Genomic DNA, 57671 nt, shown 5'->3' on the forward strand with positions numbered 1-57671 from the left:
CCGGTGTGACACCTGAGCTCACCCAGATCGTTGGCGCTGGCGACGCCCGCACGCTGGAGATCAACTCTGCCCACCTCTCGCAGGAGCAGATCGATGCCGCGCGTCAGGCTATTTTCGATACCTACCACCCACAGGATCACAACGGTGAGCCGAGCGCTGACGCTATCGGTGACTCCACCGTGTCGGAGTCGTGGGGTTCCACGATTACGAACCGCATGCTCCTGGCTATGGTCGTGTTCCTTTTGGCAGCGTCCGTGTATGTCGCGGTGCGTTTGCAGCGCGCGATGGCGCTGGCTGCCATGGGGGCGCTGTTGGTTGATGCCATCCTCATCATGGGTATCTACGCATTGTTCGCCCTTGAGATCACCCCAGCGATGATCATCGGTTTCCTGACTGTGTTGACGTTCTCGCTTTACGACACGGTGATTGTGTTTGACAAGGTCAAGGAGAACACGTCGGGAGTGCTTGATTCTCGACGATCCACCTACGCGGAAGAGGCCAACCTCGCGGTCAACCAGACCGTAATGCGTTCGATTTCCACCTCGGTTATTTCTGCGCTGCCGATCATCGCACTGATGATTGTCGCGGTATGGATGCTGGGTGTGGGTACTTTGAAGGACCTTGCGCTCATCCAGCTCATTGGCGTCATTCAAGGCGTGATCTCCTCGTTGTTCTTGGCCACTCCGATGTTGGTCAGCCTGGTAAACCGCCGTCAGGAGCACAAGGACCACAATGCTGCGGTTGAGGCATTCCGTAGCCGTGGCCAGGTCGAAGAAGTTGAAGAGGAACCGGTCGAAGAGAAGAAGCGCCACGTGGCTACTCCGATTCGACCTGTGGAAGACACGGGTGCATCTTCGACAAGCACCTGGCGTCCGAACGCGTAAGAAAGCGGCTGAAACCTAGTGGTGCGTGGACTCATGAGACCGAAAATGGCGATTGGCAGCAAGGTTGCGGCTGTGTTGGCCGCAACGGCGCTGGTGCTTTCCGGGTGCGCATCTTCAGACAACGACGATGATGAGTCCACGAAACTTTTCGGTTACCAGGTAACAAGCAACCTGCGCACCACAAACGCTGGATCCCTCGAAGGATCGACAGACTTAGCGCAATCGTTGTCCGGTCGCCTGTACCCCGGGGTGTATGTTCCTGGTCCAAGCGGACAGTTGATCCCCAACACTGACCTTGTAAAAACCCAGGTGCTGCCGGGGGATCAGCGCAAGGTGATTTACACCTTGTCGGAAGCGGCAGTGTTTTCGGACGGCACTCCCGTCACCTGCGCTGACTATCTTTTGACGTTTGCTGCCGGACAATACCCGGCGACGTTCGGTTCGAATATGCCTTTGCTCGGCGACACGGACTCGCTGTCGTGCACACCCGGATCGAAAGAGTTCACTGTGACCTTCAAGGAAGGCCGTGGTGCACGCTGGCGTGGTCTTTTTGAACCAGGCACGGTCCTTCCCGCACATGCTGTTGCTGCAAAGACCAATCGATCTGTCGAGGACCTCGTCGCTGATCTACTCTCGGATGATCTGGAGCGACTCAAACCAATCGCGCAGGTGTGGCGCCACGGGTTTGACCTCAAAGAGTTCGATCCTGAACTCCAAGTCTCGTTTGGCCCGTTCAAGGTTGCGGAGGTAGGAGAGAAGGGCCAGGTTCGGCTCGTCGCTAATGAGCATTACTACGGGGACGCTCCGCAGACAGCAGCAATGGTGGTGTGGCCTGGTTCCGTAGATTCTGCGGAGCTAGCAGCATCCAAGGCGATGAAGATCGGCGACCTGCGGCAGTTGCAACCACAGTGGTACGACGAGGACGCAGAAGGCAATCGACTGGATGTGAAAACCACCATCGGTGAGCTCACCGAGATGTTGACCCTGCCGGAGGTTGGTTTTTGGGCGGATCCGGATCACCGGAAGGCACTTGCACGTTGCATCGATCCTCGCGCTGTTGCCGCCGCTTCAAGTGAGAAGGCGGGGGTTGAAGTGCCAGTTGCACCGTTGCATGTCATTCAGCACACCGACCCGTTGGCTCAGCGTATGGCAGATATCGCTGCCCCGTTTTTGGACGTGAATATCCAGGAAGCTTCCGCACTTCGGGGTTCCACGTTGCGTATCGGTTACGTGTATCCGGACGAGCGTTGGGCCGCGATGGTGGAATCGATGCGCCGCACCTGCGAGCCAGCAGGAATTACGATCGTCGACGTCACAGGCGAGGGGAAGACGCTCGCTGACCTGCCTCACGTGGAGTACGACGAGTGGCGCAACGAATCCGTGCATGACGGCGAAGCCGACGCTATCTTGCGAGTCGTTGACCCGATGAGCGAGTACCCAGCGGCCAACAATCGCGCCCAGGATCTGGGGGCGTTGCGTGCCCAGGAGGGGCATCTGTGGAAGACGCTGCCATCGATTCCGCTGGCCGCACAACCCCGAACCTTCGTCGTCGATAATGCAGTGCGCAACGTGGTGCCGTATACAGGACTTTCCGGCATTGGCTGGAACATGGACCGATGGTCCAACTGACCAAGCTTAATTCCCGACCCTAAAAACCCGATAAACCTGACCAGGAGACGATCCGAAATCATGTCGCCCACCCCGTCGATCAGCCCGCATGGCGGTCAGCCTTACGCTTCCGCTCTTGAGGCACTGCAGGACAAGATTCGCCGCGTTCCGGATTTTCCGGAGCCGGGAGTGCTGTTCGAGGACCTGACTCCGGTGCTTGCCGACCCAGCCGCGCTCAACGTGGTCATTGCAGAGATGGCCGAGGCGAGCAAGGAGCTCGGCGCCGATCTCGTCGGCGGTCTTGATGCCCGAGGGTTTTTGCTCGGCTCCGCTGTGGCGTACGAGATGGGCACCGGCATCCTTGCGATTCGCAAGAAGGGCAAGTTGCCGCCACCGGTGATTACCCAGGAGTACACCACGGAGTACAGCTCCGCTGCGCTGGAGATCCCCGCTAATGGGGTGGATATCTCTGGCAAGAGCATTGTGCTTGTCGACGACGTCCTGGCTACCGGCGGGACGTTGATCGCGGCGCGCGACTTGATTGAGCGCGCCGGCGGGCGAGTTGCCGGCTACGTCGTCGTCTTGGAAGTCCCGGGACTTGGAGGGCGCGAGCGACTCGACGGCGCTCCGCTTGTGGTTTTGGGGAAAGAAGAAAACTAGCCGGGTAGTATCACAGACTTAGTACCTGCTGACAGTGGAGGAGTCCTGACATGACAGATAAACCAGTCAAACGGTCGGGCCCGACCGTGCGCAGTGTCTCCGCCAGGTTGGCCCGCTCTCTTACGGGAGGTGGGCGTCCGCGAACGAACCCGGTGCTCGATCCGCTGTTGTCGATTCACCACAAGTATCACCCGAAGGCTGACGTAGAGCAGCTTGGATTTGCATACGAAACGGCAGAACGGTTGCACGAGGGTGTATTCCGCAAGTCAGGTGATCCCTACATCACCCACCCGCTCGCCGTCGCAACGATTTGTGCCGAGATTGGTATGGATACCACCACGCTGGTGGCGGCTCTGCTCCATGACACGGTAGAGGACACCGACTACTCACTTGATGAGCTCACCCGCGATTTTGGCCCGGAAGTGGCCAAACTTGTCAATGGCGTGACCAAACTGGACAAGGTCGCGCTCGGCGCCGCCGCAGAAGCGGAAACGATCCGCAAAATGATCGTTGCTATGTCCGAGGATCCTCGCGTACTGGTGATTAAGGTCGCGGACCGCTTGCACAACATGCGCACAATGCGTTTCTTGCCGCCGGAGAAGCAGGCGAAGAAGGCGCAGGAGACGCTCGACGTCATCGCACCGTTGGCGCACCGCTTGGGTATGGCGACGGTGAAGTGGGAGCTAGAAGATCTCGCGTTCGCTATTTTGCAGCCGAAGAAGTACGAGGAAATTGTGCGTCTTGTGGCGGATCACGCTCCGTCACGCGACCGTGCCCTGCGCGAGATCACTACCGATCTGCAGCGCGAGCTGAGCACGAATGGCATCCAGGCTGAGGTCATGGGCCGTCCGAAGCACTACTGGTCGATCTATCAGAAGATGGCTGTGCGCGGTCACGACTTCGCGGAGATCTTCGATCTGGTCGGTATCCGTGTTCTGGTGGATACGGTGTATGACTGCTACGCCGCTGTTGGTGTGGTCCACTCGCTGTATTCGCCGATGCCGGGCAGGTTCAAGGACTACATTTCCAACCCGCGTTTCGGTGTCTACCAGTCGCTGCATACGACGGTGATGACGACGACCGGTCGCCCCCTTGAAGTGCAGGTGCGTACACACGAGATGCACTACAACGCCGAATACGGTGTGGCTGCCCACTGGCGTTACAAAGAGACGAAGGGCTCCCACAAGGGCGATCAGGCCGAGGTCGACCAGATGGCGTGGATGCGTCAGTTGCTTGACTGGCAGAAGGAAGCCGCGGACCCGAATGAGTTTTTGGACTCGTTGCGTTACGACCTGACAAGCCAGCAGATTTTCGCGTTCACTCCGAAGGGCGATGTAGTGGATTTGCCGGCAGGCTCTACTCCGGTCGATTTCGCCTACGCCGTGCACACTGAAGTTGGCCACCGCTGCATTGGTGCGAAGGTTAACGGCAAGTTGGTCACCCTAGAAACCGAGCTGAAGTCCGGCGACAGGGTGGAGATTTTCACTTCAAAGGATCAAAACGCTGGGCCGACGCGCGATTGGCAGGACTTTGTTGTCTCCCCGCGCGCGAAGGCGAAGATTCGACAGTGGTTTGCCAAGGAACGTCGCGAGGAGCAGCTCGACGCGGGTCGCGATGCCCTGGCTGCTGAGGTGCAGCGTGGCGGGCTGCCGTTGCACAGGCTGTTTACCAACGAGTCGATGCGCCAGGTAGCAACGCGTTTGCACTACCAGGACGTTGATGCGCTGTATACGGCTATCGGCGCGGGAACAGTGTCTGCAGCGCACGTCGCGCACTTGCTCATGGACATGTTCGGCGGCGACGATGACGCCGTAGACGCCCTCACAGCGCGTACCCCTGTTTCTGCACTTGTTCGCCCGCAAACAACCGGCGACGGCCCTGCGATCCTGGTTGAGGGCAGCCCGGATGTGATGGCGAAGTTGGCGAAATGCTGCCAACCCGTCCCCGGCGATGCCATCTTCGGGTTTGTCACCCGTGGTGGGGGAGTTTCCGTGCACCGGACTGACTGCACGAACGCGACCAAACTTAACGACGAGCCAGAGCGTCTCGTCGAAGTGTCATGGTCCGCCCCCGGTGGCACCAAGAGTGCGTCACGCGCGACGATTCAGCTGGAAGCACTCGACCGCAATGGTCTGCTTACCGAGACCACCGGGGTGCTCTCCGAGGCGAAACTCCCAATCCTCGCGATGTCGTCTCAAGCAGGGGAGGACCGAGTGGCGACGATCCGACTGACCATTGAGGTGTCAGACATCAAACAACTCGGCTCGATCATGAATCAGATTCGCAACATTGAAGGTGTGTTCGACGTCTACAGAGTGACTGCGTAACCTAAGCTCGTTCGAGACCTGTTCAACGTTGCGTTGATAGGAAGGTTGCGATGCGGTTCAAACGGGTCACCCTTGCACAAAAGTTGACAGGGGATGCGTCTCTTGTGCGACTGCTTTCCTCATTGGCAATGCGAGCGAGTGCGGATACGTATCCGCTTCGTAATGTTGCAGCTTGCGTTGTTGAAGACGGGAAAGCCAACTTTGCTGGGCTCGGGGCGGATGAGCACACCGAGTTCGAGATTGCCTCGATAACCAAGACGTTCAATGCCGAGCTGCTCGAGCAAGCCATTACCAAGGGGTTGGTTGACACCGATACAACGGTCGGAGATGTGCTTGGGCAGCGTGTGCGAGGTAACGCATTAGCAGATGTGACGCTGGCTGAATTGGCGAACCACACCTCGGGCTTGCCACGAACCGGCAAGCAACGACTGCGAAACATTGCACGAGCACTTCTCGGCTTGAATCCTGACGTAGGAGTCACATCCGAGGATGTCATCGAGCAGGCACTGTCAGCGACACTGCGAGAGCGTGGCGTGGAGGAATATTCTAACCTCGGCCACGACTTGCTCGGGTTTCTACTGGCCAGGGTTTCCACCACGACCTACCCGACGTTGATCAAAGAGTGGGTGCTCGACCCGTTGGGGATGACGGAGACTTACGTCGCTTTGCCTGGAACAGTCGGACCGGATAGACCCAGGGGAGTCTCCGCACTCGGTCTACCTGTGCAAGCTTGGGAGATGGACGGCACAGCTCCATCCGGCGGCCTGCGTTCGACCACCTCGGACATGGCGAAGTACGCCATGCATATCCTTGAGCGTCGCAGTACGCGATTTACGTGGGCGAACATTAAAGGCACCGAACTGTACTGGCATAACGGTGCAACGCGGGGATTCTCCTCGATGCTGCTGCTGGACTTAAGCACTCAGCGTGCATCGTTTGTCACGACGGATTCGTATGCAGACATTGAATGGATTGCGTTTGAACTCATAGGCCTGCATGACCCAGCGCGAGAGAAATGACCACGAAACAGAAGAGCGTCTCGGGCGAGAAACCGGAGACGCTTTTCGCAGTGCCGTGTTTTAGCGCATGAACTTCATGGCAACCGTAGCCACCTGGCTCAGGATGCCAATGATCGCGGTGACAACGGCGAGCCAATCCTGGATCTCAGAGGGGCTCATATCGCGGGAGGAGGAGCCCTCTTCGTTGGAGGACGATCCACCATTGTTGGTGGTGTTCGTGGTGTTATCGCCGACGACAGTCGGCGCAGCCTGAGCAACACCTGCACCGGTGAAGGCGACTGCGGTGACGGTAGCGGCGGCGATAAGGCTGGTGCGGGTCTTCATGAGGGTCCTCACTGAAAAGGTTTGAAACGGAATCTCTGCAGGATGCTATCGCCTGCGAGGGTTGCGTGCAATAGCGATATGTATGTGAGTGCTACTTCACGCTTGCTGCGGTGATACGCACTTCCTCGGCCGGTGCGCCGTCAGTCCCGCCGCCTTCAACGCCCTTTTCGGCGATCTTGTCCAGGGTGGCAAGGCCCTCGTCGTCAATCGTGCCGAAGTAGGTGTACAGCGGCGGCAGGACCGAGTCGCCGTAGTTAAGGAAGAACTGGGAGCCGTTGGTGTCCGCGCCGGCGTTAGCCATGGCGATCGTGCCACGGTCATAGCGCTTAGGCTCGTTTTGCAGCATCATCTGCAGGGTTTGGTTTTTGGTTGCCTCATCCATATCGGCTGGTAGGTCGAGACCTTCGGTGTCAATGCCGTCGAGTGCCTCGTCAGTGGGAAGCTCGTTGGCGAACTGGAAGCCAGGGCCACCCGCACCGGTGCCATCCGGGTCGCCACACTGCAGCACCTTCAGCCCGTCGGCAGTGGTCAGACGGTGGCAGACCGTGTCGTTGAAGTATCCCTCGGAGGTCAGGTACTCGATGGCGTTGACCGTGCACGGGGAAGCTGCGCGATCGAGCGTCATACCGATCGGACCCTGGTTGGTCTCGAGCTCGACGGTGACGGTGCCTTCGGTGGACACGTTCTCGGTCGGCGGGGTGCCAGCGCGCAGCTCAGCGCCGTCCTCGTTTTCATAGGTGCACGAGACGGTAGCCGGCAAGGCCTTCTCGCGCTTCGTAGCAATCGGCGCGAAGGTGGAAGCGTCGAATTCTTCCTGTTCCGCGTTGTCAGTCTCCGAAGCGGCGGAGGTATCGTCAGTTGCTAGATTGTCCTCGTCGCCCTGGTTGGCTGCGACGTAGATGCCGCCACCAATCAGCGCGATGGCAACGGCGGAAAGCGCTGCGACAGACCACGGGCGGGACTTTTCCTTGCGGTCGCGGGAATCGAGTTCCCGTTCCAGATTGGACAGGGCCTCTTTGCCACGCTGTTCGTTGCTAGCCACTGGCGATGCACCTCTTCGAGTATCGGGGAAAGCGCGTGCGTGATGTCGTCGAAAAGCACGCGCGCATTGAACGGTGCAAAAGCCTAGCAGGGCTAATCGCAACAGCGGTGGAAAGACCACAGCGACAAGTGCGCCCGCACAGGGGAGAGGTTGGTTAGACTAAGGCCTCGTGAGTGAGAATCAAGCCGAGCAGTTCCAAAAACTTTCCGCACCGAAAGGCGTGCCCGATTATGTGCCGCCCGCCTCGAGTGCGTTCATCCATGTCCGCGACGAGTTCGCGCGCCAGGCACGGATCGCTGGCTACCAACACATTGAGCTGCCGGTGTTCGAAGACACCACCTTGTTTGCCCGCGGCGTCGGTGAATCTACTGACGTAGTGAGCAAGGAGATGTACACCTTCGAGGACCGCGGTGGCCGTTCGGTAACGCTGCGTCCCGAGGGCACCGCCGGCGTCATGCGCTCCTTCATCGAGCACAACATGGACCGCGGTTACCTGCCCGTGAAGCTCAACTACTACGGACCGTTCTTCCGCTATGAGCGCCCGCAGGCCGGACGCTACCGTCAGCTGCAGCAGGTGGGCGTGGAAGCCATTGGTGTCGACGATCCGCTGCTCGACGCCGAGGTGATCGCCTTGGCAGACCGCAGCTACCGTGCGATCGGCCTGAGCGGTTTCCGTCTGGAGATCACCAGCCTCGGCGACAAGAATTGCCGCCCGGCCTACCGCGAGAAGCTGCAGAAGTTCCTGTTTGATCTCCCACTCGACGAGGAAACTCGCCACCGTGCTGAGATCAACCCACTTCGAGTGCTCGACGACAAGCGTGAGGCGGTCCGAGAGATGACCGCCGATGCGCCGTTGATGCTGGATCACCTTTGCGACGAATGCCGTGCCCACTTCGAGGCCGTCACCGCAGCGCTGGATGACTTCGGCGTGCCGTACGTCATTAACCCACGCATGGTTCGTGGTTTGGACTACTACACCAAGACCACCTTCGAGTTCGTCCACGATGGCCTCGGCGCACAGTCCGGCATCGGTGGCGGTGGACGATACGACGGCCTGATGGCCCAGATTGGCGGCCCGGACCTCTCCGGCATCGGCTACGGTCTCGGCGTTGATCGCGCGGTACTCGCCCTCGAAGCTGAACGCGTCGAGCTTGAAGCAGCAGCCCACCGTGTCGATGTGTTCGGTATCGCGATTGGCGACGAAGCACGAGTGAAGATGAGCAAGCTTGTCGACGAACTCCGCGCGGCCGGTATCAGCGCCGACATGGCTTACGGCCACCGCGGGCTCAAGGGCTCAATGAAGGGTGCTGACCGCGCGGGCGCACGCTTCGCGCTGGTGCTCGGCGAGCGTGAGCTGGAGGCAGGCGAGGTTGCAGTCAAGAACCTCGCCGAGCACTCACAGGAGGCCGTTGCGCTTTCCGCTGAAGCGGTCGCGCAGGCAATCAGCACTCAGTAATGTTCACGGGCAGGCCGAGCTGGACTGCGAGGCCACCCATGGACGTTTCCTTGTACTGAGTCATCATGTCGCGGCCGGTGGCTGCCATGGTCTCCACCACGTCGTCGAGGGTGACGATGTTGGTGCCATCTCCAAGCTTCGCCAACCGTGCCGCGTTGATGGCCTTTACGCCACCAATTGCGTTGCGTTCGATGCACGGAACCTGGACCAGACCGCCCACAGGATCGCAGGTCAGGCCAAGGTTGTGCTCGAGCGCGATCTCAGCTGCGTTTTCAACCTGCTCAGGGGTGCCGCCCAGGATTGCGCACATGCCAGCAGCGGCCATCGAAGAAGCCGAACCGACCTCGCCCTGACAGCCGACTTCTGCGCCTGAAATCGAGGCGTTGGTCTTGATGATCGACCCGATCGCACCAGCCGTAAGCAGAAATTCGCGGGCGCGCTCAGCAGTGAAGTCGTCGGTGAAGTCGCGGCAGTAATGCATAACTGCAGGGATAATGCCGGCTGCGCCGTTCGTTGGCGCGGTAACCACCTGGCCGTGAGCCGCGTTTTCTTCGTTCACGGCAAGCGCGTACAGGTTCACCCATTCCATAGCGTCAAGCCCACGGGCAGTGGATGCTTCGTACTCTGCAGTCAGTAGACGGTGAAGACGGTTCGCGCGACGCCTTACGTTCAAGCCGCCTGGAAGGATTCCCTCTGTCTTCAGGCCATGCGCAACGCATTCCTGCATGGCGTCCCACACCGCATCCAAATGGGAGTTGAGTCGCTGCGCCCCGTGGATCGACTCCTCGTTCGCACGCATGATCTCTGCGATTGTCATCCCATGTGTTCGGCACTGCTCCATGAGTTCTGCGCCATTGTTAAACGGGTAGGGGACCGTCGCAATTTCACGAGCGGATGCAACACCGGATTCTTGTCGGTGCGCTTCCATCTCCCAGCGATCCAGAATGAAGCCGCCGCCGACAGAGTAATAGTCCTCGCGTTCGGCGATCATGGTGCCGTCTGTGTCCCACGCATCGAAGATGAGACAGTTCGGGTGCTCGGCCACCGGTGCCGGGTCGAAGCGAAGCTCGTACTCCACGCGCCCTGTCGGGCCTTCGATCACGCCTGTGGAAGGGATCGGCTCGCCAGGTTTTGGAGCAATGTCTGCAAAAGTGGTGGTGGGGGTGTACCCAACCAGCCCGAGCAACGCAGCACGGTCGGTGCCGTGGCCGACTCCCGTGGCGGCGAGGGAACCACGCAACTCTACGACAACCTTCGCCGGTACCTTCCCGAGTTTCTCCACAAACGTCATTGCGGCCCGCATCGGGCCAACGGTGTGAGATGAGGATGGACCGATGCCGATACTGAACAGGTCGACAACACTGACAAAGTTTGCTGACATGCGGCGAATCCTACCGCAGAAACCGGTTGTGGCTCGTCGATAAGCGGGATGCGCTACTGCGCTTGAGATAGTGCAGGGATGTCGGTTGCCCCCAAAACCGAGATCGGCCGCTGGTTTGCCTTGCCGTGCTCGGTAATGATGGCCAGGCGAGGCACCGCGCCGGTTTCCAATGGAGTACTCAACGCATCAACAGCACGTGCGGCGGTTACGGTCCGTGGAAGAAACACCGGGTGGTCGAGTTTGCCACTGTGGGTGAGCACATCGCGAACGGTGGTAGCGGGAATGCGGTCATCATCTGTTAGTTCCGCCGCCACCCAGCGCGCGATTGCATTCGTGGTGAGCAGCCCGACGCACTTTCCTTCGTCGTAGATCGGGAATTGCGTTAGTCCCTGTGTCGCGATTGTCTTCAATGGCTCATGAATGTCCGTCTCCGGCGTAAACGTCACCACCTTCTGGTGTGGGACCACCTCAAGGGCCAAAGGTGGGGAGAGTATCGCGTCGCGCAAATGCTCGATTGTTTGAACCGTCTCGGGGAGCGGCTCTGCAATCGGGCGGAGATTGTCGTACTCCCCATGGCTAATCGCGTTGCGCAGATCCGCAAACTCACGCAAGGTCTCGGCCTGGTCGCGAGCAAGAATCCCTTTCTTTGCGGCGAGGCCCACCATCCACGTAAACGAATCGGATCGTTTGGCATCCAATTCGCTGCGCAAATGAGACTCGATCGAATTGAACGCGGCGAGGAACGGGATAGCGCGATTCGGTGCGGACTTGGACATAAGCGAACGGTGCCTTTTAGTTGTAGACACCGCGGTTCAGCGTGTCACAGGCGGCCATTTGTCCGGAGTTGTACCCGGAATTAAACGCTTCCATACGCTGCTCAGAGGAGCCATGCGTCCACGCATCCGGGTCGACGTCGCCGCCTGAGCGTCGTTGAATGTTGTCGTCGCCAATCGAACGGGCGGTCTGCAGTGCCTGCTCGAGCTGTTCGTCGGTGATCGGTTCCAAAACGCCCTGCTCGGCAGCATGTTTTGCCCAGATTCCGGCGTAGCAGTCCGCCTGCAGCTCAATTGCGACAGCCGCAGAATCCTGGCCTGGGTTCTTATAGTCGCTCAGCCCCAACGTTCCTTCCAGATGCTGGATGTGGTGGCCGTACTCGTGGGCAGTTACGTACTCCTGAGTAAGCGGACCGTTCGCGCCGCCGAGTTGGCCCAGCTGCTCAAAGAAGCTCACGTCAAGGTAAGCGGTGGTATCGCGAGGGCAGTAGAACGGGCCGGTATCGGAGGTAGCGTAGCCGCAGCCAGTGGTGACATCGTTGCGGAAAAGCACCATATCTGCCGGCTCAAATTCGACATTCGCCTGCGCGGGGAGTACTTCGCTCCAAATCTGTTGGGCAGACCCGAAGGTTGCCGCCGCGCGGCAATCGTCGTAGGTGTTCGAGGATCCTTGTTCGTTGCAATGCTCGAGTGAGTAGTCACCCTGCGACTCAGACTGGGATTGAGAATTGCTCCCGCCGCCAAGGAGTCCATCTAACGCACCGCTGAAGTACAGCACCGCGAGCAATATCAAGATGACAGTCCCTCCGCCACCGCCGCGAAGCAGCATCGGAAGAATTGCCATTGCGCCGGGGCTGACCCCGCCGCCACCGCGACCGGAGCCGGAGCTTGTCCTGACGTTGCCGCCCTGACCCTGCGCGTAATCACCACGAAATGTCATGGCTGAATTGTGCCAAAGATCCCTACCGAGTGTCGCGGTTGGGCCAAAAAATCGTGTCTCGAGCGACTGGGGTGGTGTGGGGCGGACCTCGCCGAGGCACCACTCAGCCGGGGTAGGTAGACTTTGTCAGGTTAGATTCGCCATCACGTGGAAGGACGTGGAAGAAACCGTGCTGCGCACTCACCTTGCGGGGAACTTGAACAAAGAACTCGACGGTCAGACCGTCACGCTCACAGGTTGGGTGGCCCGCCGCCGTGACCATGGCGGGGTCATCTTTATCGATCTGCGGGACCGCTCTGGTCTCGCTCAGGTTGTATTCCGTGAGTCCGAAGTAGCGGAGGCTGCACACGACCTGCGCAGCGAGTTCGTCATCCAGGTCACCGGTGTGGTTGAGCCACGCCCGGAAGGCTCTGCGAACCCGAACCTTGCATCCGGTGAAATCGAGGTCAACGTCACTGACCTGAAGGTGCTGAACAAGGCTGCAGCCCTGCCATTCCAGATCGAGGATGCATCCTCCAATGAAGTTGGCGAGGAAGCACGTCTGAAGTACCGCTACCTCGACCTGCGCCGCGAGCGTCAGGCTAAGGCAATTCGCCTCCGTGCTAAGGCCAATCAAGCCGCCCGTCGCGTCTTGGACAACCACGACTTCACCGAGATCGAAACGCCTACGCTGACGCGTTCGACCCCGGAAGGCGCACGTGACTTCCTTGTTCCTGCACGTTTGAAGCCAGGTTCTTGGTATGCGCTGCCGCAGTCGCCGCAGCTCTTTAAGCAGCTGCTGATGGTCGCGGGCATGGAACGCTACTACCAGTTGGCACGCTGCTACCGCGATGAAGACTTCCGCGCAGACCGTCAGCCTGAGTTCACCCAGCTCGATGTCGAGGCATCCTTCGTTGATCAGGACGACATCATCGAGCTGGCCGAGGAAATCCTCGTCGAGCTTTGGAAGCTGATCGGCTACGACATTCAGACGCCGATTCCGCGCATGACCTACAAGGAAGCGATGGAGAAGTACGGCTCCGACAAGCCGGACCTGCGCTTCGACATTCCATTGGTCGAGTGCACCGACTTCTTCAAGGACACCACCTTCCGCGTATTCAAGGCCGAGTACGTGGGTGCTGTTGTGATGGAAGGTGGCGCATCCCAGCCTCGTCGTCAGCTTGACGCATGGCAGGAGTGGGCAAAGCAGCGCGGTGCGAAGGGCCTGGCCTACATTCTCATTCAGGAAGACGGCGAGCTCACCGGTCCGGTGGCGAAGAACATCACTGACGAGGAAAAGGCTGGCATCGCTGCGCACGTCGGCGCGAAACCGGGTGACTGCATCTTCTTCGCAGCAGGCGAAACCAAGGCATCTCGTGCACTGCTTGGCGCAGCCCGCGGTGAGATTGCGCGCAAGCTTGACCTGATCAAGGAAGGCGATTGGGCGTTCACGTGGGTTGTGGATGCACCGCTGTTCGAGCCTGCTGCAGACGCAACCGCATCAGGTGATGTCGCGTTGGGCCACTCCAAGTGGACCGCAGTCCACCACGCGTTTACCTCTCCGAAGCCGGAGTTCCTGGACAACTTCGAGCAGAACCCGGGCGAGGCTCTCGCCTACGCATACGACATTGTGTGCAACGGTAACGAGATCGGTGGCGGCTCCATCCGTATCCATGAGCACGATGTCCAAAAGCGCGTGTTCGAGGTCATGGGCATCACCGATGAGGAGGCCGAAGAGAAGTTCGGCTTCCTGCTCGAAGCGTTCAAGTTCGGTGCTCCTCCGCACGGTGGTATTGCCTTTGGCTGGGACCGCATCGTGTCGTTGCTCGGTGGGTTTGAATCGATCCGCGATGTGATCGCTTTCCCGAAGTCCGGCGGCGGTGTCGACCCGCTTACCGACGCGCCTGCTCCAATTCCGGCTGAGCAGCGCAAGGAAACTGGAGTGGACTTCAAGCCGAAGAAGGTTGAAGACAAGGCAGACGGCGAAACGGACACGAAGTAGCCGATTGAATGCAGCCACCGCAGGAACCTGCTCCTGCGGTGGCGCACGACAAAGGGGACCGGATGCAGCCCGAGCAAGTAAGTGACGAGCAAGTCGTTGCAAGCGCTACAGACATTCTCACTCGCCGTTACGGCGGTGAGCAGTCGTTGTTTGAGGTTGAACGCCTTAATGGCTCCGGTCCCTCGATCGTGTTGAGAGCTCGTGTTAAAACGAACCCGTTTTTCCAGCAGCGCTCAGTCATCATTAAGCAGGCGCCGCCAACGGAGTCTGTCTTCGAAGAGGCGGCGTACCTTCGAGAGGTTGTCGCGTACCAATTCGCCACTTCCTTAAGTGAAAAGACCAGGCCTGGCCCTGCGTTGTTGGGCTACGACACGCAGCAACGCATCATTATCATCACCGACTCCGGTGATGGGGAAACTCTCGCAGAAGCGCTTGAGACTGCAAGCGAAGAGGACCACATCGCACTGTTGCGCAGCCTGGGCACTGCACTTGGCCGAATGCATGCAGGTACTGCCGATGAAGAGGAAGCGTTTAACGTCTTACTGCATCGGATGACGCGTTCACGGCCCAACGCTGCACCGCTGCAACGTTTGAGGGACCGGTTGCTGTCCCATCGGATCAGAGTTGGGTTGCGGATCATGCGTGAGGCCGGAATTGAGATTCCTCAAGAGGTCGTTCTCACGGCTCGTAACATCGAGCGCCGGCTGCTGCGTGGCGGTATGCGTGCTTTTACGCCGTTTGACCTGGCACCAGATAACGTCATTCGGTCTGGGAACTCGTTTCACTTTCTTGATTATGAATCAGCGGGCTTTCGGGATGTTTCATTCGATGTTGCCTACGTAGTTGCGCGGTTCCCGGTGTATTTGGCTTCGCAGCCGTTTAACGAGGAAGCGACCAAGGCGTTCGTCGATGCGTGGCGGATACAGGTCTCTGACCTTTGGCCAGGAGTGCAGCATCCGGATACGTTGCAGGCGCGCATCACGGGTGCACTGGTGGGGTGGGCGCTTAGTAGCGTCGCCATGTTGGAACCGAAGCCTATGGCCGCGTTGTTGCAGGATGATCCGACATTTGAGAAAGAGCTTGAAGCTGCTGGTCTTTCGGCAGGTGATATTCAGGATTTTGATCTTGTAGATGGGGTAGCCGAAGCCATTGGCGACGACGCCGAAGAGAATGCTGGCGTTGTGCTTCGACCGCGAGGTGGAGAACCATTGACCGAAGATGAGCTTCTCGTGCGACGTGATTTGCGCGAGACGTTCGAGTCGTTGGCAGCTTATGCGGGTAGCGGTAAAGACCCCGCATACGTTGTCGTTGCTGAGTTCGCGTCCGAGGTCGCAAGGCGGTTGCGTTAAGGCAATGGGCCAAGAAGAACTTTTCGCGGCTGCTTCTAGCAACGACGTTCCCGGTGCAGCATCGGGGAATAGGGGTACCTCATTTTTTGAAGCTGGCTCGACAGCACCGCTGGCCGCACGGATGCGCCCCCAGTCCCTAGATGAGGTAGCGGGGCAGAAGCATTTGCTCAGCGAGGGAAAGCCGCTGCGTCGGCTCATCGAAGGCTCTGGTGCAGCATCGGTGATTTTGTATGGTCCGCCTGGGACAGGTAAGACCACGATTGCATCGTTAATCGCAAAAACGATGGGGCAGAACTTTGTGGCGTTGTCCGCGCTGTCTTCCGGCGTGAAAGAAGTCCGCGCGGTTATCGACGAGGCGCGGCGTGACCTCATCCGCAGTGAGAAAACCGTGCTCTTTATCGACGAGGTCCACAGGTTTTCTAAAACGCAGCAGGATGCGCTGCTTGCGGCCGTCGAAAATCGCACAGTGTTGCTGGTTGCCGCCACGACGGAGAACCCGAGTTTTAGCGTTGTTGCTCCGTTGTTGTCGCGCTCGCTGCTGCTCAAGCTCGAGTCGCTTAGCGACGAAGACCTTGGCGGAGTCATCGACCGCGCATTGGCAGATGAGCGGGGGTTGCAGGGGCAGGTTTTGCTTGACGACGAAGCCCGCGCACAACTCATTCTGCTCGCTGGAGGCGATGCGCGTCGGGCGCTGACGTACCTCGAAGCTGCCGCTGAAGCTGTTTCTGGCGGTGGCACGATCACGCTGGAGATTGTGCGTGAAAACGTCAATCGTGCGATTGTTCGCTACGACCGCGATGGCGATCAGCATTACGACGTGGTCAGCGCCTTTATCAAGTCGATCCGCGGGTCTGATGTCGATGCAGCGCTGCATTATCTGGCGCGAATGATCGAGGCCGGGGAGGACCCCAGGTTTATCGCACGACGTCTGGTCATTCACGCTTCGGAAGATATTGGTATGGCAGATCCGACTGCGTTGCAGACTGCTACCGCTGCGGCGAATGCAGTGCAGTTTGTCGGCCTGCCAGAAGGGCGTCTTGCGCTAGCACAGGCGACAATTCACCTGGCTACGGCGCCGAAGTCGCCTGCCGTCATTAAGGCCATCGATCGTGCTTTAGCGGACGTGCGTGAGGGGCATGTGCCTCCAGTGCCGGCCCATTTGCGCGATGGCCACTATGAGGGCGCAAAACAGATGGGCAATGCGGTTGGATATGTCTACCCGCATGACGACCCGCGGGGAGTGGTCGAGCAGCAATATATCCCGGATGGGCTGGAAGAAGCGGTGTATTACGAGCCGACGGAACACGGCGCGGAGCGCCGAATTAGCGAGTTTATTGGTCGGTTACGCCGACTTGTTCGCGGGCGGTAGCCCAACTGTAGAGGAGTCGCGGGTAAAGTAAGCGCGGAAAAACTCCGGAGCAGTTGAAAGGACACCGAAGCGTGCAAACCCATGAGATCCGAGAGCGGTTTACCAACCATTTCGTTGAGGCCGGGCACACCCCGGTACCGAGCGCCTCGCTGATTCTCGACGATCCGACGCTGCTGTTCGTCAACGCAGGAATGGTGCCGTTCAAGCCGTACTTCTTGGGCGATCAGACCCCAGACTTTGCCAATGGCACGGCGACATCGATTCAGAAGTGCGTGCGTACCCTCGATATCGAGGAAGTGGGTATCACCACCCGCCACAACACGTTCTTCCAGATGGCTGGCAACTTTTCGTTTGGTCAGTACTTCAAGGAAGGCGCCATTACTCACGCGTGGAACCTGTTGACGGGTGCTGTTGCTGACGGTGGCTATGGCCTTGATCCGGAGCGTCTCTGGGTTACGGTCTTCCTTGACGACGACGAGGCGGCCGCAATCTGGCGCGACAAGATTGGCGTTCCGGAAGGGCGTATTCAGCGCATGGGCATGGAGGATAACTTCTGGTCCATGGGTATCCCCGGTCCGTGTGGCCCTTGTTCTGAGATCTACTACGACCGGGGCCCGGAGTACGGCAAGGAAGGCGGCCCAATCGCCGACGACAACCGTTACATGGAGATCTGGAACCTCGTGTTCATGGAGTCCATTCGCGGCGAAGGTGATAAGAAGGGCAACTTCGAGATTGTCGGCGAGCTGCCACAGAAGAACATCGATACCGGTCTTGGCATTGAGCGTGTGGCCTGCATCCTGCAGGAAGTAGACAACGTCTACGAGACGGACCTTCTGCGTCCGGTCATCGATGCAGCCGTGGAGCTCACCGGTTCGAAGTACGACGACGGCAACAAGGAAGACGATGTCCGCTTCCGCGTGATCGCTGACCATGCCCGTACCGGCATGATGATCATCCTCGACGGTGTTACCCCGTCGAATGAGGGCCGCGGCTACATCCTGCGCCGTCTGCTTCGCCGCATCATCCGCTCCGCGCGTCTGTTGGGTGCGACGAAGCCGGTTATGGAGACGTTCATGAACACGATCATGGACACCATGACGCCGTCCTTCCCGGAGATCGCGGACAACCGCGAGCGCATTTTGCGTGTTGCTGTTGCGGAAGAAAGGGCGTTCTCCAAGACACTGGAGTCCGGCACGTCGCGTTTCGACGAAGCCGCAACCGCAGTGAAGGCTTCGGGTGCTGCTGTCCTGCCGGGTGATCAGGCCTTTGAGCTGCATGACACCTACGGCTTCCCGATCGACCTGACGGTCGAGATGGCGCGCGAGGCCGGCCTGGACGTCGATATGGATGCCTTTAACGCTGCGATGCAGGAACAGCGTGAGCGCGCGAAGGCCGACAACAAGGCGAAGAAGCACCGCAACGTTGACGAGTCGCTGTACCGCGAATGGGTTGATAACAACCCGACGGAATTTGTCGGTTACGAGCAGTTGGTTCACGACGGCACGGTCATTGGCCTCGTGCGCGACGGTGAGAAAGTTGGCGAGGTTTCCCAGGGCGACGAGGTCGAGGTCATCCTCGACGTCACCCCGATGTACGCCGAATCGGGTGGTCAGATGGCCGATCGTGGCCGCTTGGTCATGGGGGACACGATCCTCAACGTCAATGACGTGCAGCGCGTGGGCAAGAAACTGTGGCTGCACAAGGCGACAGTCCAAAACGGTGGACTGGATCTGGGCTCGACGGTCACGGCTGAGGTTGACGGTGCGTGGCGCCACGGTGCCCGCCAGGCTCACTCCGCAACGCACCTCATTCACGCGGCGCTGCGTGAGGTGCTCGGCCCCACAGCAGTCCAGGCTGGTTCCTTGAACAAGCCGGGTTATCTGCGCTTCGACTTCAACTACACCGAGGCGCTGACCGAGGCACAACTGCAGGAGATTGCGACGATCACGAACCAGGCTGTCGACGCAGACTTTGCTGTCAACACCATTGAGACCACGCTGGACAAGGCGAAGGCCATGGGTGCGATGGCGCTGTTCGGCGAAAGCTACGGCGACGTTGTCCGCGTCGTCGAGATCGGCGGACCGTTCTCCGTCGAGCTTTGTGGCGGTACCCACGTGGAGCACGCCTCTCAGATCGGCCCTGTCGCCGTGCTTGGCGAGTCCTCGGTCGGTTCCGGAGCCCGCCGTATCGAGGCGTACTCCGGTATGGATTCCTTCAAGTACCTGTCGAAGGAGGCAGCGCTGGCTTCTGGCCTGGCTGCGGAGTTCAAGACGCCGACGGAAGATCTTCCGGACCGTATTGCCCAGCTTGCTGAGCGACTGCGTGCGGCTGAAAAGGAAATCGAAAACCTGCACCGTCAGCAGCTGTTGGCTTCCACTGCAAGCCTTGCGGAGGAAGCAGAGACCATCGGCGCGCGTCGCCTCGTCGCAAAGCAGCTGCCCGACGGGATCAACACGGGTGATCTGCGCACGATTGTTTCTGACCTGCGTGGCAAGTTGCAGTCCGAGGATGCGCTGATCGTGCTGACCTCGAAGGTTGGCGACAAGGTTTCTCTGGCGGTTGCAGCAACAAAGGCTGCAGTGGAAGACGGCATCAAGTCGGGCGATGTGGTCAAGGTGCTTGGCGAGTACGTCGATGGCAAGGGTGGCGGAAAGCCTGACCTTGCGCAGGGCTCTGGTGCGAAGCCCGAAGGCATTCCTGCTGCTTTGTCCGCTGTGCGTGACTGGCTTCGCCGGGACTAAGCCTCGCGTTCGCGGACAAACTCGACGCTGACACGCCGAATGCGCGTCCGACGAGACGCACAGCTAACGGCTAGGTTGAGACCAGGCCAGCAGACACGGAAAGGAGCAGCGATGAAGGTGGAGCCAGATCGCCCTGGGGTCGACGACCCCGGTGCGGGACGCCGACTTGGCATTGATGTCGGCACTGTGCGCATTGGCGTTGCCCGCTCCGACCGGGATGCCCGCCTGGCAACACCGGTCGAAACGATTGACAGAGTGACCGGCTTCAAGGACCGCGATGGGCAAGATATCGAGCGGATATTGGAACTCATCGCTGAGAATGAAGCAGTCGAAGTCATTGTGGGGCTTCCTCGTGATCTGCAAGGCAATGGATCAAAAAGCGTGAAACATGCGAAGGAAATCGCATTCCGTATTCGCCGGCGTAGCGATGTGCCGGTGCGGATGGCGGATGAGCGTCTCACCACAGTTGCTGCGACGCATTCATTGCGGATGTCTGGTGTGAATGAGAAAGCAGGCCGTGCGGTCATTGATCAAGCAGCTGCTGTAGAGATTTTGCAATCGTGGCTTGACGGCCGACTGAACTACCTCAAGGAGAACTAACCGTGTCTACCCGTGAAGCCGCACGCCGGCGTACCCGAGGCACCGCGGTGCTAGTCGCATCCATTTTGCTCATCATTGGCCTTGTCGCTTGGATTGCCGTCTTGCGCAACCTTTCGGGTTCGGCAGACTTTGAGGGTGCAGGCAACGGTGAGGAACAGGTCGTTCAAATCAAGGAGGGATCGAGCCTGTCAGCGCTCGGCCCCGAGCTTGAAGAGCGCGGCATTGTTGCCAGCGACGGTGCTTTCCAAACAGCGGCAGCGAATAACCCTGATGCGGGAAACATTCAGCCCGGCTTCTACAGATTGCAGGGCAAAATGAGCGCGAAGTCAGCGGTTGAGGCACTCCTTGATCCCGCGCAGCGCATCACCCCTCTGCAGGTTTACGGAGGTGCGACGTTGATGGATATCAACGTCGTTGGCGGCCAGACTCGGTTCGGTATTTTCTCGATGATCCAGTCGGCTACCTGTGGCGAGGAGGTAACACCGGATTGTGTCAACGTGGAGAAGCTGAACAACGCTGCGGCGAACAGTGATCCTGAGAAGCTCGGTGTGCCGGAGTGGGCTCGTGAAACGGTTGCTGCCCGTGCTGGCGACGCGAAGCGTTTGGAGGGCCTCATTGCCCCTGGTGAGTACATCATCGACCCGCACGCGAGCGCCGAGGATATTCTTTCGGATCTGGTGACGCGCTCTGCGAAGCAGTATGACGCAACTGACATTGTCAACCGCGCGCAAGTGATTGGCTTGAGCCCGTACGAGTTGCTTGTCGCTGCGTCTTTGGTTGAGCGTGAGGCGCCGGCCGGAGAGTTTGACAAGGTCGCTCGCGTCATCTTGAACCGTCTCGATGAGCCGATGCGACTGGAATTCGACTCCACGGTGAACTACGGGTTGCCGAGCGTTGAGGTTGCAACCACAGATGAAGACCGCAAGCGGGTTACTCCGTGGAACACGTACGCAATGGATGGCCTGCCGCAAACGCCGATTGCATCTCCGTCCATTGAGGCGATCGATGCAGTAGAGCACCCAGCTGACGGCAACTGGCTGTTCTTTGTCACCGTGGACAAGGACGGCACAACCATCTTCAACGACACGTTCGAGCAGCACCTCAATGACACGCAGCGCGCGATCGAGTCGGGAATCCTGGACTCGCAGCGTTAGTTATGGAGTCGTCGCGCAGCATGAACTCAGCCAAACCTGTGTCGGGGACTGTGACGAATCGGGCAGCGGTCCTCGGTTCACCGATCGAGCACTCCTTATCGCCGGTTCTTCACAATGCGGGTTACGAGGCGGCGGACCTCACTGGGTGGCATTACTCGCGCCAACAGTGTGTTGCGGATGATTTGGCTGATCTCGTCCGCAACGCCGATCCGAGTTTCCGGGGCTTTTCTGTAACCATGCCGTGCAAGTTTGCCGCTCTCGCGGTGGCGGATGAAGTCACTGACAGGGCACGTGAGATCGGCTCCGCAAACACGCTGACGCGTATCGACGACAACCGTTGGCGCGCCGACAACACTGACTGCGAGGGCGTGATTGCTGCCATTGGGGAGCTACTTGGTCCCGATTCCCCGGTTAACGCCGTTATCGTTGGCGCGGGCGGTACAGCGCGCGCAGTCATGTGGGCCTTGCGGCATATCGGAGTCCGTGAGGTAACCGTGGTCAACCGCACTGACCGCAGCGGGGAGTACACAGACCTTGCTGCGGGGATGGTGCTTAACTTCGTGGATTTCGAGGCACCTCTAGCGGACATTACGTCCGCATCGGACCTCGTCATTTCGACTGTCCCCGCCGGGGCAGCTGACTACGTGGCATCCGATCTTGCACACGCCCCGGTGTTTGACGTGATCTACGACCCGTGGCCCACGCGGCTCGCCGTAGAGGCTGCAGCGAACGGCTACCGCACCGTTGGTGGACTGTCGATGCTTGCCGGACAGGCGTACGCTCAGTTCGAGCAATTCACCGGTGTGGACGCACCGCGACAGGCGATGCGCGACGCGCTGATGCGGCACGCGAACTCGTAAGAAGCAGCTCGCTTGCCAGAGCGGTTCGAAGTACTCAACTTCGGTACGCTGTCCATATGGAATTCGGGGGAGTTTTGGGGGCCACTGTTGCTGCCTGCTGGACAGCGGCCCTGATGGTGTTTGATGTTGCGTTTCGGCGTCTGCCGAATGCGCTGACAGTGCCGCCGGCCATTGTGGCGCTGATTGCTTGCCTTCTCGCGCCATTTCTTGGCGAGGCGACGTTGCTGTGGGCACTGCTGTGGCCGGGGCTTTATCTGTTTTCGCCTCAGGGGGTCGGTGGTGGGGACGTTAAGTTGGCGCTGCCGCTGGCGATGGTGTGTGTGATCTCCGGAAAACTGCCGGCGGTACTCGTTGCGATTGGTGTGTCCGGCCTGCTCACAGTCTTAATGGCGTGGTTAAGTCGCAGCCGAACCGTCGCACATGGTCCATCGATGCTTGCCACAACGTGGCTCGTCGTAATGTATTTCGGGGTATAAGCACATCTATCGCAGCTGCTTGTGCGAGAATGTCGCCATGTTTCGTTGGACTACAGCCGGTGAATCGCACGGCCAGGCCCTCGTAGCCCTCGTTGAGGGCATGCCTTCTGGGGTGCCGGTATTGAAAGAAGAAATTGCTCATCAGCTCGCTCGTCGCCGTCTCGGTTATGGCCGTGGCGCGCGAATGAAGTTTGAGGCAGATGAGCTCACTTTGCTGACGGGCGTCGTGCACGGCTCATCTATCGGTAGCCCGGTGGCTATCCAGATTGGCAACACCGAGTGGCCGAAGTGGACCACGATCATGTCTGCTGAGCCGGTTGATGCCTCTGACCCTGAGGTGGCAAAAGAGTTGAGCTCTGGTCGCGGTGCGTCGTTGACCCGTCCGCGTCCGGGGCACGCCGATTTCGCCGGCATGATCAAATACGGTTTCGGTTCTGCACGTCCTGTGCTTGAGCGTTCCTCTGCACGAGAGACTGCTGCCCGCGTAGCAGCCGGTACGGTTGCCCGTAGCTACCTGCGTGAGGTTCTCGGGGTTGAGGTGTTTTCCCATGTGGTGTCGATTGGGGAGTCGGTGCCGTACGTAGGAGAATCGCCAAGCTTCGCCGATATTGAGGCAATTGATGCTTCCCCTGTTCGTGCGTTTAACAAGGACGCCGAGGCGGACATGGTCGCGTTTATTGAGGCTGCGAAGAAATCGGGCGACACGCTCGGCGGGATCGTTGAGGTCATTGTGGATGGGCTGCCGATCGGCCTTGGCTCCCACATTTCTGGCGAACGACGCTTGGATGCGCAGTTGGCAGGCGCGCTGATGGGTATCCAGTCGGTGAAAGGCGTCGAAATCGGCGACGGTTTCGAGGAGGCGCGTCGCCGTGGATCGCAGGCACACGACGAAATCGAGCGCACCGAAGATGGTGTGCGGAGGCTGACCAACCGTGCAGGCGGTATCGAAGGTGGCATGACGAATGGGGAGCAGTTGCGCGTTCGCGCTGCGATGAAGCCCATCTCGACTGTCCCTCGTGCCTTGAAGACGGTTGATATGAGCACCGGCGACGCTGCCACGGGGATTCACCAACGCTCCGATGTCTGTGCCGTGCCCGCTGGTGGTGTCGTTGCAGAGGCAATGGTTGCGCTTGTTCTGGCACAGGCTGTCTCTGAGAAATTCGGGGGAGACACGATTGAGGAGGTGAAGCGCAACGTAGAGTCGTACAAGGAGTACGTCGCACAACGTCTTGCGTTTGATCAAGTTAGGGATGCCGATGACTGAGCTCACTGATTTGCAGGCAGTAGAGGCATGCAACGAGGAGTCAACAAATACAAGTCCGGCGACGGTTCATACGGCTCCTCGCGTGGTGCTCGTCGGTATGCCGGGGTCAGGTAAGTCAACGATTGGTCGTCGAATAGCTAGCGCGCTGAACCTGCCGATCATGGATTCGGATCTGCTCATCGAACAGGCTGAAGGCAAAGCGTGTGGCGAGGTGTACGCCGAGTTGGGTGAGGATGCCTTCCGTGAGCTCGAAGTCGGGTTTGTGGCACGTGCTCTGGCCACCGGTGGGGTAGTCAGCCTCGGGGGCGGTGCGATCGTGACCGAGGAAGTGCGACAGCTGCTGCAGCGCCACACTGTTGTTTGGATCGATGTCAGCGCGGAAGAGGGTATTCGCCGCACAGCACAGGATTCCACTCGACCAGTGCTTGACAGTGATGATCGCGAGCAGCGTTACCGCGACCTCATGGATCAACGTGAACCGCTGTACCGCGAAGTGGCCACGTTCCGCGTCCGCACGGACGCGCGGCCACCGCAGCGTGTTGTCGCAGAGATTTTGGGTTTCATCGACGGCGAGTAGTTTCCGTCAGGCTTCAGTTCTGTCAAGCGAAGGAGCAAACAATGGCAGTGGTATCCGTCACGGGCCCAAGTCCGTACGACATTCATATTGGCAGCAATAACCTTGACGCCGTAGCAGGTCACCTTGCGGATTCCGGCGCACGCCGTGTGCTGGTGGTCCACCAGGAACCGTTGCGTGCCGTTGCTGAGGACCTTGAGCACATGCTTGAGCAAGCGGGCCTGGCGCCGGTCTTGGCATGTGTTCCCGATGCGGAGGCTGGAAAGGATCTTCCGGTGCTTTCCCACTTGTGGGACGTGTTGGGGGAGCACGGGTTCTCGCGCCAGGACGCCGTTGTCGGTTTGGGTGGCGGCGCTGTGACAGATCTTGCCGGTTTCGCCGCGGCCACGTGGATGCGCGGCATCAAGGTTGTGCATGTGCCGACGACATTGCTCGCCATGGTTGATGCGGCAGTCGGCGGCAAGACTGGCATCAACACGACCGCAGGTAAAAATCTCGTCGGTGCGTTCCACGAGCCGAATGCGGTGTTTATTGATCTCGCTCGTATTGCAACGCTGCCTGAGCAAGAGGTTGTTTCAGGTTCTGCTGAGTTGGTAAAGACGGGCTTTATTGCGGACCCGCGGATTTTGGAGCTCTATCAGGAGGGCCCAGAGCATCACTGGGCGGAGCTTGTCGAGCGCTCTGTCAGCGTAAAAGCCAAGGTCGTGGGGGAGGACCTCAAGGAAGCTGGGCTGCGCGAGATTCTTAACTATGGCCACACTCTGGGCCATGCGATCGAACGTCGCGAGCATTACATGTGGCGCCACGGCAATGCCGTCGGGGTGGGCATGATGTTTGTGGCACACCTTGCTCATGCGCGCGGGCTTATCGACGATGACCTGGTCGCCCTCCACGAGACCGTCATCAGTGGTGCGGGACTTCCCACGCGCTACGAGGCCGGTGCGTTTGAAGAGTTGCATGAGGCGATGCTTCTGGACAAGAAGAACCGCGACGGCAAGATCCGATTTGTAGTCCTGGACGGCCTTGGGTCCTGCACTCGCCTGGAGGACGCAACTGTGGAAGAGATGCGCGCGGCGTACGCAAAGATTTCGGAGTAGAACATGAAAATCTTGGTACTCAATGGTCCGAACCTCAATCGACTCGGCAAACGCCAACCGGAGGTGTATGGGACGGTCACGCTGGCGGACGTCGAAAAGCAATTGCACGATCACGCAGCGGATCTTGGGGTTGAAGTGGAGTGCCGCCAGTCCAACTACGAGGGCCAACTGATTGATTGGGTGCATGAAGCGGCCGATAACACTTGGCCGGTGATCATTAACCCGGGTGGTTTTACCCATACCTCGGTCGCGCTTCGTGATGCGCTGGTAGAACTAAATGATCACCAAGGTTTTATTGAGGTGCATATTTCGAACGTGCACGCGCGCGAGTCGTTCAGGCACCATTCGTACCTCTCGCCAATCGCCGTAGGCGTGATCGCGGGGTTGGGTACGGAAGGCTACCGGCTCGCGTTGGACTACTTCGCAAGGAGGAAATGATGGCATTGGCCGATACTCGTTTTGAAACTCGTCGGAGGAAACTCTCGTCGCAACTTGCGGCACAGCGTATCGACGACATGCTGGTCACCCATTTGACCCACGTGCGTTACCTGTCTGGTTTCTCCGGCTCGAACGGCGCGCTTCTGGTGTCGAAAGACCGTACTGCGAAGATCGCGACCGACGGTCGTTACACCACCCAGATTGCTGAAGAAGTCCCGGATATCAAGGCGACGATCGCTCGCGCGACAGCAACCGAGTTGTTGTCGCAGGTCACCGAAGGCCACCGGGTGGGCTATGAGGCAGATTTCGTTTCCGTTGCGGAGCTCAAGCGCCTCGAGGATGCATGCCCGGAGGGCGTAACCCTTGTGCCGGTTTCTGGCGTGATTGAAGGGATCCGCTTGTTTAAGGACAACCTTGAACTCACCCGTCTGACTGAGGCTGCCGAGCTGGCCACACAGGCGTTGGAGGAACTCGTCGCCGCAGGAGAATTGCGAGCAGGCCGTTCTGAGCGTGACATTGCCGCTGACCTTGAGTACCGCATGCGTCGACTTGGTGCAGAACGCCCAAGTTTTGACACGATTGTCGCCTCCGGCCCGAACGCCTCGAAGCCACACCATCAGGCCGGCGACCGTCTTATCGCCGAAGGCGATTTGGTGACCATTGATTACGGTATGCACCGCCTCGGGTTCAACTCCGATATGACCCGTACGTTTGCTATCGGGGAAATCGGTCAGTTGGAGCGCGAGATTTACGAAGTGACGCTTGCATCCCAGCTTGCTGGCGTGAAGGCAGCCACGGCGGGAACGGCACTTGTGGATGTAGACAAGGCCTGCCGCGACGTTATTGAAGAGGCAGGCTTCGGCGAGTACTTCGTTCACTCCACTGGCCACGGTGTCGGCCTGGACGTGCATGAAGCCCCGTCTGCCGCACAGACCGGCAAGGGAGACCTAAAGGAAGGTATGACCCTGACCATTGAGCCGGGGATCTACATTCCGGGCAAGACCGGTGTGCGTATCGAGGACACGTTGATCATCACATCAGGGAAGCCACGGATTATCACCAAGTACCCGAAGGAATTGACGGTGCTGTAGCATTGCTGTGTTTGTACACGTTCCGAAACAATTACGAGGAAGGTACCACCCATGGCAACTACCGCCGATTTTAAGAACGGTCTTGTGCTGAAGGTCGATGGCAAACTGCAGCAGATCGTTGAGTTCCAGCATGTCAAGCCCGGTAAGGGACCGGCATTCGTGCGCACCAAGCTTAAGGATGTCGTCTCCGGAAAGACCGTTGAGAAGACGTGGAACGCAGGTGTGAAGGTGGAGACCGCGACGGTTGATCGTCGCGATATGACCTACCTGTACAACGACGGCACGAGCTACGTTGTCATGGACGACAAGACCTTCGAGCAGTTCGAGCTGCCGGCCGACAAGTTCGGCGATGCAGCACGCTTCCTGCTGGAGAACATGCATGTTCAGGTTTCTTTCCACGAGGGTGAAGCACTTTTCGCTGAGCTTCCGATCTCTGTGGACCTCAAGATCGAGCACACCGAGCCGGGTCTGCAGGGCGACCGTTCCACCGGTGGTACCAAGCCGGCAACGCTGGAGACTGGTGCTGAGATCCAGGTTCCGCTGTTCCTGGAAACCGGCAACGTGGTCAAGGTTGACACGCGTACTGGCGAGTACCTCTCTCGCGTGAACAACTAATGCTCGACTACAAACGTCATGGCGCCCGTTACCGGGCGCGCCGTCGTGCGGTAGACATGCTGTTCGAGGCGGAGACACGGGATATCGATCCGGTTGCCATCGTTGAGGACCGCACTGAGCTTTCGCGGAATCCGTTGAACGCAGTTGCGCCGGTTGCTGATTACACCCGCGAGATTGTCGCAGGCGCTGCTGAAAAGCTCGACGATTTGGATGACGCGATCGAGCGCTCACTCAGCGAGGACTGGGAGCTGTTTCGCTTGCCAGCCGTCGACCGTCAGATCCTGCGTGTGGCCGCCTGGGAGATTTTGTTTAACGACGAAGTCGATGCGCCAATCTCGATCAAGGAAGCTGTCGAGATGGCTTCTGAGTACTCGGGCGCCAAGGCTGCGCCTTACATCAACGCTGTGTTGGATCGGATTGCATCGTCCGTTGATCCGAATTCGCCGTTCTTCGTGTCGCCTGATAGCGAAGAAGACGCCGAAGATACCGACCAGTCCGCAGACCAGGACGGTGGCGTAGGCGTGGCGGAAACGTCGGAGGATGACGCCTCCGAGTAATCCAACTCGCTCAAACCCAGATAGGCCGTTGCCAGCAGGTTTTCCTCATTAGGGAATGAACCTGCTGGCAACGGTTTTGTTTTTCTTCGGTTCTTCCTCGGCTGTGCCCAGACACCTGTAAGGTTACTAACGACAATCATTTTCAGTAACCTTAAGGAGCGGCCATGCCCCGCCGTACTACTTCCGCTATGGGCGATCTAAAAGACGTGCATCCTCGGAAGAGCTTTGTGGCGCTGTTATCCGCGGTAGCGCTCACGGTGCTGTGTGCACCGTTGTCGTGGAGTGAAGCCTCACAGCCGGTTGTGCGAACCCAAACACACGTCGACTCACCCCACGCTGTGTGGGAGGATGGAACGTTTCGCCTCATGTCCAATAGTGCGGGCTACCTGCCCATTGAGGACACCGTGAACTGGGTGAGTAGGGGACGCGTGGACGGCGGCCTAGGTGCCTACGCCTGGCGTGTTCCCGACGATCCCCGATTCGATTTCCTCGACCCGTACGACGAGCAACTGATGTACTTCGGTGGGCCCGCGCACGGTTTCCCTAAGAACACCATGCCGATTTGGGCAGGTTTCGGAGCGGCCGCTGACTTGCCGACAGAGGATTTCCGTGCGGCTTCCTTCAATATGGAGATCGTCGATTTCCACGGTCCCGGAAAGATGGAGTTGTTTAACTACAGCGACGAGGTCTATCCGCTTAACCGGCTCTGGTCGTCCCACGATCCAGGTTTCCGTGCAACGTGGGTCAACGCCGGTACCCACACTCACAACTCGACGACCTTCACTCGACCGGGGCGCTATGAGGTGACGTATCGGGCGACAGCCCGTCTCAAAGACGGTTCCTTTATCCATTCGGAACCCCAGACACTCGTGTGGCAGGTCGGCGGTACGAACCCGGCTGACCGCACAATCAACGATTTGCCCCGAGCCTATAGTCAGGCAAACACGTCGGGGACAGGTTCCCCAACGTTCCAGATGCGCCCTGCACAAGGAGAGACCAAGGGCGCACAGGAGGGGATCCTGACCAATTTGGCGTTTGATACCGGTAACCCGAAAGATGCTGGGCATGTCGTGTTCCTTATCAACGGTTTCTACCTTGCGGAACGGGAAGTAGTCGGCGGCAAGGCCTCGTGGGATGAGATGATCGGCGAAGAGTTTTCCGACTTCCAGGCGGTCTACATTCCTGTATCTGGATCGCCGTCGCCACGTTGGATTTCTGCGCCGTTGACGTTTAGGACTGGGGCGGTGGCGTCGTCGACAAGCGAGCGCGCTGAGGAGCTTCCAACCCCGCAGATGGATGACATCGCGCCTTTTGAAACCGAGCCGTTCAACATCACCAGTCCAGATGTCGTGGTGTCTACTGGAGAGGTCTACGGCGAGGACGACCGCAACATCGACATCACGGTGCGCCCAGCTGATGATCGCACCACGCTTCGTGTCTCCGGTGGTTTCTACCGCATCGACGGTGACCCGTTGACTGAATTGCCAGAACACGCTATCGCCGATTGCGAAATTGAATTCACCTCAGCTCCTGGCGGCCGAACCAGCAAACAACTCGTTGACGGTTGCCGCCGTCCTGGGCATCAATTGATCCTCAAGATTGTGCCCGAAGCGCGATCGAACGCCACTGACGCAGCTTTGTTTAACCACCTGCAGGAGGCTGATTACTCGCCGATTCCCGAGACCACAGTGACGTTGGGTGAAGCACCTGCAACGCCACCTGCAGCACCGACTGCAACCTCTGAAGCGCCGTCGCCGCAGCCGTCTTCACCGGCGCCTTCACCGGCGCCTTCGGCGGAACCCTCACCATCGTCGACGCCCACTCCAGCGCAGGAGAAAGTGCTCAACCTGCACTCCGGGCACGTCGATATTGCACCGCTCTACGAGTCAGGCACACTTCACCTGCGCGTGAAAGACGAGACGAATCTTTACGACAAGGGTGCGGTGTGGCGCTCGCCATCCAGCGTTGCTTTCACCGTGCCGAAACAGGTCGGGACAGTGCTGGATGACGATATCGAAGGCTTCGCAAAAGCAGGGGAGGTCGCATATATTCTCCCAGAAACACAGCGCCGTGGAGTTGTCTGGCCTGGCTTAAGCACAGAGCATGCTTTCGGTGAGACAGGGAAGAACTACACCTTCACGCTGACACCTGTATCTGCACCACGGGGCGGTAACTGGATCGCGTTTCGCGGTGATCAGACAGATCCGAGCATGCGTCTTGCAGGCAACGACGCAACCCGTGCGTACACCACCGACGGTCCAGAACACATGCATGTTTCCTGGGCCTTTAATAAGCCAGGCAGCTATGAAATCGGAGTGTCCGTCGCCGAGGTTGGAGGATCCACATCAAAGCAGGAAATTCTGCGGTTCGTGGTAGCAGCCGACGGGGAGTTTGTTCCGCCGACGGTGCCCGACACGACCGGGCCCGACACGACGGTCGCGACAACGGCACCGGCACCAACGCCGGCACAGACAACGGCACCAACGGCAGCACCGACTACGTCTGCCCAGGCGACGACCCTGCCGTCCTCAGAACCTCCAGCTGAGACTACGCCGGTCGAGATCACCACAGGCCATGTTGATTTTGGCCCAAAGGTTATCGACGGCAAGACTGGCTTCTTCGTCCACGAAGGAAGTACCCATCACATTCCCGAATCGGTTGCACTGCGTGTGTTCGATGCTCGAAAGATCACAGTCGATCAACGCACTGCACGGGTTGCAACGAATGTCGGATTCCTCCAGGAAGGTGACACGGTGTATCACCTTCCGCTCGGGCAGCTTCACGACGCCGTCTGGCCCGGGTGGGACACGATGAAAGTAGCGGAGACTTACCCAGATGGTGTCAACATTGAAGTGCGCCCGAAAACTGCGCCAACAGGTGGACGTTGGTGGGCGGGGCACCTGCCAACTATCGGCGTGCCGCCTGCGACGTTGGCCGATGATTCCCAAACGCACACCATCACGGGAGTCACACCGGGCAATTTCCACGTGCACGCAGACTGGATCTTTACGCAGCCCGGCGTCTATGACATTGAGATGCGTACCGTTTCGCTTAGCGGCGAACCTGTGACGGAATGGTCAACGGTGACGTATCTCGTTGGCGATGACACGCAGATTTCCAGCAGGAACGACGTGCCTCAGGCGTCGCCATCGGCCAGCGGCTCGACATCGGCCAGTGGCTTGCCAACGCCTACCAGCCCAACGAGCACCAGCCCAACGAGCACTGTGCGAGAGAGTCAACAGGCAACCGCTCGGCCAACTGCGTCTGCGACGGTGACTGCGTCCGCGTCACGGACTGCGGCATCATCAACGGGCTCGAAACAGAAAACCCCTACGAGCCTCACGACCCCCACGACGCAGCGGTCGCGTGCAAGCTCGGCGGTTGCGCAAGGCGCAGCCGTCGGCAGCACACAGAAGGTGGCGCGGGGGACCGGAGAAGGTACCGCGCAAAGCCCTCGTGTCTCTGATGAACAACGAGGAGGTTCGCTGGCCTCGACGGGAGCTGAAGTCCGCAATGCTCTCGGCTTGGCAATCGCGTGCCTCATCGTTGGAGGCGTTTTGATGAGCAGGCGTAAATAGGGGAGAAGGGCGACCTAAGCGGTGAGAAAACCGCTTAGCTCTCCTCGGTATCGTTCTGCGCTGCGCTTGCTTCCTCAGCGGTGCGCTTGATCTCGCCCACCAGCACCTGCATGGCATCTTGGGTTTCCAACACACCAGCAACAGCGGCCTTGAGCGAGGACGCGAGTTGCTCGTCGCTTAGCCCTGCGCCGATCGCGATTTCCGATTCGGTGCGCACAACGATCGTCTCGGTGCGGTTGACCACGAGCGCACGCGCGTCGAGGTACGAGCTGTTGACCTGGTTTGCGGCCAGGTACAAGGTGGCATCGGGCGTGTCGGACGGGGTGTCGGTAACCGAGTCCGCACGCAGGATCAACACTGAGTCCAACAGGACAAACAGCAGGTTGAATCCCTTGTAATGGGCGTGGCCTGCGCGGCCAGACGGGTCGTCGGAAACTTCGATGCCCTGCTTCGCCATCGTTTCGATGACGCGGTCGATGGTTACTTGAGTTGCGGTGCTCACTGCTGCGGTTCCTCCCAGTTCACGACGGTCGGGAAAGTGGTTTTGAGGTAGTCGAATGCCTGAAGCGTGGCGTCGATAGACGTCACAATGAAAGAGCCGAGCTGGTTGAATGAGGCTCCATCGGCGATGTTCATCGAGCGAATGGCGCTCACAGCCAGGTTGTCCTCACCGCGTTCGAAGAAACGCAGGGTCGGTGCAAAATGCGTCTGGTTGTGCTCGTTGCAGGCAAACAGCACCTGCGATGCGCTATCGCGGGGAAACTCGCCACGCCACAGGGCCTCGAAGATGAGGTGATCGCCGTCGAGGGCAATGACGATTGCTGCGTTGATAAAACCAGAGCGCACGGCTTGATCTTCGACGCGGTATTCAAGGTTTTCTTCCTCAAAAATCGCGGCGATTGCTTCGGTAGTCACCGGTTCCGGAACGTTGCGTTCTGGGTGCTCGTTGGGCTGGATGGCTTCAGTCTCTTCTGTAGTCACACTTGCGAGAATACCCATCTGGGTGAAACTCCTCGCGATGGCGCGGTGCTGGTGCTAATGTGAAGCGCAGTCTCCGAGACTTCACACGGCCCCGATAGGCGGGACCGCGTCGATATTTCCTTTAAATGCCGCACAGAGAGGCGGGGAAGGAGGTTCGATGAGTGGAAACGAACGGTCGACGGTTGAGCTGCTGAACGCTCAGGACGTCGGTCGCACTGTTGCACGCATCGCGCACCAGATCATCGAGAAGACAACGCTGGACGACAGCGACGGACCGCAGGTCATTCTGCTGGGGATCCCGTCCGGTGGTGTTCCGTTAGCGCAGCGTATTGCGGAAGCGGTTGAAGAATTTTCAGGCGTGAGCGTGCCAGTAGGCAGTCTCGACGTCACTTTGTACCGCGACGATCTCCGCGACAAGCCACATCGGGCACTGCGCCCAACCCACATTCCGGTCGACATCGACGGGGCAATTGTCGTGCTTGTCGACGATGTCTTGTACTCCGGCCGAACCATTCGCGCCGCCCTTGATTCGCTGCGCGACATCGGTAGGCCAGCCGCGATCCAGCTCGCAGTGCTGGTCGATCGTGGCCACCGGGAACTGCCAATCCGCGCGGATTACGTAGGCAAGAACATCCCCACATCGAAGGACGAAGATGTCACTGTCGCGATCGCCCAGCTCGACGGTGAAGATCGCGTGACCCTGGAACGGGAGGCGTAAATGAGGCACCTCATCGATATTGCAGATCTCAGCCGCGAAGAGATCATCGAGCTGATGGATGAAGCGGACCGCTTCCGGGAAGCTCTGGATGGTCGTGAGATCAAGAAGCTTCCGACCCTGCGTGGTCGCACTGTGATGACGTTGTTCTACGAGAACTCGACGCGTACCCGCTCGTCGTTTGAGACAGCGGGCAAGTGGATGAGCGCCGATGTGATCAATCTGTCTGCGTCTTCATCTTCGGTGAAGAAGGGTGAATCGCTCAAAGACACCGCTGCAACCTTGGAGGCAATCGGTGCAGACGCGATCATCATGCGCCACCTTGCTTCGGGTGCGGCACAGCTTCTGGCCAAGTGGTTGCCGAATACAAGCATCGTGAACGCAGGTGACGGCCAGCACCAGCACCCGACACAGGCTTTGCTGGATGCGGTGACCATGCGCCAGCACATTGGCGATGTCGCTGGAAAGCGCGTCCTGATCGTCGGCGATATTTTGCACTCCCGTGTTGCTCGCTCGAACGTGGACCTGCTGCACATCTTGGGCGCAGAGGTTGTGTTGGTTGCGCCGCCGACGCTGCTGCCTACCGGTGTGGAGTTCTGGCCGGCACGTGTCTCGTATGACTTCGATGCCGAGATTGAGCACGCAGATGTCGTGATGATGCTGCGCGTGCAGGCCGAGCGCATGAACGGCGGGTTCTTCCCGTCGCACCGCGAGTACGCCACCTTGTACGGCTTGAGCGTTGATCGAGCCGACCGCATGAAGGATTCGGCGTTGATCATGCACCCGGGTCCGATGCTGCGTGGCATGGAAATTAACTACGACGTGGCTGATCGCGACAATGCTGTCGTCCTTGGCCAGGTCTCTAACGGCGTGTACACCCGCATGGCCGTGTTGTTCACACTGCTCGCCGGCACTGGCGGCGAAGAAGGAGCGATCAAGTGACCAAGCTTGCACTCAACAACGTTCGTCCATATGGCGAGGACGTGACCAGCATTCTCATTGACGTGGAAGACGGTGTCATCGACTCCATTGGGGACAACCCGTTTGACGATGCTGATGAAACCATCGACTGTGGTGGCAACGTGTTGCTTCCTGGTCTCGTCGATATGCACGTGCACCTGCGTGAGCCGGGCCGCGAGGACACCGAAACCATCGCTACCGGCTCGGATGCTGCCGCCAAGGGAGGCTTCACCGCTGTATTCACCATGGCGAATACCAACCCGGTGATCGACCAGCCGTTCCTCGCCGAGGCGGTCTGGGAGAAGGGCCAGACGTACGGTAAATGCGATGTCTACCCGGTGGGCTCGATTACCAAGGGACTCGAGGGCAAGACGCTCACCGAGATCGGTCTGATGGCCCGCAGCGGTGTGCGCATGTTTTCCGACGATGGCAAGTGCGTCAACGACCCGCAGCTCATGCGCCGCGCTATCGAATACGCCAAGGCACACGACGTGATTCTTGCCCAGCATGCGGAAGACCACCGCATGACCGAGGGCGCTGTAGCCCACGAAGGCGAGCAGGCAGCGCGCCTGGGGCTTCGAGGTTGGCCGCGTGTCGCGGAGGAATCCATCGTCGCACGCGACGCGATCATGACTCGTGACTACGGTGGTCGTTACCACCTCTGCCACGCGTCGACCGAAGGCACGGTCGAGCTGCTTCGGTTCGCCAAAGCGCAGGGCATCAACGTTACGGCAGAGGTCACCCCGCACCACCTGCTGCTTACCGACGAAATGCTGTCCACCTACGACGGCCTGTTCCGCGTCAACCCGCCGCTGCGCGAAAAGCGCGACGCTGAAGCGCTCAAGCAAGCGCTTCTCGACGGCACCGTGGACGTCATCGCCACCGACCACGCTCCTCACGGATCTGAAGACAAGTGCGTGGAGTTCGAGCACGCCAAGCCAGGCATGCTCGGCCTAGAAACGTCCATGGCGATCGTGCACCGAGTCTTCGTCGAATCGGGTCTTGCTGACTGGCGCTTCGTGGCCAAGGTCATGAGCGAGCGCCCTGCCGAAATTCTGCGGCTTGAGGACCAGGGCCGTCCGATCGCGGTTGGCGAGCCAGCAAACCTCACCTTGATTGATCCACAGGACACCTGGACCGCAAAGGGCAAGGATATGGCGTCGAAGGCGTCGAACACTCCCTACGAAGGCATCGAATTTAACGCACGCGTAGTTGGCACCTGGCTGCGCGGCACCCAAACCTACTCTGCAAAGAAGGCCTAAACCCATGACACAAACACAGCAGCAGCGCACCCGCGCACAACTCGTCCTCGACACAGGCGAGAAATTCACCGGCTTCGTCTTCGGCGCAGCACCGGAAGGTGACATTGAAGGCGATCTCAAGAGCATCATCGATATGTTCGGTTACGAGCGCGAAATGTGCTCTGCCGATAACGACGGCAAGATCCTGGTGTTCGCTACACCGCACATCGGCAATGTTGGCTGGACAGGTGAAGGAGCAGGGGAGGGACGTACGGCAATCACGGCAAAAGCCGTGGTGATCCGCGATCTCGCTCGCATCGCATCGAACCAGGAAGCAAAGCACAGCCTGGAAGAAGAAATGAAGGCGCAGGGCATTACCGGCATCTGGGGTGTAGACACCCGCAGGCTGGTCCGCCACGTCTCTCAGGCGCAGCACGAGGGTAAGTCGGTGCGCGTGCAGGTAATCGTCGAAAAGCAAGAAGCTTAAAAGAAAGACCAGGAGAAACATTATGAAGCGAGAAGATCTCAACCACGTCCTGGTCATCGGCTCCGGGCCGATCGTCATCGGACAGGCGTGCGAGTTTGACTATTCCGGCACCCAGGCGTGCCGCGTGCTCAAAGAAGAAGGCCTGCGCGTCACCCTGGTGAACTCGAACCCGGCAACGATCATGACCGACCCTGAGTTCGCCGACCACACGTACGTAGAGCCGATCCAGCCGGAGTACATCGACCGCATCCTCGCCCGCGAGGCTGAGCAAGGCCACCCGGTTGATGCGATTCTGCCGACGCTCGGTGGTCAGACTGCACTCAACACGGCCATCAAGCTGGACCGGCTTGGCATTCTGGAAAAGCACGGCGTTGAACTCATCGGCGCAGACATCGACGCGATTGAGCGCGGCGAAGACCGCCAAAAGTTCAAGGACATTGTTGAAAAGATCGGCGGCGAGTCCGCCCGTTCCCGTGTCTGCTACACCATGGAAGAAGTGGAAGAAACCGTCGCGGAGCTCGGCTTCCCAGTCGTCGTGCGCCCGTCGTTCACCATGGGTGGTCTCGGTTCCGGCCTTGCCTACGACATGGACGACTTGCACCGCATCGCCGGCGACGGCTTGACCGCATCGCCAGAAGCGAACGTGCTCATTGAAGAATCCATCCTCGGTTGGAAAGAAATCGAGCTCGAGCTCATTCGTGACTCGGATGACAACTGCATTACGGTTGCGACGATTGAGAACGTGGATGCCATGGGTGTCCACACGGGCGACTCTGTCACGGTGGCGCCGGTGTTGACGATGACCGAGCCCGAGGTCACCAAGATGATCGAACAAGGCAAGGCCATCATCCGTGAAGTCGGTGTCAGGACCGGTGGCTGCAATATCCAGTTCGCCATCAACCCCAAAGACGGCCGCATGATCACGATCGAGATGAACCCGCGCGTGTCGCGTTCGTCTGCACTTGCGTCGAAGGCGACCGGCTACCCGATTGCAAAGGTGGCAACCCGACTAGCTATTGGCTACACGCTCGACGAGATTGCCAACGACATGACCGGTGGCGCGACCACTGCGCTTGAGGAGCCGTCCCTCGACTACGTCATCGTCAAGATGCCACGCTTTACCTTTGAGAAGTTCCCGGGCTCGGACGAGACTCTGGGCACCTCCATGAAGGCGGTTGGCGAGGCCATGGGTATTGGCCGCAACTACATCCAGGGCCTGAACAAGGTCATGCGCTCGATGGAAGACAAGCCAAACGGCTTCTGGACTCGTTCCGACGAGTACGTCGCAGGAGAGCGTGCAAATGACGTCGCAGCGGTGCTCGAAGACCTTAAGGTGCCGACCGACAAGCGTCTCTACGATGTCGAGCTTGCGCTTCGCCTCGGCGCGAGCGTTGATGAGGTCTACGCAGCCTCCGGTATCGATCCGTGGTTCCTCGAGGAAGTCGCTGGGCTGGTCGAGTTCCGCCAGGTGCTTATCGACGCCCCTGTGCTTGACGCAGGTCTCCTGTGTGAGGCAAAGGCTCAAGGCTTGTCCGACGCCCAGATTGCTACGCTGCGCCCAGAACTCGCGGGCGAAGACGGCGTGCGTCAACTGCGATGGACGCTGGGTATCCACCCGACCTTCAAGACCGTGGACACCTGCTCGGGCCAGTACGAGGCGAAGGTTCCGTACCTGTACTCGGCGTACGAACTCGACCCGGCTGCCGAGTCTGAGGTTGACCAGTTCACCGGTGCAAAGGAAAACAGCAAGGGCAAGGTCGTCATCCTGGGCTCTGGTCCGAACCGCATTGGTCAGGGCATCGAGTTCGACTACTCCTGTGTCCACGCCGCCCTGGAACTGTCCCGCGTTGGCTACGAGACCGTGATGGTCAACTGCAACCCGGAGACCGTTTCTACCGACTACGACACCGCGGACCGTCTCTACTTCGAACCGTTGACGTTCGAAGACGTGATGGAGATCTACCGTGCGGAAGCCGCTACCGGTGAGGTCGCTGGCGTTATTGTGCAGCTCGGCGGTCAGACCCCGCTGGGCCTCGCGCAGCGTCTCGCGGATGCGGGCGTGCCGGTCGTCGGTACGAGCCCCGAGGCAATCGATCTGGCGGAGGACCGCGGCGAGTTTGGCAAGGTGCTCGAAGCAGCCAAGCTTCCAGCTCCCGCATTTGGCACCGCAACCTCCTTCGAAGAGGCTCGCGAAGTGGCCAACAAGGTTGGTTACCCCGTCCTCGTGCGCCCGTCTTACGTGCTCGGAGGCCGTGGCATGGAGATCGTTTATGACGAAGACTCCCTGCGCAACTACATCGAGCGCGCAACCGAGCTCAGCCCGGACCACCCAGTGCTTGTGGACCGCTTCCTTGACAACGCCATCGAAATTGACGTCGATGTGTTGTCTGACGGCAACGAGGTCTACCTCGGTGGTCTGATGGAACACATCGAGGAAGCCGGCATTCACTCTGGCGACTCCGCCTGTGCGCTTCCGCCGATGACGCTCGGCCCCGACGACATTGAAAAGGTCCGTCGCTCCGCTGAGGCACTCGCTCACGGTATCGGGGTGAAGGGTCTGATGAACGTCCAGTTCGCATTGAAGGACGACATCCTCTACGTCATCGAGGCAAACCCGCGCGCATCGCGTACGGTGCCGTTCGTCTCCAAGGCGACCGGCGTCCACCTTGCGAAGGCTGCAGCACGCGTCATGCTCGGCGCGACGATCGCTGAACTTCGCGACGAGGGCCTTATCCCGTCCGACTACGATGGCGGATCCTTGCCGCTGAACCACCCGATCGCTGTGAAGGAAGCGGTACTGCCGTTTAGCCGCTTCCGCCGCCCAGACGGGTCGATTCTGGACACCATCCTCGGCCCGGAAATGAAGTCCACCGGTGAGGTCATGGGGCTTGCCCCGTCGTTCGGTGTGGCATTTGCTAAGACCCAGGCCGCTGCTTACGGCGAACTGCCAACGGAGGGCACGGTCTTTGTCTCCCTGGCTAACCACGACAAGCGCACCCTGATCTTCCCGATCCAGCGTTTGTCCACCATGGGGTTCAAGGTGATCGCGACGGCAGGTACAGCGCAAATGCTGCGCCGCAACGGCATCGAATGCGAAGTAGCACTCAAGGGCTCCGAGGTCCGCGAAGGTGCGAAGGGCCGTTCCATCGTGGAGCGGATCTTGGACGGCGAGATTGATCTCATCCTGAACACTCCGGCGGGCTCGACAACCGCGCGCCACGATGGCTACGACATCCGTGCCGCAGCCGTGATCGCGGATGTACCGATCATGACCGATGTGCAGGGTGTTACCGCCACAGTCCAAGGCATCGAAGCAGTGCGCAGCAACTCTATTGATGTGACCAGCCTCCAGGAGCTCGAGCACAGCGTCTCCAAGAACGCAGAGGGTGGCCAGTAGTGGTACAGCCCCATGCCTCCTTCGGGGAGCGTCTCGTTGCCGCTGGTAATGAATATGGCCGACTGTGTGTAGGCATCGACCCGCACGCGGCGCTGCTAGACAAGTGGGGTCTTCCGGACACCATTGATGGTCTGCAACGGTTTTCCTCGGCGTGTGTCGAGGCCTTTGCAGGATCAGTTGCGTTGGTCAAGCCACAGGTTGCCTTCTACGAGCGGTTCGGCTCTGCGGGTTTCGCGGTACTCGAGGAGACCCTCGCCGCACTCCGTGAGAGCGGGACGCTCGTCGTCGCGGACGCCAAGCGCGGCGATATCGGCTCCACGATGGCCGGATACGCCGCCGCGTGGCTGCAGCCAGGCTCACCGTTGGAAGCGGACGCGCTCACGCTGACACCGTATCTGGGTGTCGGGTCGCTGGAGCCTGCCATCTCACTTGCTGCAGCGCACGGTAAGGGCGTGTTCGTGATGTCTGCGAACTCCAACCCTGAAGCTGAAGCGTTTCAGACGAGTGAAGTCGATGGACGCATGGTGTCGCAGTGGATGGTCGATGAATGCGCCACGTACAACCAGGGCGCTGCAGTAGGCCACGTTGGTGTCGTTGTCGGTGCAACTGTGGCGAAGCCGCCGGTGCTCGACGCGCTCAATGCTCCAGTGCTTATGCCTGGGGTCGGAGCGCAGGGAGCGACGATGGAAGACGCGGCGCAGATTGCAGGTGCAAACGCACACCTGGTGTTCCCGAATGTTTCCCGTTCCGTCTTGTCTGCTGGACCGGACGTTACTGAACTGCGGAAACGTGTCGCTGAACTGGTAAAACAGCCATAACTAGCGGGTCCATTTCATCGGCTGAGAAAAACCCTGGTAGTTTAGGTGCGTCGCAACGGTGACATGGAGAAATGCAGCAAGAATGCGCTCCATTTTCCCGGTGCCAACCAGATGCAGTGTTAGACTGTGTCGGATGCGGTGCGCCTTCTGAAACGCAGAGTGTGGAGGAGGCCCCGCGCCGGCACGAGTCGGCCTGAACATATTGAATGAACTACCTACATGGAGGAACCCGTGGCACTTCCACAGTTGACCGATGAACAGCGCAAGGCAGCCCTCGAGAAGGCGGCTGAGGCTCGCAAGAAGCGCGCTGAGCTGAAGGCCTCCCTGAAGCGCGGCGAGACCACGCTCAAGGACGTGCTGGAGAAGGCTGACACCGACGAGATCATCGGCAAGACCAAGGTTTCCGCTTTGCTCGAGGCCATGCCGAAGGTTGGCAAGGTCAAGGCTCGCGAGATCATGGAGGAGCTGGAGATCGCTCAGACCCGTCGCCTGCGTGGCCTGGGTGAGCGTCAGCGTCGTGCTCTGCTCGAGCGCTTCGGCTTCGAAGAGAACTAAACATGGCTGAGGTGGCGCCCCGCGGGCAGCTGGTCGTTTTGGCCGGACCGTCTGCCGTAGGTAAGTCAACGGTGGTTAGCCGCCTGCGCGGCGAGGTGCCGGACCTCTACTTTTCTGTCTCGATGACAACTCGGGCTCCACGCCCGGGCGAAGTCGACGGCAGGGATTACTACTTCGTCTCCTCGAATGATTTTCAACAGCGCATCGATGCTGGTGAGATGCTGGAATGGGCTGACATTCACGGAGGCCTTCAGCGCTCGGGCACGCCTGCGGGTCCGGTCCGTGAAGCTCTTGCAGACGGGCGCCCGGTACTCGTAGAGGTGGACCTCGCAGGTGCTCGCAACATCAAGCAGCTCATGCCTGAAGCGCGTACAGTGTTCCTTGCACCCCCGTCGTGGGAAGTCCTCGTTGAACGTCTCACGGGTCGTGGGACCGAGACGGAAGCTGTGATTGAGCGCAGGCTCACCACCGCGCGCGAGGAGCTCGATGCGCAAGGGGAGTTCGACACCGTTGTTGTGAATGACGATGTCGACGATGCCGTTGCACACATTGCGCGCATCCTTCTAGGCGCAACATCCGACAACAATTAGCGAGTGGGTTTTAGTGACTGAATCAACCAATGACCTGTCGCAGGACACCGCTGTTGAGGAGACTCAGCAGGAACGTGTCTACGACACCCCGGACGGCATTACCGCGCCCCCGATCGATGAACTGCTGACGAAGGTCTCGTCGAAGTACGCTCTGGTGATCTTTGCAGCCAAGCGTGCACGTCAGATCAACAGCTTCTACCAGAACTCCGAAGATGGTGTTTTCGAGTTCATCGGCCCGCTGGTAACGCCAGAGCCTGGTGAGAAGCCGCTGTCGATCGCGCTGCGTGAGATCGAGGCAGGCCTCCTCGAGCACGAGGAAGGCCAGTAAGCGCTTCTGCTAATGACGCCGTTGTGCGAGCCATTGGGGCTCGCACAACGGCGTTTTTGTATGCTTGGCCCACATGAGCGAAGCCACGTCTGCCCCCAAGAACGTTGTGATCGGTGTCTCCGGCGGAATTGCTGCGTATAAGGCATGCCACTTGGTCCGCGACTTTAAAGAGCATGGCGATAATGTGCGCGTTATCCCTACGGAAAGCGCGTTGTCGTTTGTGGGTGCGGCAACATTTGAGGCGCTGAGCGGAAACCCTGTTGATACTGGGGTATTCAAACGTGTCGACGAAGTCCAGCACGTCCGTCTCGGTCAAGAGGCCGATCTCATCGTTGTCGCACCTGCAACCGCTGATCTCATGGCCCGTGTCGCAGCAGGCCGAGCAGATGACCTGTTGGCTGCAACCATTCTTGTGGCCACATGCCCCGTCGTGCTTGCGCCTGCAATGCACACCGAAATGTGGCATAACCTAGCGACGCAACACAATGTAGAGGTGCTTCGTTCGCGTGGGATTACGGTTCTTGAGCCGGCGCATGGGCGCCTGACGGGAAAGGACACGGGTCCGGGTCGTTTGCCGGACCCTGAGCCGATTGCGCAGCTAGCTCGTACGGTGTTGGCAACCGGTCCAATGAAGCAGACGCTCGCAGGAACCCGCGTACTTATTAGCGCGGGAGGAACGCAAGAAAATATTGATCCTGTGCGTTTCATTGGTAACCGATCCTCTGGCAAGCAGGGGTTTGCGCTCGGGGACATCGCAGCGCAGCGGGGAGCACAGGTCACGATCGTGGCTGGAGCAACCGCGGAACTATCTGTGCCCTCAGGGGCGGAGGTGGTGCGTGTGCAATCCACACGTGAGATGAAAGACGCGATGGATGAGCGTGCCGCAGACGCAGACATCATCGTGATGGCGGCCGCCGTGGCCGATTACCGTCCAGAATCGGAAGCTACGACGAAACTGAAGAAGGGCAAGAGCGATGACGCGCTCTCCGTTGTTCGCTTGACCGAGAACCCGGACATCCTTAAAGGTCTCGTCGAAAAGCGAGATGCTGGCGAGACTCATGCCACGATCGTCGGGTTTGCAGCTGAGACGGACAACGAACTTGAGAATGGTCGCGCGAAACTCAAGCGTAAGGGCGCGGATTTGCTCATGCTGAACTCGGTTGCTGGTGGCAATGTGTTTGGCCAGTCAACTAACCGCGGTTGGTTGTTGAGTGCGTCTGGCAAAGAACTGGAAATTGAGGACGGAACGAAACACGAGGTAGCTGCTCGGATCTGGAATGCGATTGAAAAGCTTCGCGCTTAGCTTTGCGTACTTAGACCGCTTGGTCTAGTGTGTTGGAGAATCAGCCTCAAGGCCACGTAAAGGAAAGATCCGTTGTCACTCGACACTTACTACCGACTGTTCACCAGTGAGTCCGTCACTGAAGGGCACCCAGACAAAATCTGCGATGCGATCTCGGACGCGATTTTGGACGACATGCTCGCGCAGGACCCACAGTCCCGCGTTGCAGTGGAAACCCTCGTTACCACTGGACAGGTTCACGTTGTTGGAGAGGTGCGCACGTCTGCGTACTCCAATATTGCGAAGATCGTGCGCGACAAATTGGTGGAAATCGGGTTCACCTCTTCCGAGGTTGGTTTCGACGGCAACAGCTGTGGCGTCAACATCGCAATCGGTGATCAGTCGCAGGAGATTGCGGATGGCGTGACCACCTCCCAGGAGGTGCGCGAACAGGCCTCCACTGAAGAGACTGACCAGTCTGGTGCGGGTGACCAGGGGCTAATGTTTGGGTACGCCTCCAACGAGACCCCTGAGTACATGCCGTTGCCGATTGCGACTGCGCACCGCCTTTCACGCCGATTGTCCCAAGTGCGCCACGAGGGCATCGTCGACGGCCTTCGCCCAGACGGCAAGACTCAGGTCACGTTTGCGTACGACGGTGATACCCCGGCGTTTATCGACACGATCGTGATCTCCACGCAGCACGACCCACACTTCACTGGTGAGGCACTTGAGAAGGCGCTGCGAGAGCACGTTATCGCTTGGGTCATGGAAGATGCCGGTCTGGAGAAGTTCTACCGCGAGGACACCAAGGTCCTGATCAATCCGTCTGGCTCGTTTATCTCCGGTGGTCCGATGGCGGACGCAGGCCTGACCGGACGCAAGATCATTGTGGATACCTACGGCGGTATGGCACGCCATGGCGGTGGCGCGTTCTCTGGCAAGGATCCCTCAAAGGTGGACCGCTCCGGCGCGTATGCGACACGTTGGGTGGCGAAGAACATTGTCGCTGCGGGCCTCGCAGACCGTGTTGAGGTTCAGGTTGCGTACGCAATTGGTCGTGCAACCCCGGTTGGCCTGTACGTGGAGACGTTCGGTACCGCCGCTGAGGGGCAGACCAACGAGTCGATCCAGCAGGCAGTGGAGAAGGTCTTCGATCTGCGACCGGATGCGATCATCCGTGATTTGGATTTGAAGCGCCCGATCTACAGCCAAACCGCTGCCTACGGCCACTTTGGTCGCACAGACATCGATGTGCCTTGGGAGCACACCGATAAGGTGGACGACTTGCGCGCAGCCGCAGGCGTTTAAGTTTCCTTCGAAGCCGCTTGGGGTTTGTCCCAGGCGGCTTTTTGCTGTTCAGACTTCTTGTGGTTGCGCAAGGCCACGATTCCGACAACCACGCCAATGAGGATTGGCAGCCAGATCTTGGAGTATTCGAGCGCAACAAGAACCCACTCGGGCAAGTCCGGGAGGTCGAATTCAGGCCAGTTGATCTGGGGGAGCGGAAGATCCATCTGGGGAAGGTGCGGGACCGGAAGATCCATGTGCGGCAAGGTGATGTCGGGAAGTTCCCAGTCCGGAAGGTATCGCAGAAGCCGGTCGATGATTCGGCTTACGATCGGACCGAGGACAATCACCGCCAGCGCCCAGCCACCTTTGCCCAAGCCTTCGGCCATAGGGATGAGTGTGCGCTTGAGCGAACTCGATTCCATTGTCCGACGCCGTTTCGCACCGCGTGAGCCTTCTGGAGGGTCGAACTCGACGATGGTGTCGCCCTCCCGAAACTCGACACTGAGCAGTTCGTCGAAGCCACTTGCACGCAGTTTAAGGTGAGGCTTTTGGCGGTCAACGCCGATCCCCATTGGAGTCTCGAGTTTTGCCCCGCCGTTTCCAAAAAGGGGGAGTCGCCCGCTGTTCACGTCGTTGTAGCGGTGCTGCACGGTGCCGTCGACACACACTTCCATGCGCTCACTCGGATTCTTTGCCCAGAGTTCGATGCGTTCGCGCAGGGTGTGCTCGTCTGTGGCTAGCGTACCTTCCTTGTCAGTCTCATCTCCGGGCCACTCAGGGTCCTCTGCCGCGAAGTCGCGGTCGAATCCCACACGCAGTTCGATAAGCCCATACTTCGGGTGGTTGAGGCTCCAGGTTTCCATCGGCTACACCTGCGCACTGCTTGTCGACGACACCGGGGCCGGCTGCTTGCGCACCAAAGACATCAGCCATGCGCAAAGTGCCGACACGACAGCCACGCCGAGTGCATAGATGAAGGTGCCGTTATTGAAGTAAAGGATCTTCGCCACCCAGAAACCGCCAGCGGCGGATAGTGGCAATGTCCAAGAGGGACGGAAGCAGTAGCCGTCGACAAGCCCCGCGATAGCAGCGACAGCAAAGATGAAACCAACGAGGAGCCATGGCGTGCCAGCGACGGGAATGAGGAGTGCAGGTGCGATCACATACAGTGCAAAAACGGCATAGGGAAGTGCCTTGAGCCAACCTTCGCGGTCTGCAGTGTCTTCCGATTGCTCGTCTGTATGCTCGCCTGGATCAGTCATGGCGACGAAGTCTAACGGCTAATTCGCGTGGGTGTACACACGCCCCGGGACGGGGTCCTTAATCATCTCGTCGAGGCTTACCGGACGCAGCCCCTTGGCGCGCAGACCATCGATGATGCATTCCGCTGCGTTGATGGTCGGCTCGTGGATGTCGTGCATGAGCACAATCGATCCAGCTTGCGCCTGATTGACCGCTATGGAGCAGGTGCGTGCGGTGTCACGGTGGCTCCAATCCATCGTGTCAACGTCCCAAATTGCCAGCGATAGGCCACGGGCCTTGGAAGCATTGATTACACGGCCGTCGTAGGAACCATAGGGCGGGCGCACCCAGTGCACCTTCACTCCCGATTGCTTCTCAATGGCAGCACTCGTGTCGCTGAGCTGTGACCCGATCGTCGCGTCGGACTGGCGCGCCAGGTCCGGGTGTGAATACGAGTGGTTGCCAATCGTGTGGCCCTCGGCGCGGATGCGGCGCAGGATCTTCGGGTTTGCATTGACGTTGTTACCGACGACGAAAAACGTCGCATGCGCATTCTTGCGCTTGAAGATGTCGAGCAGGCGCTCCGTACCGGGAACCGGTCCGTCGTCGTACGTAATTGCTACGCAATTGCTGCAGTTGGCCGCGTTAGGAGACAACGTTGGCTCCGCTGCCGGGACCACGGTTACCGGCACAGTCTCTTCTTCCTGCGGTGCAGGGCGCAGGTGAGGTGGCACGCTATCTCGAACTTGTTGGGGGAGTTGGTTGTATGCCTTGCGCCAGTTGTCCTGTACGGCTTGCTGTGCGCCTTGCGACGAGCCGTGGATGTAGGCGGATACGTTGTCGATCGGCGAGCCGTTACCTGGACTAAGTATCGGGCCAAGGGAGGAGCCTGCAAAAAGCAGTTGTGTCTGCTTGCTTCCTAGCGAAAGATTTGTGACGTCAACCGCATGTGCTTGGGGAGCAGTCATGGCTCCTGCGGCAACTGCAGTGGATATACAGACGGATAAGACTGCGGGAAGCAGACGTTTCATGGCGGAAGCGGGTCCCTCATCGGCGCGATTGATTTGTGATGCATCTATTACTACCGCACTGTTTCGCACAGCTGAGCCTTAGGTCCGGAGTGTCGTGTCGTGGCGTGGTTTAGAATGCTGCACCATGTCCAACACGCGAGCTGCCAACCTGCCTGTGGCCCGCGTGCTGCCTATGTTGGGGCTCGCGCACCTTGATCGGGCCTTCGATTATCTTGTCGACGAGCAGGATGCCGAAGCCGCACAGCCAGGCGTCCGCGTGCGGGTTCGGTTTGCAGGCAGGCTCGTGGATGCGATCGTGCTGGAGCGGGTGTCGTCGACAAGCCATGAAGGCTCACTGCGCTTCATCGAACGCGTTATCTCACCCGAGGTCGTGGCCCCGGAGCACACGCGCATGCTTATCGACGCACTCGCGGACCGGTACGCAGGCATCCGATCCGACATTTATCGCTCTGCAATACCCGCACGACATGCGAAAGCGGAAGAAACGGATACCTCCACACCATGGGTGGAGCTCGGGGAGGTCGCCGAGCCGGACCTTTCCGCATGGACGACGTACACACACGGTGAGTCCTTCGTCGATGCCGTAGTAGAGGGAAAGCTGGCTCGTGCCGCGTGGCAGTTGGTGCCGGGCGAGGATTGGCCTGCCGCGCTTGCCGCACTCGCTGTCAAGGTGGCAAAGGACGGCGGTGGCGCGCTCATCGTGGTTCCGGACCAAGATGCTGTTGACCGTTGCGAGGAAGCGCTACGCGAGCTCGTTGCGGCAAAACAAGTGACGACTTTGACCGCCTCCCAGGGACCCCAAGCACGGTATTCCCGCTACCTGTCCGTTCTGCACGGCCAAGGGCGCATCGTGGTAGGGACCCGCTCCGCCGCGTTCGCGCCGGTGCAGAACTTGCGGTTGATGGTCGTGATGTTCGACGGCGATGACAACCTCGTGGATCCCCGCGCGCCCTACGTTCACGCCAGGGAGGTGCTCACGACGCGCTCGAGCCTTGAGCGCGCATGTTTGGTCATTGGCGGATTCTCACGCACAGCAGAGGCGCAACTGTTGGTGGAATCTGGCTGGATGCACGAACTGGTTGCACCCCGCCAAACGCTTCGTACACGTTCGCCTTACATTCACGCCGCGGGCGATTCTGACTTTGAGCTCGAACGGGATCCAAGGGCGAAACAAGCCCGTCTTCCTTCGTCAGCATTTGCGGCTGCGACGAAAGCCCTTGAGCGAGGCACTCCTGTGTTGTTCCAGGTTCCGCGCACCGGGTATATCCAATCACTCGCCTGTGGGCAGTGTCGTACACCGTCGCGTTGCCGTTGGTGCAACGGACCGCTGGGGTTGCCGTCCGGTGGTGAAGCAGCGGCACCGACATGCCGGTGGTGTGGCCGAATGGACCCTGCACATGTGTGTCCGGCATGCGGTTCCCGGCGTGTGCGGGCTGTCGTACTGGGCACCGAACGCACCGCAGAAGAGCTTGGCCGTGCGTTTGCGAAATATAGGGTCAAAACGTCCGGGGGCGATCGTATTTCGCGCACGATTGACGCGGGGCCTGCGATTGTCGTCGCCACGCCAGGTGCGGAGCCTCGAGTACCAGGCGGATACGGTGCTGCTGTGCTGCTTGACGCGTGGGCGCTCGTGCAACGCCCTGACTTAAGGGCAGTGGAGGACACGCTGTCGAAATGGATGGCTGCTGCCACGCTTGTCCAACCGCATGCCGATGGCGGAGAAGTCGTAGTGGTAGCGGAGCCGAGCATGCCGGTCGTGCAGCATCTCATTCGCTGGGACGCGCCGGGATTTGCAGCTGCAGAGCTGGCTTTGCGCCGCGAGGCGAGATTTCCGCCGGCGGTCCACGTTGCCGTGGTTGACGCGCCCCGAGACGCGCTGGAGCCGTTCTTTGAGCGCACCGACCTGCCGGACTACGCGGAGATCCTGGGGCCTGTGGATTTGCCCCCGGGTGTGCGTTTGCCCGGCGAGTGGGATCAGCGTGAGTACGGTCCGGCGCAGCGCATGCTGGTGCGCGCGCCGTTAACTGGGCGGTCTGCGCTGGGCAAGGCGCTGCGGGCAGGGGCAGTCGCGTGGACGACGTCGAAGCAGGAGCTGCCACTGCGTATCCAGGTCAATCCGGTGGATATCGGGTAAGCGAAATTTCGCTTGTCCAGGTCAGTACACTTGGCGTTCATGGCCATACGCGACATTCGTCTATTCGGGGATCCGGTGCTCAACACGGCAGCGGAGGAGGTGGATGTGTTCGACGAACGCCTGCACAGGCTCGTGGGTGACATGCTTGAGACGATGGATGCGGCTGGGGGTGTTGGCCTAGCGGCAAACCAGGTCGGTGTCGCACAGCGAGTGTTTGTGTTCGATTGTCAGGGCCTTCGGGGACACATCGTGAACCCGGTGTGGACGCCGTTGGGCGAAGATACCCAAATTGGTGTGGAGGGATGTCTTTCGGTGCCTGATGTTCGCGGGACTGTTGAGCGGCACAACACCGTGGTTGCCCATGGCGCCGACATGTGTGGGCGCCCGCTGACACTACGCGGCAGCGGATTGCTCGCACGCTGCATTCAGCACGAAGCAGACCATCTCGACGGCGTGATGTTTACGGCCCGAATGTCGCCAGCTGACCGCAAAGCGGCACTCGATGCGATTGCCGCGGCGGAGTGGAATAAGGAGAACTAACCGTGAGACTTGTATTTGCAGGCACCCCTGAGCCGGCGGCAGTGGCACTGGAGCGGCTGCTGGCATCGGAACATGAGGTAGTGGCCGTGCTGACGCGACCCGATGCACGCAAAGGCAGGGGGCGCACGTTGCATCCGTCGCCGGTGAAGGCAGTTGCACTCGAGCATGGCATTGAGGTGCTCACACCCGAGAAACTTGACGACGACACCGCGGCCCGACTGCGCGACATCGCCCCAGACGCGATCCCGGTCGTTGCGTACGGCAACCTGATTCCTGCTGGCATGCTCGATATTCCGACGCACGGTTGGGTGAACTTGCACTTCTCGCTGCTGCCGCAGTGGCGCGGTGCTGCGCCGGTACAGGCCGCGATCCGCGAGGGCGATGCCTCCACCGGTGCGACGACGTTCCGGATCAACGAAGGGTTGGACACCGGCGACATTTTGGACACGCTCACAGACACAATTTCCGACGACGACACCGCCGGTGTTCTTCTCGAGCGTTTGGCGTACTCCGGCGCAGACCTGCTCGTTCGCACCATGGATGGTCTTGAATCCGGCACACTGACGCCGAAAGCACAGCCTGAAGAGGGAACCTATGCGCCAAAGATTCTCACTGCAGATGCGCGCGTTGACTGGGCCGCCGATTCCACGGTCATCGATCGGGCAATTCGTGCGCATACTCCAGCGCCTGGTGCATGGACTATGCGAGGCGAGGAGCGATTCAAGCTCGGGCCAGTAACGTCTGTCGATTCAACCGAGCTCGCCCCGGGCCAGGTTGCATTTGGCAAGAACGAGGTGCGAGTGGGAACCGGTACTCGTGACGTCGTGCTCAGCACGATTCAGGCACCCGGCAAGAAAATGATGAACGCAGCTGATTGGGCTCGAGGCTTGGCCAACGATGTCCGGGCGGAAGGGATGACGTTCGAATGAGTGGTGGATTCCGGTCACGCGCAGCAGGGCGCCGTGAACACCAGCCGAAGCGAAACGGGCGAGCAAACACGCGGCAGGCGCCGAGGCGTCGCAAAGAAGCAGCACCTGTGAACGCAACCGCACGCATCGGTGACCCGGCGCGCGAGGCGGCATTTGAGGTGTTGGTACGCGTCGAGCGCGACGCGGCGTTTGCAAACCTCACCCTGCCGACGGTCTTGCGTGAGCGAAAGATCACCGGTCGTGACGCTGCGTTTGCAACCGAGCTGACTTACGGCACGCTGCGCAGCCTTGGTGTTCTTGACGCTGTGATTGCAGACAACGCATCCCGCGGCCTGGACCGAATGGCTGTTGAAGTGCTGACTTCGTTGCGGCTCGGCACCTACCAGTTGCTGTACACGCGAGTGGAGGACCATGCGGCCGTCGACACCTCCGTACGTTTGGTTGAAGCGGCCGGTCAATTCAAGGCCAAGGGCTTTGTCAACGGCGTGTTGCGCTCGATTACGCGGACTCCAGCGGAGGAGTGGCTTCGCAAGCTTGAACCGGAGGACCCGCTTGCTGCGGTGGCGTTCCGCCATGCGCACCCGGTGTGGATCGCGGAATCGATCCGTGCTGCACTGGGCTCGAGAGACGACGAGCTTGAGGCTGCGCTTGAGGCTGATTCAGCCCGCCCGGTCGTACATCTTGTTGCTCGACCAGGCGAGATGAGTGCGGAGGAGTTAGCGCTGGTCACTGGCGGAGAAGAGGGGCGCTACTCACCGTACGCCGTCTACCTCCCTGAAGGTGATCCAGGACAGTTGCAGCCGGTACGCGAGGGGCTCGCCGCAGTCCAGGACGAGGGCTCGCAGGTGATTGCGCGTGCGGTAGTGGACGTGCCGGTCGAAGACGACCAAGGCCGATGGGTCGACTTGTGCGCTGGGCCGGGAGGTAAGGCGGCACTCATGGGGGCGTTGGCTGCTATCGATGGCGCAGTAGTTGATGCCGTCGAAGTGAGTCCGCACCGTGCTGAACTCATTCGGAAAACCGTGCGTGATCTTCCTGTGCGCGTCCATACTGCCGATGGTCGTCGTTCTGGCCTTGAGCCGGGCTACGACCGTGCTCTCGTCGACGCACCCTGTTCCGGTCTCGGAGCGCTTCGCCGCCGCCCAGAGGCGCGTTGGACCAAGCGTGAGGAAGACATCGCGGAACTCAACGTGCTTCAGCGCGAATTGCTCTCGGCTGCAATCGAGCTAGTTAAGTCCGGCGGTATTGTCGTCTACTCCACGTGCTCACCCGATGTGCGAGAAACCAGGGGAATCGTCGACACGATCCTCGCTGATGGCAAGGTCGAGGAGCTCGATGCGAGCCAGTACGCAGCGGGCATGGATGACGTTGGCGACTTGCCAAGCGTCCAGATGTGGCCGCACCGACACGGAACAGACGCTATGTTTTTCGCTGTACTGCGAAAACTCGGACCCGAGCCGACCACCGAAGTTTAAGGACACCTCATGATTTACATCGCACCATCAATTCTTGCCGCTAATTATGCAGCGCTTGGCGACGACGTCCGCAAGGTCCCCAACGCAGACCTGATCCACGTTGACATCATGGACGGCCACTTTGTGCCCAACTTGTCCTTTGGTCCCGACGTGACCAAGGCGGTTGACGGCGTGACGGACCAATTCCTGGATATGCATTTGATGATCGAGGAGCCGGAGCGGTGGTTTGAAACCTACGTCAAGGCCGGCGGCGACCGCCTCGTGTTCCATGTCGAAGCGACCGACGACCATGTAGCTGCTGCGAAGCAGTGCCGCGAACTCGGTGTACAGTCCGGCTTCGCCATCAAGCCAGGGACCGCAATCGAGCCGTACCTCGATGACCTCGAGCATTTTGATCAGGTCATGGTCATGAGTGTCGAGCCAGGATTTGGCGGCCAGAAGTTCATGCCCGAGGTCCTGGGCAAGGTGATGACGCTTCGCGATCGCATTGCGGAAGCGGGCCTGGACACAATCATTGGTATCGACGGTGGCATTGCCAACAGCACTATCGCACAAGCGGCAGCGGCCGGTGTGGACGCATTCGTTGCTGGTTCCGCCGTATTCGGCGCTGATGACCCAGCCCAGGCGGTAGAGCGCCTCCGCGAGTTGGCAACTGAGGCTGCGCAGGCGTGACACGTGATAATCCCGCGTTAGCCAACGCGGTTTCTGCGGCCATAGCGGCGGGTGACGCAGTGCGCGGGACGACCTCGCCGAACCCGCCAGTGGGCTGCGCAATCGTGACCGCATCCGGGGAAGTTATCGCGACTGGCGGGACCTCTCCTGCGGGCGGGCCCCATGCTGAGGTCAACGCCCTGCGTGAAGCGGGACCACGGGCGAAGGGCGCGACAGCCGTTGTCACTTTGGAACCGTGCAACCACACTGGCAGGACAGGTCCGTGCACCCAAGCGTTGGTGGATGCCGGAATTGCTAGGGTGGTGTATCTGACCGCTGATCCGTTTGAGCCTGCATCCGGCGGCGCGGATTGGCTGCGAACACATGGATTGGGTGTGGCCCTACTTCACACCCGTGTGGAGGCACTGCAGCCCTGGCTTCGCTCGGTGCGCAACAACCGCCCGAGTGTGACGCTGAAGTTTGCGTCGACGCTGGACGGGTTTACGGCAGCGGCCGATAAGACGAGCAAGTGGATCACTTGCGACGAAGCCCGCGCCGCTGTGCACGCAGATCGCACGAAACGTGACGCGATTGTCATTGGCACGGGGACCGCGCTTGCTGACACCCCATCGTTGACCGCCCGCCACAGCGATGGCGCTCTGTATGAGCACCAGCCGCGACGTGTGGTCGTCGGTAAGCGGGCTGTTCCCAGCGGCAACCTGACCGAGCTCGGGTTTGAGCAATACGACACTCCACAGGCCGCGCTGACAGCGCTGTGGGATAGCGGCGCGAGAGATGTGCTTGTAGAAGGCGGGGCAACATTGGCGGCGAGTTTCCTGGAACTCGACCTGGTAGACGCGGTGCAGGCCTACATTGCCCCTGCACTGCTGGGGGCCGGACGGGGAGTGCTCGACCGCGAAATCGCGGGAACGATTGGCGACGCTAAACGTTTCCGCACCACTGATGTGCGCCGGATCGGCAACGATGTGCTTATAGAAATGGAGAAGGACTGAACTGTGTTTACGGGACTCGTTGAGGAGATTGGTGTCGTCGACACGCTTGAGCAGCTCGAGGATGCCGTCCGGATCGCGGTACGTGCGCCGAAGGTCACCGAGGATGCATCACCGGGGGACTCCATCGCGGTCGACGGCGTGTGTCTGACGGTGGTTGACAACGTTGCTGGCGTATTCACCGCTGACGTGATGCGCGAAACGCTGGATCGCTCGCGTCTCGGCACCTATAGCGAGGGGAGCAAGGTCAACCTAGAGCGCGCATTGGCTGCTGGCCAGCGCATGGGCGGACATATCGTGCAGGGCCACGTCGATGGTGTCGCGGAAGTAGTCTCTCGTACGCCGTCCCAGCACTGGGAGGTAGTGCGCTTCACTCTGCCCGCGAATCTTGGTCGGTATGTGGTGGAGAAAGGATCCATTACGGTCAACGGAACGTCGCTGACGGTTTCCGCGGTTGGAGACGACTTTTTCGAGGTGTCGCTGATTCCCACCACGCTGCGCGATACCACCGCTGGTGACCTTTCAGTCGGCGATCCGGTGAACCTCGAGGTGGATATCGTGGCCAAGTACGTTGAGAAAATGGTGCAGGGCTAGGGTTGAACGGTATGACAGCATCCGCCGGTAGCGCCGGTAATCACACCACCGAATTGGACACTGTGGAGGAGGCGATTGCCGCCATCCGCGAGGGCAAAGCAGTCGTCGTCGTGGACAGTGAGGATCGCGAAAACGAGGGCGATCTCATCTTCGCCGCACAAGACGCCACGCCGGAGTTGGTGGCGTTTATGGTGAGGTACACCTCTGGCTACATTTGCGTGTCCATGTCGGACGAACGGGCCACGGCCCTCGATCTGCCCCCGATGGTTGCGCAAAACCAGGACCTGCACGGGACTGCCTACGCCGTGACCGTTGATGCAGCAACCGGCACCACCGGTATTTCCGCACGTTCGCGCGCCACGACGATCGCATTGCTTGCCGACGATTCCGCGACCCCAGAGTCGTTTACGAGGCCCGGACACGTTGTGCCCCTGCGGGCGCGTGACGGGGGAGTGCTTGTCCGGGACGGACACACGGAGGCAGCGGTAGACCTTGCAACGCTTGCGGGTAAGGCCCCCGTCGGCGCACTGTGCGAGATCGTTTCTGAAGATGACCCTGCAGACATGGCTCGATTCGACGAGCTCCGCAGGTTCGCGAATACGCACGGGCTTCCGATGATTTCGATCGAGCAGCTCGCTGCGTACCGTCGCCAGCATGAACGATTTGTCGAACGCAGCACTGCTACTCGTTTACCAACGGAGTTCGGTGAATTCACTGCGGTTGGCTACCTGGATACGTTGACTGAGACCGAGCATGTTGCGCTGATCGCGGGGGAACTTGATGCACTGCGCGACGCCGAGGACGTTCTCGTCCGTGTGCATTCGGAATGTCTCACCGGCGATGTGTTTGGCTCCCGACGTTGTGACTGTGGTCCGCAGCTTCAGGAATCAATGCGCCGCATTCAGCAGGAAGGCCGCGGCGTTATCGTCTACTTGCGTGGACATGAGGGACGCGGAATCGGGTTACTCGCCAAGCTGCGCGCCTACCGTTTACAGGACGACGGACTCGACACCGTTGATGCAAACCTTGAACAAGGCCTGCCAGTCGACGCACGCGACTATTCCGCAGCAAGCGACATCCTTGCAGACCTGGGTATCGGTTCGGTCGATCTGATGACCAACAATCCCCAAAAAGTCGATGCCTTTGCCGGTCTGATCCCCAAGGTTGCTCACCGCAGTAGGATCGAAGTGGTTCCTAACCACGACAACATCGCCTATTTGCGGACGAAGCGCGACAGGATGGGACACGACCTGCCCGGCATTCTCGGTTGGGCTGAAGAACACAACACACAACACCCACAACACCACACCAACTAGGTATCAAGGAGACCCACCAGTGGCAGCTACTGGAGCACCCGAGGACTATTCCCTGCAAGCGGAGGGGCTTACCGTCGCCGTCGTTTACACCCGCTGGAATGAAAAGATCGTCGAGATGCTGCGCGCTGGCGCACGAGATGAGGCCCGAGAACTGGGCGTTAAAGTCGATGAATATGCGGTAGCAGGCGCGTTGGAGTTGCCAGTTGTGGTGCAGGCATGCGCAAAGCGCTACGACGCGGTAGTGACCCTCGGCTGCGTCATCCGTGGCGAAACTGCCCACTTTGATTACGTTTGCGACTCTGTCACCGCTGGCCTCACCCGTATTGCATTGGATGAGGAAACGCCGGTAGGCAACGGCGTGCTCACGGTTGAAGAAGAAGACCAGGCTTACGAGCGTGCCGGTGGGGAAGACGCGAAAGAAGACAAAGGCGCCGAAGCGATGCGTGCGGCCGCTGGGGCCTTAGTTGAACTGCAGAAAGTTCGCGCTTTGCCGCTAAAGGGTTAAAGTAGCCGGAGCTAGCGCGGCACGGAGTCGTCGAGAAGCAAGAGCGTTTTCAAGTTGACAAGGAGTGCGGAAGTGACTGATCAACCAGCAGGCACACACATAACGAACGAGCAGGAAGCTGCTTACCTGACTGCGCTTGATCCGCACGCCAACACCTCGACGAAGCCGTGGGAGCTTGAGATTTCGTCGAGGTACCTGCGAACCGTGGCGATCGGCTGGATCATCCTTGTCATGGCCGTGCATTTCTTCATGGCGTGGGCCGTGGACGCGCAATTCTCGGGCATCGCGATTACCAGCGTGGATAAGTTCGCGTTCGTTGGCGTTGGCCTGATTATTTCGGTCCTGTCCTGGATCGCACTGACTCGCCCTCGGGTGCGCGTCAACGAAGACGGTGTCCAGGTAGCCAACATCATCGGCACCCGTTTCTACCCCTGGACCGTCATTTACGGTTTGAGCTTTCCCAAGGGCTCCCGCATGGCGCGACTCGAACTTCCGGAATTCGAGTACGTCACCCTGTGGGCGATCCAATCAGGCGATAAAGAGCGCGCGATTCAGGCTGTCGAGCAATTCCGCAAGCTCGAAGCCAAATACATGCCTAAGGATTAACCCTTGGCTGACCCCCAGTCTTACCGCCCAGCGCCCGGAACGATCCCAACCGATCCGGGCGTGTATAAGTTCCGGGACCGCGACGGGCGTGTCATCTACGTTGGCAAAGCCAAAAATCTTCGTGCGCGCCTGAGCAACTACTTTCAGCCACCGGAGACTCTGCACCCGCGGACCCGGCAGATGGTCTACACCGGCGCTTCAGTCGAATGGACCGTTGTCGCATCCGAGGTAGAGGCGCTCCAGCTCGAATACACATGGATCAAGCGCTTCGACCCATGGTTTAACGTCATGTACCGCGACGACAAGACGTACCCAATGCTTGCCGTCAGCGTGCGCGAACGCTACCCGCGCGCGTTCTTCTACCGTGGCCCCAAACGTAAGGGCGTGCGCTATTTCGGCCCGTACTCGCACGCGTGGGCGGTGCGCGAGACCCTCGATCTGCTCACGCGCGTGTTCCCGATTCGGACGTGTTCCAACGGTGTGTTTAACCGTCACGAATCCCTTGGACGCCCTTGCTTGCTTGGGTACATCGACAAGTGTGCGGCACCCTGCGTCGGTCGTGTCGACGAAGCCGAGTACGACGAGATCGTCCAAGGCTTCCTTGGCTTCATGGCAGGTCGCTCCGAGAAGCTTGTCCGTGGCATCACCGCACAGATGGAGGAGGCCGCGGAAAACCTCGAGTTTGAAAAGGCGGCGCGGCTTCGCGACGACCTCGGCGCCGTCGAAAAGGTAATGGAGCGCCAGACGGTCGTCCTCAGCCAAGACACCGATGCGGACATCATCGCCTTTGATACCGACGAGCTTGAAGCGGCGGTGCAGATTTTCAACGTCCG

54 protein-coding genes (2 of these 54 cut by a window edge) are annotated in these 57671 nt (G+C 59.7%); 44 read left to right on the forward strand and 10 right to left on the reverse strand.

Annotated elements, in window-relative coordinates; all coding sequences use genetic code 11:
• The 5 genes in view from secF to HMPREF3120_RS05980 are tightly spaced (at most 60 nt apart) and all read left to right on the forward strand, a layout consistent with a single transcriptional unit that may run on beyond the window.
• Positions 1-884, forward strand: partial view of a protein translocase subunit SecF gene (gene secF, locus HMPREF3120_RS05960; RefSeq protein ID WP_371325716.1) — the 3' portion only. It extends 280 nt beyond the left edge of the window; 884 of the gene's 1164 nt are visible here — the last part of the coding sequence; its start codon lies beyond the left edge, outside the window; the stop codon is at positions 882-884.
• 45 nt (positions 885-929) lie between these two features.
• Complete coding sequence (locus tag HMPREF3120_RS05965; protein WP_070451338.1) at positions 930-2513, forward strand: ABC transporter substrate-binding protein; 1584 nt, start codon at positions 930-932, stop codon at positions 2511-2513.
• A 60-nt stretch (positions 2514-2573) separates the two neighbouring features.
• The gene (locus HMPREF3120_RS05970; protein ID WP_070423077.1) at positions 2574-3152 is read left to right on the forward strand and encodes an adenine phosphoribosyltransferase; all 579 of its coding nucleotides are present in this window, start codon (positions 2574-2576) and stop codon (positions 3150-3152) included.
• Positions 3153-3202: 50 nt separating this feature from the next.
• Complete coding sequence (locus HMPREF3120_RS05975) at positions 3203-5479, forward strand: RelA/SpoT family protein (protein WP_083279516.1); 2277 nt, start codon at positions 3203-3205, stop codon at positions 5477-5479.
• Positions 5480-5529: 50 nt separating this feature from the next.
• Positions 5530-6498, forward strand: a complete 969-nt coding sequence (locus HMPREF3120_RS05980) for a serine hydrolase domain-containing protein (RefSeq protein ID WP_070451341.1) — start codon at positions 5530-5532, stop codon at positions 6496-6498.
• A 60-nt stretch (positions 6499-6558) separates the two neighbouring features.
• Here the strand turns inward: HMPREF3120_RS05980 and HMPREF3120_RS05985 are convergent, their stop codons facing one another.
• Positions 6559-6822 carry a hypothetical protein gene (locus tag HMPREF3120_RS05985; protein ID WP_070451343.1) on the reverse strand — a complete coding sequence of 88 codons (264 nt, stop codon included), beginning with the start codon at positions 6820-6822 and terminating at the stop codon, positions 6559-6561.
• A gap of 91 nt (positions 6823-6913) precedes the next feature.
• On the reverse strand, positions 6914-7864 hold the full coding sequence (locus HMPREF3120_RS05990; protein WP_070423080.1) for a peptidylprolyl isomerase: 951 nt from the start codon (positions 7862-7864) through the stop codon (positions 6914-6916).
• A 169-nt stretch (positions 7865-8033) separates the two neighbouring features.
• Here HMPREF3120_RS05990 and hisS point away from each other — a divergent pair, with 169 nt between their 5' ends.
• Positions 8034-9320 carry a histidine--tRNA ligase gene (gene hisS, locus HMPREF3120_RS05995; protein ID WP_070423081.1) on the forward strand — a complete coding sequence of 429 codons (1287 nt, stop codon included), beginning with the start codon at positions 8034-8036 and terminating at the stop codon, positions 9318-9320.
• On the opposite strand, the gene HMPREF3120_RS06000 is transcribed toward hisS, so the two are convergent.
• The 3 genes from HMPREF3120_RS06000 to HMPREF3120_RS06010 are packed head-to-tail and all read right to left on the reverse strand — an operon-like array spanning position 9307 to position 12414.
• On the reverse strand, positions 9307-10701 hold the full coding sequence (locus HMPREF3120_RS06000; RefSeq protein WP_070451345.1) for an L-serine ammonia-lyase: 1395 nt from the start codon (positions 10699-10701) through the stop codon (positions 9307-9309). The two genes, hisS and HMPREF3120_RS06000, sit on opposite strands and share 14 nt — an antisense overlap.
• A gap of 53 nt (positions 10702-10754) precedes the next feature.
• Positions 10755-11477: a CBS domain-containing protein gene (locus tag HMPREF3120_RS06005; RefSeq protein ID WP_070451347.1), complete on the reverse strand. Its 723-nt coding sequence runs from the start codon at positions 11475-11477 to the stop codon at positions 10755-10757.
• 16 nt (positions 11478-11493) lie between these two features.
• Positions 11494-12414, reverse strand: coding sequence for a KPN_02809 family neutral zinc metallopeptidase (locus HMPREF3120_RS06010; protein WP_070451349.1), 921 nt, complete (start codon positions 12412-12414; stop codon positions 11494-11496).
• Positions 12415-12583: 169 nt separating this feature from the next.
• On the opposite strand from HMPREF3120_RS06010, the gene aspS reads away from it, so the two are divergent.
• From aspS to HMPREF3120_RS06090, 16 genes are all read left to right on the forward strand, one after another.
• Positions 12584-14395, forward strand: a complete 1812-nt coding sequence (gene aspS / locus HMPREF3120_RS06015) for an aspartate--tRNA ligase (RefSeq protein WP_070423235.1) — start codon at positions 12584-12586, stop codon at positions 14393-14395.
• Positions 14396-14403: 8 nt separating this feature from the next.
• Positions 14404-15744 carry a phosphotransferase gene (locus HMPREF3120_RS06020; protein ID WP_070423085.1) on the forward strand — a complete coding sequence of 447 codons (1341 nt, stop codon included), beginning with the start codon at positions 14404-14406 and terminating at the stop codon, positions 15742-15744.
• Between the two features lie 4 nt (positions 15745-15748).
• Positions 15749-17113, forward strand: coding sequence for a replication-associated recombination protein A (locus HMPREF3120_RS06025; protein ID WP_070451351.1), 1365 nt, complete (start codon positions 15749-15751; stop codon positions 17111-17113).
• A gap of 71 nt (positions 17114-17184) precedes the next feature.
• Positions 17185-19854, forward strand: coding sequence for an alanine--tRNA ligase (alaS, locus tag HMPREF3120_RS06030; RefSeq protein ID WP_070451354.1), 2670 nt, complete (start codon positions 17185-17187; stop codon positions 19852-19854).
• 111 nt (positions 19855-19965) lie between these two features.
• On the forward strand, positions 19966-20454 hold the full coding sequence (gene ruvX / locus HMPREF3120_RS06035; protein WP_070423088.1) for a Holliday junction resolvase RuvX: 489 nt from the start codon (positions 19966-19968) through the stop codon (positions 20452-20454).
• Positions 20455-20456: 2 nt separating this feature from the next.
• Positions 20457-21608, forward strand: a complete 1152-nt coding sequence (gene mltG / locus HMPREF3120_RS06040) for an endolytic transglycosylase MltG (protein ID WP_070451356.1) — start codon at positions 20457-20459, stop codon at positions 21606-21608.
• A gap of 20 nt (positions 21609-21628) precedes the next feature.
• Entirely contained in the window at positions 21629-22468 is an 840-nt protein-coding gene (locus HMPREF3120_RS06045; protein WP_070451357.1) for a shikimate dehydrogenase, read from the forward strand.
• 56 nt (positions 22469-22524) lie between these two features.
• Positions 22525-22944, forward strand: a complete 420-nt coding sequence (locus HMPREF3120_RS06050; protein ID WP_070451359.1) for a prepilin peptidase — start codon at positions 22525-22527, stop codon at positions 22942-22944.
• 37 nt (positions 22945-22981) lie between these two features.
• Entirely contained in the window at positions 22982-24208 is a 1227-nt protein-coding gene (gene aroC, locus HMPREF3120_RS06055; RefSeq protein WP_070451361.1) for a chorismate synthase, read from the forward strand.
• Entirely contained in the window at positions 24201-24785 is a 585-nt protein-coding gene (locus HMPREF3120_RS06060) for a shikimate kinase (protein ID WP_083284804.1), read from the forward strand. Before aroC ends, HMPREF3120_RS06060 begins: the two co-directional genes overlap by 8 nt.
• Positions 24786-24826: 41 nt before the next feature.
• Entirely contained in the window at positions 24827-25879 is a 1053-nt protein-coding gene (aroB, locus tag HMPREF3120_RS06065; RefSeq protein ID WP_070451365.1) for a 3-dehydroquinate synthase, read from the forward strand.
• Between the two features lie 3 nt (positions 25880-25882).
• Positions 25883-26317, forward strand: a complete 435-nt coding sequence (gene aroQ / locus HMPREF3120_RS06070) for a type II 3-dehydroquinate dehydratase (RefSeq protein WP_070423092.1) — start codon at positions 25883-25885, stop codon at positions 26315-26317.
• Positions 26317-27408, forward strand: coding sequence for an aminopeptidase P family protein (locus HMPREF3120_RS06075; RefSeq protein WP_070451367.1), 1092 nt, complete (start codon positions 26317-26319; stop codon positions 27406-27408). The genes aroQ and HMPREF3120_RS06075 overlap by 1 nt, the downstream gene beginning before the upstream one ends.
• Before the next feature lie 51 nt (positions 27409-27459).
• Positions 27460-28023 carry an elongation factor P gene (gene efp / locus HMPREF3120_RS06080; protein ID WP_070451369.1) on the forward strand — a complete coding sequence of 188 codons (564 nt, stop codon included), beginning with the start codon at positions 27460-27462 and terminating at the stop codon, positions 28021-28023.
• Entirely contained in the window at positions 28023-28580 is a 558-nt protein-coding gene (gene nusB / locus HMPREF3120_RS06085) for a transcription antitermination factor NusB (RefSeq protein ID WP_070451371.1), read from the forward strand. The genes efp and nusB overlap by 1 nt, the downstream gene beginning before the upstream one ends.
• Positions 28581-28768: 188 nt before the next feature.
• Entirely contained in the window at positions 28769-32158 is a 3390-nt protein-coding gene (locus HMPREF3120_RS06090) for a choice-of-anchor M domain-containing protein (protein ID WP_070451373.1), read from the forward strand.
• A gap of 34 nt (positions 32159-32192) precedes the next feature.
• Here HMPREF3120_RS06090 and HMPREF3120_RS06095 read toward each other — a convergent pair whose 3' ends face one another.
• Together HMPREF3120_RS06095 and HMPREF3120_RS06100 are read right to left on the reverse strand one after the other, a co-directional pair.
• Positions 32193-32660: a YbjN domain-containing protein gene (locus HMPREF3120_RS06095; RefSeq protein ID WP_070451375.1), complete on the reverse strand. Its 468-nt coding sequence runs from the start codon at positions 32658-32660 to the stop codon at positions 32193-32195.
• A complete protein-coding gene (locus HMPREF3120_RS06100) occupies positions 32657-33139 on the reverse strand; it encodes a YbjN domain-containing protein (RefSeq protein ID WP_224212667.1) in 483 nt (160 codons plus the stop codon). Before HMPREF3120_RS06100 ends, HMPREF3120_RS06095 begins: the two co-directional genes overlap by 4 nt.
• 157 nt (positions 33140-33296) lie before the next feature.
• Here HMPREF3120_RS06100 and pyrR point away from each other — a divergent pair, with 157 nt between their 5' ends.
• From pyrR to metK, 11 genes are all read left to right on the forward strand, one after another.
• Positions 33297-33857 (forward strand): bifunctional pyr operon transcriptional regulator/uracil phosphoribosyltransferase PyrR, encoded by a 561-nt coding sequence (gene pyrR, locus HMPREF3120_RS06105; protein WP_070423098.1) that lies wholly within the window; start codon positions 33297-33299, stop codon positions 33855-33857.
• Positions 33858-34796 carry an aspartate carbamoyltransferase catalytic subunit gene (locus HMPREF3120_RS06110; protein ID WP_070451378.1) on the forward strand — a complete coding sequence of 313 codons (939 nt, stop codon included), beginning with the start codon at positions 33858-33860 and terminating at the stop codon, positions 34794-34796.
• A complete protein-coding gene (locus tag HMPREF3120_RS06115; protein WP_070451380.1) occupies positions 34793-36076 on the forward strand; it encodes a dihydroorotase in 1284 nt (427 codons plus the stop codon). Before HMPREF3120_RS06110 ends, HMPREF3120_RS06115 begins: the two co-directional genes overlap by 4 nt.
• Positions 36077-36080: 4 nt before the next feature.
• Positions 36081-36542 (forward strand): carbamoyl-phosphate synthase domain-containing protein, encoded by a 462-nt coding sequence (locus tag HMPREF3120_RS06120; protein ID WP_070451382.1) that lies wholly within the window; start codon positions 36081-36083, stop codon positions 36540-36542.
• A gap of 22 nt (positions 36543-36564) precedes the next feature.
• A complete protein-coding gene (gene carB, locus HMPREF3120_RS06125; protein WP_246815432.1) occupies positions 36565-39939 on the forward strand; it encodes a carbamoyl-phosphate synthase large subunit in 3375 nt (1124 codons plus the stop codon).
• Positions 39939-40757, forward strand: a complete 819-nt coding sequence (gene pyrF, locus HMPREF3120_RS06130) for an orotidine-5'-phosphate decarboxylase (RefSeq protein WP_070451385.1) — start codon at positions 39939-39941, stop codon at positions 40755-40757. The genes carB and pyrF overlap by 1 nt, the downstream gene beginning before the upstream one ends.
• A gap of 231 nt (positions 40758-40988) precedes the next feature.
• Positions 40989-41312, forward strand: coding sequence for an integration host factor, actinobacterial type (mihF, locus tag HMPREF3120_RS06135; RefSeq protein WP_070423240.1), 324 nt, complete (start codon positions 40989-40991; stop codon positions 41310-41312).
• Between the two features lie 2 nt (positions 41313-41314).
• Positions 41315-41902 (forward strand): guanylate kinase, encoded by a 588-nt coding sequence (gene gmk / locus HMPREF3120_RS06140; protein WP_070423104.1) that lies wholly within the window; start codon positions 41315-41317, stop codon positions 41900-41902.
• A gap of 13 nt (positions 41903-41915) precedes the next feature.
• Positions 41916-42230 (forward strand): DNA-directed RNA polymerase subunit omega, encoded by a 315-nt coding sequence (gene rpoZ, locus HMPREF3120_RS06145; protein WP_371325710.1) that lies wholly within the window; start codon positions 41916-41918, stop codon positions 42228-42230.
• 73 nt (positions 42231-42303) lie between these two features.
• Entirely contained in the window at positions 42304-43533 is a 1230-nt protein-coding gene (gene coaBC / locus HMPREF3120_RS06150) for a bifunctional phosphopantothenoylcysteine decarboxylase/phosphopantothenate--cysteine ligase CoaBC (RefSeq protein ID WP_141739385.1), read from the forward strand.
• Between the two features lie 72 nt (positions 43534-43605).
• Positions 43606-44823: a methionine adenosyltransferase gene (metK, locus tag HMPREF3120_RS06155; protein WP_070423106.1), complete on the forward strand. Its 1218-nt coding sequence runs from the start codon at positions 43606-43608 to the stop codon at positions 44821-44823.
• On the opposite strand, the gene HMPREF3120_RS06160 is transcribed toward metK, so the two are convergent.
• The 3 genes from HMPREF3120_RS06160 to HMPREF3120_RS06170 are packed head-to-tail and all read right to left on the reverse strand — an operon-like array spanning position 44820 to position 47015.
• Positions 44820-45668 (reverse strand): hypothetical protein, encoded by an 849-nt coding sequence (locus tag HMPREF3120_RS06160; RefSeq protein ID WP_070451389.1) that lies wholly within the window; start codon positions 45666-45668, stop codon positions 44820-44822. The genes metK and HMPREF3120_RS06160 overlap by 4 nt on opposite strands.
• Before the next feature lie 3 nt (positions 45669-45671).
• Entirely contained in the window at positions 45672-46067 is a 396-nt protein-coding gene (locus HMPREF3120_RS06165) for a hypothetical protein (RefSeq protein WP_070451390.1), read from the reverse strand.
• Positions 46068-46085: 18 nt separating this feature from the next.
• On the reverse strand, positions 46086-47015 hold the full coding sequence (locus HMPREF3120_RS06170) for a polysaccharide deacetylase family protein (RefSeq protein ID WP_070451392.1): 930 nt from the start codon (positions 47013-47015) through the stop codon (positions 46086-46088).
• A 187-nt stretch (positions 47016-47202) separates the two neighbouring features.
• Between HMPREF3120_RS06170 and HMPREF3120_RS06175 the strand changes: the two genes are divergently transcribed.
• From HMPREF3120_RS06175 to uvrC, 11 genes are all read left to right on the forward strand, one after another.
• The gene (locus tag HMPREF3120_RS06175; RefSeq protein ID WP_070423110.1) at positions 47203-49212 is read left to right on the forward strand and encodes a primosomal protein N'; all 2010 of its coding nucleotides are present in this window, start codon (positions 47203-47205) and stop codon (positions 49210-49212) included.
• 39 nt (positions 49213-49251) lie between these two features.
• Positions 49252-49752 (forward strand): peptide deformylase, encoded by a 501-nt coding sequence (gene def / locus HMPREF3120_RS06180; protein ID WP_070423242.1) that lies wholly within the window; start codon positions 49252-49254, stop codon positions 49750-49752.
• A 2-nt stretch (positions 49753-49754) separates the two neighbouring features.
• Positions 49755-50681, forward strand: a complete 927-nt coding sequence (fmt, locus tag HMPREF3120_RS06185; RefSeq protein ID WP_070423111.1) for a methionyl-tRNA formyltransferase — start codon at positions 49755-49757, stop codon at positions 50679-50681.
• Positions 50678-52156 (forward strand): RsmB/NOP family class I SAM-dependent RNA methyltransferase, encoded by a 1479-nt coding sequence (locus tag HMPREF3120_RS06190; RefSeq protein ID WP_070451395.1) that lies wholly within the window; start codon positions 50678-50680, stop codon positions 52154-52156. The genes fmt and HMPREF3120_RS06190 overlap by 4 nt, the downstream gene beginning before the upstream one ends.
• A 9-nt stretch (positions 52157-52165) precedes the next feature.
• Entirely contained in the window at positions 52166-52828 is a 663-nt protein-coding gene (gene rpe / locus HMPREF3120_RS06195) for a ribulose-phosphate 3-epimerase (protein WP_070423113.1), read from the forward strand.
• On the forward strand, positions 52825-53820 hold the full coding sequence (gene ribD, locus HMPREF3120_RS06200; RefSeq protein WP_070451397.1) for a bifunctional diaminohydroxyphosphoribosylaminopyrimidine deaminase/5-amino-6-(5-phosphoribosylamino)uracil reductase RibD: 996 nt from the start codon (positions 52825-52827) through the stop codon (positions 53818-53820). Before rpe ends, ribD begins: the two co-directional genes overlap by 4 nt.
• A gap of 3 nt (positions 53821-53823) precedes the next feature.
• Positions 53824-54411, forward strand: coding sequence for a riboflavin synthase (locus tag HMPREF3120_RS06205; RefSeq protein ID WP_070451399.1), 588 nt, complete (start codon positions 53824-53826; stop codon positions 54409-54411).
• Positions 54412-54422: 11 nt separating this feature from the next.
• Complete coding sequence (locus tag HMPREF3120_RS06210; protein WP_070451594.1) at positions 54423-55727, forward strand: bifunctional 3,4-dihydroxy-2-butanone-4-phosphate synthase/GTP cyclohydrolase II; 1305 nt, start codon at positions 54423-54425, stop codon at positions 55725-55727.
• Between the two features lie 19 nt (positions 55728-55746).
• Positions 55747-56232 (forward strand): 6,7-dimethyl-8-ribityllumazine synthase, encoded by a 486-nt coding sequence (gene ribH / locus HMPREF3120_RS06215; protein WP_070451401.1) that lies wholly within the window; start codon positions 55747-55749, stop codon positions 56230-56232.
• A gap of 72 nt (positions 56233-56304) precedes the next feature.
• Positions 56305-56838, forward strand: coding sequence for a PH domain-containing protein (locus HMPREF3120_RS06220; RefSeq protein ID WP_224212675.1), 534 nt, complete (start codon positions 56305-56307; stop codon positions 56836-56838).
• A gap of 3 nt (positions 56839-56841) precedes the next feature.
• Positions 56842-57671, forward strand: the start of a protein-coding gene (gene uvrC / locus HMPREF3120_RS06225) for an excinuclease ABC subunit UvrC (protein WP_070451404.1). Its footprint extends 1231 nt past the window's final position; the window shows 830 of its 2061 coding nt (coding positions 1-830); the start codon lies at positions 56842-56844; its stop codon lies beyond the right edge, outside the window.

This window comes from Corynebacterium sp. HMSC11D10, assembly GCF_001806995.1.
GTDB classification, from domain to species: Bacteria; Actinomycetota; Actinomycetes; order Mycobacteriales; family Mycobacteriaceae; genus Corynebacterium; species Corynebacterium coyleae.

Coding starts and splice junctions, on each gene's coding strand:
- HMPREF3120_RS05965 (WP_070451338.1), top strand. CDS start 930: ATGGCGATTGGCAGCAAGGTTGCGGCTGTGTTGGCCGCAACGGCGCTG.
- HMPREF3120_RS05970 (WP_070423077.1), top strand. CDS start 2,574: ATGTCGCCCACCCCGTCGATCAGCCCGCATGGCGGTCAGCCTTACGCT.
- HMPREF3120_RS05975 (WP_083279516.1), top strand. CDS start 3,203: ATGACAGATAAACCAGTCAAACGGTCGGGCCCGACCGTGCGCAGTGTC.
- HMPREF3120_RS05980 (WP_070451341.1), top strand. CDS start 5,530: ATGCGGTTCAAACGGGTCACCCTTGCACAAAAGTTGACAGGGGATGCG.
- HMPREF3120_RS05985 (WP_070451343.1), bottom strand. CDS start 6,822: ATGAAGACCCGCACCAGCCTTATCGCCGCCGCTACCGTCACCGCAGTC.
- HMPREF3120_RS06000 (WP_070451345.1), bottom strand. CDS start 10,701: ATGTCAGCAAACTTTGTCAGTGTTGTCGACCTGTTCAGTATCGGCATC.
- HMPREF3120_RS06005 (WP_070451347.1), bottom strand. CDS start 11,477: ATGTCCAAGTCCGCACCGAATCGCGCTATCCCGTTCCTCGCCGCGTTC.
- HMPREF3120_RS06010 (WP_070451349.1), bottom strand. CDS start 12,414: ATGACATTTCGTGGTGATTACGCGCAGGGTCAGGGCGGCAACGTCAGG.
- HMPREF3120_RS06020 (WP_070423085.1), top strand. CDS start 14,404: ATGCAGCCACCGCAGGAACCTGCTCCTGCGGTGGCGCACGACAAAGGG.
- HMPREF3120_RS06025 (WP_070451351.1), top strand. CDS start 15,749: ATGGGCCAAGAAGAACTTTTCGCGGCTGCTTCTAGCAACGACGTTCCC.
- ruvX (WP_070423088.1), top strand. CDS start 19,966: ATGAAGGTGGAGCCAGATCGCCCTGGGGTCGACGACCCCGGTGCGGGA.
- HMPREF3120_RS06045 (WP_070451357.1), top strand. CDS start 21,629: ATGAACTCAGCCAAACCTGTGTCGGGGACTGTGACGAATCGGGCAGCG.
- HMPREF3120_RS06050 (WP_070451359.1), top strand. CDS start 22,525: ATGGAATTCGGGGGAGTTTTGGGGGCCACTGTTGCTGCCTGCTGGACA.
- aroC (WP_070451361.1), top strand. CDS start 22,982: ATGTTTCGTTGGACTACAGCCGGTGAATCGCACGGCCAGGCCCTCGTA.
- HMPREF3120_RS06060 (WP_083284804.1), top strand. CDS start 24,201: ATGACTGAGCTCACTGATTTGCAGGCAGTAGAGGCATGCAACGAGGAG.
- aroB (WP_070451365.1), top strand. CDS start 24,827: ATGGCAGTGGTATCCGTCACGGGCCCAAGTCCGTACGACATTCATATT.
- aroQ (WP_070423092.1), top strand. CDS start 25,883: ATGAAAATCTTGGTACTCAATGGTCCGAACCTCAATCGACTCGGCAAA.
- HMPREF3120_RS06075 (WP_070451367.1), top strand. CDS start 26,317: ATGGCATTGGCCGATACTCGTTTTGAAACTCGTCGGAGGAAACTCTCG.
- efp (WP_070451369.1), top strand. CDS start 27,460: ATGGCAACTACCGCCGATTTTAAGAACGGTCTTGTGCTGAAGGTCGAT.
- nusB (WP_070451371.1), top strand. CDS start 28,023: ATGCTCGACTACAAACGTCATGGCGCCCGTTACCGGGCGCGCCGTCGT.
- HMPREF3120_RS06090 (WP_070451373.1), top strand. CDS start 28,769: ATGGGCGATCTAAAAGACGTGCATCCTCGGAAGAGCTTTGTGGCGCTG.
- pyrR (WP_070423098.1), top strand. CDS start 33,297: ATGAGTGGAAACGAACGGTCGACGGTTGAGCTGCTGAACGCTCAGGAC.
- HMPREF3120_RS06110 (WP_070451378.1), top strand. CDS start 33,858: ATGAGGCACCTCATCGATATTGCAGATCTCAGCCGCGAAGAGATCATC.
- HMPREF3120_RS06120 (WP_070451382.1), top strand. CDS start 36,081: ATGACACAAACACAGCAGCAGCGCACCCGCGCACAACTCGTCCTCGAC.
- carB (WP_246815432.1), top strand. CDS start 36,565: ATGAAGCGAGAAGATCTCAACCACGTCCTGGTCATCGGCTCCGGGCCG.
- gmk (WP_070423104.1), top strand. CDS start 41,315: ATGGCTGAGGTGGCGCCCCGCGGGCAGCTGGTCGTTTTGGCCGGACCG.
- coaBC (WP_141739385.1), top strand. CDS start 42,304: ATGAGCGAAGCCACGTCTGCCCCCAAGAACGTTGTGATCGGTGTCTCC.
- HMPREF3120_RS06160 (WP_070451389.1), bottom strand. CDS start 45,668: ATGGAAACCTGGAGCCTCAACCACCCGAAGTATGGGCTTATCGAACTG.
- HMPREF3120_RS06165 (WP_070451390.1), bottom strand. CDS start 46,067: ATGACTGATCCAGGCGAGCATACAGACGAGCAATCGGAAGACACTGCA.
- HMPREF3120_RS06170 (WP_070451392.1), bottom strand. CDS start 47,015: ATGACTGCTCCCCAAGCACATGCGGTTGACGTCACAAATCTTTCGCTA.
- HMPREF3120_RS06175 (WP_070423110.1), top strand. CDS start 47,203: ATGTCCAACACGCGAGCTGCCAACCTGCCTGTGGCCCGCGTGCTGCCT.
- def (WP_070423242.1), top strand. CDS start 49,252: ATGGCCATACGCGACATTCGTCTATTCGGGGATCCGGTGCTCAACACG.
- HMPREF3120_RS06190 (WP_070451395.1), top strand. CDS start 50,678: ATGAGTGGTGGATTCCGGTCACGCGCAGCAGGGCGCCGTGAACACCAG.
- rpe (WP_070423113.1), top strand. CDS start 52,166: ATGATTTACATCGCACCATCAATTCTTGCCGCTAATTATGCAGCGCTT.
- HMPREF3120_RS06210 (WP_070451594.1), top strand. CDS start 54,423: ATGACAGCATCCGCCGGTAGCGCCGGTAATCACACCACCGAATTGGAC.